Consider the following 56,222-nt stretch of genomic DNA (forward strand, 5'->3'; position numbering starts at 1 on the left):
TCGAGTCCCAAGGTGCCGGTGTGACGCCTTTTTAGACTTCGTCGTCCCCATGGGCTGTCGCGAAGCTTCGCGAGGAAACACCTCGCGCTCGCTTGACAAAACGGGCCATATTAGCCCGTTGGGTGTCTACAGGCCCTTCTCCACCATGTCCAGCAACCGCTGCCCCAGTGCATCGGTCTGCTCACGCGGCATGCCGCGCAAGGGTCCGTCGATGATGAGCAGGGCCAGTCCATGCACGGCCGACCAGGCGAGGAACTCCGCGCCGGGGCGGCGTTCGGGCGGCATCACGCCGGCATCGACCAGTCGGTCCAGCGCCGCGCCCAGCAGCTCGAAAGGGTTCAGGCCGCTCTGGCCGCTCTTGGTCTCGGCGGGTGCGTCCCCCACATCCACCACTGTTGCGAAGGCCGTGCGGAACAGGCCCGTCTCGGCCTGGGCAAAACGCAGGTAGCCGGTGCCGACGGCGCGCACGCTCGCGCGCGCAAAGTCCGCCGGCTTGCGCGTGGAGCGCAAGGCGGACAACTCGGCTTCCATGGCAAAGGCCACCGCGGACAGGGCCGCCGCACGCACCGCCTGCAGCAGCGCCTGCCGGCTCGCGAAGTGCCGGTAAGCCGCATTGGGAACCACGCCCGCACGACGCGTCGCCTCGCGCAGCACGACTGCATCCGGCCCGCCGGCGCGCGCGAGCTCGACACCCGCCTCCAGCAATGCGCGCCGCAAGTCGCCATGGCGGTAGGTGCTGCGTGGAAGAGGGCTGGGCGCGATCGGGGTGGGCATCGAGTCTTTCATGTGGACGGCGTCCATTATCTTTGCTATTGTCTTGTGGACGTTGTACACAACGTGACGCATTTCCCCCATCGGGCATGCCGCCGCAAAGCTGATCCACTCACATTCCCTCTCACCACCTGCAAGGAGAACATCATGGAAGTCCAGTCTTATCTCTTTTTCGACGGCCGCTGCGAGGAGGCGCTCGAGTTCTATCGCAAGGCCGTGGGCGCCGAGGTCACGATGCTGATGCGCTTCAAGGAGAACCCCGAGCCCGCGGCCGGCGAGGGATGCGCCTCCGATGGCACGCCGATCCCCGGTGACAAGGTGATGCACGCGAGCTTCACCGTGGGCGGCACGACGCTGATGGCCTCCGATGGTCGCAACTCCGGCAAGCCCGTGTTCCAGGGCTTCTCCCTCTCGTTGCTGGCGGAAGACGAAGCCGAGGCCCAGCGCCTGTTCGCCGCGCTGGGCGAGGGCGGGCAGGTGCAGATGCCGATGAGCAAGACCTTTTTCTCGCCGGCCTTCGGCATGGTGGCAGACCGCTTCGGCGTGTCGTGGATGGTCCTGGTCAAGAGCTGAGCGGCTTCGCGCCCTCATGTTCTCAGGATCTGCTCGGCCAGCCCGTCGAGCCGCTCCTTCACCGCGCGCCAGCCCGGCATCTCGACTTCGAGCAGGCGATGGAAACGCGGCCCGTGGTTGTGCTCCTTCAGGTGGCACAGCTCGTGGACGATCACGTAGTCGATGCAATCGCGTGGTGCCTTCACGAGATGCGGGTTCAGCGTCAGGAGGCCGGTGGGTGAGCAACTTCCCCACTGTCGCTTCATCGGCTGAAGCCGGAGCGGCGGTGGCGTGCGCACCCATTTCAGCGACGCAGCCACGGACGCCATGCGCGCAGCCAGCACCTCGCGCGCGCGCGTGGCGTACCACGCGTCCAGCGCCGAGCGAATCAGCGCCGGTTCACCCTGCGCCGTCCTGACCGCGATATAGCCGCCACGCATTCGCGCAGTCACGGGGCCTTCTGCATCGATGACCACCTTGAGCTGGATCCCTGTTCGCGAACCCTTTGCTGGCGCCAGCATCGGGCCTTTCACCGTGTTGTCGCCGCAGCGGGACTGGTATCTGGATACCCTGCTTCCCGCCTTCGGCCAGCCGGCCATCGCGCCGCGCCGGCGCCTTTCCGCGTTTCTCGCCTCGTCACGCCACTGGGTCCATCGCTGGACGGGCGCGCGCCTGCGGGTTGGCGCAGCCACCACCGCCGAGAACGAATCGAGCGTGGTGCTGCACGCCGACTTCGACGGCCGCGGCGTGGTGCTGACGGGGCGCGCAGGTGTCGGGGCCCTCGACGCCGCGGCCACCTACGCGGAGCAGCTGGGCATCGATCTTCCGGCAAGCCTGCGTCTCATCCAGGCGCCCAACGGGGGCAGTGCGGACCATTTGTCGGCGAGGGTTCTGGATCGCATCGTCGGCCACTGCAAACCTCGGACGGCCCGCACCTACACGAAGTCGGCGTTCATCTCGGTCAGCCTCGACGCCGGGCAACAGCCCAGTGCTGTCGTGACCGAGGCGCTGAAACGCCGCGGCGCCCTCAGTTTCGTGACGCTGGGCACGAGCCTTCACCACCTGCATGAGATGCCTGACCGCGGGTGGTATCGGGCGCGGCCCACCCACATGAAGACCTGATGTCACCAGACGGCCTCCGACGCGACAGGCAATGGCACGCGGTTCCCCTTAGATTCGATGGTCCAACACACAGGAGCATCCGCACATGATTCACGTCGTCGCCGTCATCACCGCCAAGCCAGGCCAACGCGACCTGATCCTCGAGGCCTACCGCGCCAACCGGCCGGCCGTGCTCGCCGAGGAAGGCTGCATCGAATACACCGCGACCATCGACGCTGCCGGCATGCCCGCCTCGCGAGGCAGTTTCGGCCCGGACACCTTCGTGGTGGTCGAGAAGTGGGAAACGCTGGCCGCGCTGCAGGCGCACTCGGCCGCGCCGCACATGGCGGCTTATGGGGCGAAGGTGAAGGATTGGACTGAGAGCCGGCTGATCCACGTCCTGGAGCCGGTGTGAAAAAACGCGCCCTCGGGCGCGTTTTCTATCGGAGCGATTCGCTTACTTCGCAATCACGCGAACCATCTCAAGGCACTTGTTCGAGTAGCCCCACTCGTTGTCGTACCAGCTCACGAGCTTGACGAAGGTGCCGTCCAGCGCGATACCGGCTTCGGCGTCGAAGATCGAGGTGCGCGGGTCGCCGCGGAAATCGGTGGCGACGACCTTGTCTTCGGTGTAGCCCAGCACGCCCTTCAGCGCGCCTTCGCTCTGCGCCTTCATTTCGGCACAGATCTCGGCGTAGGTGGCTTCCTTGACCAGTTCAACCGTGAGGTCGACGACCGACACGTCGGAGGTCGGCACGCGGAAGCTCATGCCCGTGAGCTTCTTGTTGAGCTCGGGGATGACCACGCCCACGGCCTTGGCAGCACCGGTGCTCGACGGAATGATGTTTTCCAGGATGCCGCGGCCGCCGCGCCAGTCCTTGTTGCTCGGCCCGTCGACGGTCTTCTGCGTCGCGGTGGTGGCGTGCACGGTGGTCATCAGGCCACGCTTGATGCCCCATTTGTCGTTCAGCACCTTGGCCAGCGGCGCCAGGCAGTTGGTCGTGCAGCTGGCGTTGCTGATGATGGCTTCGCCGGCGTACTTCTTGTCGTTCACGCCGTAGACGAACATGGGGGTGTCGTCCTTGCTCGGCGCGGAGAGGATGACCTTCTTCGCGCCGGCGTCGATGTGCTTCTGCGCCGTTTCCTTGGTCAGGAACAGGCCGGTGGATTCGAGCACGATGTCGGCGCCGACGTCGCTCCACTTCAGTTGCGCGGGGTCGCGCTCCTGCGTGAGGCGGATCTTTTTGCCGTTGACGATGAGGGTGTTGCCTTCGACGTTGACTTCGCCCTGGAAGCGGCCATGCACCGAGTCGTACTGCAGCATGTAGGCGAGGTATTCGGGCTCGAGCAGGTCGTTGATGGCAACGATCTCGATGTCGTTCTTGAAGTTCTGCACCGCCGCGCGAAGCACGTTGCGACCGATGCGACCGAAGCCGTTGATGCCGAGTTTGATAGCCATGTCTTTTGCTCCTGGATGGTTGAAAACTGGGTGTGATCGACTTCAGCGCTTGAGCGCCGCTTCGACCGTGGCAGCGACGTTCTCTGCCGTGAATCCGAAATGCTTGAACAGCACGCCCGCCGGCGCCGATTCGCCATAGGTGTCGATGCCGACGACGGCCGCCACGCCGTACTTCCACCAGCCGTCGGTGGCGCCCATTTCGACCGCGATGCGCGGCGTTCCCTTGGGCAGCACGCTCTTCTTGTAGGCCACATCTTGGCGGTCGAAGGTGGTGGTGGAAGGCATGGAGACGACGCGCACAGCGATCTTCTTCGCGGCGAGCAACTCCTGCGCCTTGAGCGCGAGCTGCACTTCGGAACCGGTCGCGATGATGACGGCCTTGAGGTTCTTGTTCTTCAGGCCCACCGCTTCGGGCTCGGAGAGCACGTAGGCGCCCTTGCTGATGTCGCTCAGGTCCTTCTTGGGCGAGTAGGGCAGGTTCTGGCGCGACAGCAGCAGCGCGGTCGGGCGGTTGGCATTCTGCAGCGCGACGGCCCAGGCGACGGCGGTCTCTGCCGTGTCACCGGGACGCCAGACATCGAGGTTCGGGATCAGGCGCAGCGACGCGGCATGCTCGATCGACTGGTGCGTCGGGCCGTCTTCGCCGAGGCCGATGGAGTCGTGCGTGAAGACGTGGATCACGCGCTTCTTCATCAACGCGGCCATGCGGATGGCGTTGCGGCTGTAGTCGCTGAAGGTCAGGAAGGTGCCGCCGTAGGGGATGTAGCCGCCATGCAGCGCCACGCCGTTCATGATGGCCGCCATGCCGAACTCGCGCACGCCGTAGTTGATGTGCCGCCCTGGCAGGCCGTCCGGGAACTGCTCGTTGCCTTCGCTGCGGACCACGGCGCCGTGGCTGTCGAAGCGCAGGCTCGGCGTGCTCTTGGTGTTGGTGAGGTTCGAGCCGGTCAGGTCGGCGCTGCCGCCGAGCAGCTCGGGCAGCGCGGCCGTGAAGGATTCGAGCGCCAGCTGCGAGGCCTTGCGCGAAGCCACGGTCTCGCCCTTGGTGTGGGCGGCGACCACCGTGTCGAACGCGGTCTGGTGGAAGTTCTTCGGCAGCTCGCCCTTCATGCGGCGCGTGAACTCCGCAGCCAGGTCCGGAAAGGCTTGCGTGTAAGCAGCGAACTTGTCGTTCCAGGCGGCTTCGGCCTTGGCCCCGGCAGCCTTGGCGTCCCATTCCTCGTACACCGCCGGCGGCAGCTCGAAGGGCGGATGGGTCCACTGCAGCGCGCTGCGGGTGAGTCCGATCTCGTCGGCGCCCAGCGGCTCGCCGTGGGCCTTGGCGGTGTTGGCGCGGTTCGGGCTGCCCTTGCCGATCTGCGTCTTGCAGATGATGAGCGTGGGCTTGTCGCCGTGGTTCTTCGCCTTTTCGATGGCCTTGGACACGTCCTTGGTGTCGTGGCCGTCGATCGGGCCGATCACGTGCCAGCCATAGGCCTTGAAGCGTTCTTCGGTGTTGTCGATGAACCAGGGCTTGACCGGGCCGTCGATGGAGATGCCGTTGTCGTCGTACAGGGCGATCAGCTTGCCGAGCTTCCAGGCGCCAGCCAGAGCGGCGGCTTCGTGGCTGATGCCTTCCATCAGGCAGCCGTCGCCGAGGAAGGCATAGGTGTGATGGTCGACGATGTCGTGGCCCTTGCGGTTGAACTCTGAGGCCAGCAGCTTTTCTGCGAGGGCGAAGCCGACCGCATTGGTGATGCCCTGGCCGAGCGGACCGGTGGTGGTTTCCACGCCGGGCGTGATCCCGGTTTCAGGGTGGCCCGCCGTCTTGCTGTGCAGCTGGCGGAAGTGCTTGAGTTCTTCGATGGGCAGCGCGTAGCCCGTGAGATGCAGCACCGAGTAGATGAGCATCGAGGCGTGACCGTTCGACAGCACGAAGCGGTCGCGATCGAACCATTGCGGATTGGCGGGGTTGTGCTTGAGATGCTCGCCCCACAGCGCGACAGCCATGTCGGCCATGCCCATCGGTGCGCCAGGATGCCCCGAGTTGGCGAGTTGAACGGCATCCATTGCCAACGCACGAATCGCGTTGGCCATCAAGGCTTGGTTGGCCATCTGTGGCTTCCTGGGAGCAAGTTAGGGGGAACCCGGCATTTTAGCGGGCGTGGTGGACGGTTCCCGAAATGGGCGTGGAGGGGCTGCTAGAGTGCCGCCCATGCATGGCCTTCACCTCACCGCCGACCTTCACGATTGCCGCTGCGCGACGCAATGGCTGGTGGACGCGCAAGCCCTCGGCGCCGCGTGCGCGAGAGTCGCGGAAACGGTGGGTCTGCAGGTGGTCGGCAAGCTCGCGCATGCCTTCCCCGCGACCTCGACGGGCCCGGGCGGCGTGACGGCCACGGTGCTGCTGGCCGAGTCGCATCTGTGCGTCCACACCTGGCCCGAGCAGGGCGGCGTGACGCTCGATGTCTACGTCTGCAACTTCGGCGGCGACCATTCCGCCAAGGCCAGGGCGGTGATGGACGCGCTGGAGGCGCTCTTCATGCCCCGACACGTGGAACGGCATACGCTGCAGCGCGGCGCGATCAGGGCCCCGGCAGCATGAGCATCAAGGCGATGATCCTGGCCGCGGGGCGCGGCGAACGCATGCGGCCTTTGACGGACGCGACACCCAAGCCCCTGCTCGAAGTGCAAGGCAAGGCGCTGATTCAATGGCCGATGCAGGCGCTGGCGTCGGGCGGCTTCACCGAACTGGTGGTCAACACGGCGTGGCTGGGCGAGCAGATTCCGGAGCGCTTTGGTGCGCGGTACCAGGACTCGAGCCTCTCCTATTCGCATGAGGGCCGCGACTTCGGCGGCGCGCTCGAGACGGCAGGCGGCATCGTTCGCGCGCTGCCCCTGCTGGGCGAGATGTTCTGGGTTGTGGCAGGCGACGTATTCGCTCCGGACTTCCTGTTCACGCAACAGGCGGTCGATCGCTTCGCGGCGAGCGGTCGGCTCGCGCATCTGTGGCTGGTCCCGAATCCGGCGCACAACCTGAAAGGCGACTTCGGGATCGGGTCGGTCGGCGCTGCGCTGAACGATGCGGCGCAGAAGTACACCTTCTCGACCATCGCTCTCTATCGCACCGAGTTGTTCGCACCGCCGTATTGCGCCATTGCGCCCGGCAACGCCCAGGGGGTGAAAGCCGCACTGGCGCCGCTGCTGCGCGCCGCCGTGGACGCGGGCTGTGTCAGCGCGGAGATGTACATGGGGCAGTGGGCCGATGTCGGGACGCCGGATCGCCTGCGGGAACTGAACGAAAAAAAACGGCCCGCGTGAGGCGGGCGGTTTCGATGGGCACTATGCGGTGCTCGGATCAGGGCACATTGGTCGTCGTCATCTGGAACGGTGCGCCAGGCACATCCAGCGCGCCGCCGTACTCGATGTTGTACGTGACACCGCCGGCGCTGGTCGGCGTGACAACGCAGCCGCCGGTGGACCTCGGGCATGCGCCGCCGTCGGAGAAGATCACCGGCCCGTAGCGGTAGTTGCGCACCGCCTTGCCGGCGTAGTCGGTCACGCTGGTCAGGTAGCCGGGGTTGGCGAAGTTGTCCGCATCCTCCACGGCGATCGGATCGACCAGGCGCGTGTCCTGCAGGGTCCGCACGATCGTGCCGCTGTTGCCGTTGCTCGCGAAGCGCACCCACGAGACCTTGCGGTCACCGCGCGAGGCCACCAGGATCTGCCGGTTCAGCGGCTCGATGCTGCCGTCGGTCGGCTCACCCTTGGAGGTCCCCAGCGAGGTCGGATTGCGGCCGATGCCCGTCACGGTGCCCACCTCGGCAATGGCGCTCGCCGATGGCGAAGCCGCCGTGCCGCCCGGCGCGTAGCCGTCGATGCTGTAGATGTGCAGCGTGCCGTCCTGCGTGGCGATCCAGGCGCGTTGCGGGCTGCCGAATACGGTGGTCTTCACCGCCGTGGGCTTGGCCGACAGCGACACCGTCTTGACCACCGTCGGCGTTTGCGACGGCGTGTTCGCGAAGGTGTACGGCCATTGGCTGTCACCCTGTCCCAGGTTGCTCGTCTGCGTCACGTTGGCGCTGAAGTAGACGCCGTTGACGTAGCTGAAGAGCGGCTTGAGGTCGATGAACGCGGCCTTCTGCTCCGACTTGGAGATCACCACCGCCATGCCGCCCTTGGCGTAGCGGCTGGCGTTCGCGCCCGAGCCGGTGAAGCTCTGCCAGTTGCTCGACAGCGGCGTGTTGTCGTAGCCGACGAAGTCGGCGCCATTGAAGGTCTGGAATTGGTCGAGGCCCGTGGTGGCCGCGATCTCCGTCGGCGCAGTCATGCCCGGAAGATCGACGTAGCCGAGGATCTTCATGAACGCGATGTTGCCCATGTTTGGCAGGCCGGGGTAGGTCGCCATCCACTCGTTCCACCACTTGTAATAGGCGCGCTGGCCATTGGTGCCGTTGTTGTAGGGATCGCAGCCGTCGCACAGGCCGGCCAGCGCGATCACTGCCACCTGGCCCTTCATGGCCGTCGTGTCCCAGACCGTGACCAGCGCGAATTCGCTCTGGGTCGTCATCGCGATCGCGGTCGGCACCTTGTTGGCCGGCAGTTTCACCGAGGCCTGGTTGGCGGAGGTGTTGCTGCCCGCGGTGGCGATCACGCCGTTCTGGTAGGCCACCAGGCTCTCGTTGCAGAAGCCGGAGCGGCCCGTGCAGCGTCCCACGGCGATCGGGTCGCTGCTCGCCACGCCCGAGGCCTTGAAGGCCATCGCGTTGATGCCGTCGATGCCGCCACCGGAGACCGCCGCGCGCGTCCAGCCCAGCTGAGGCAGTTGCGCGAAGGTGTTGTACATGTAGCCCGACACCTGGAAGTCGGCCACCCCGATGCGTTGCGCGGGGTTGTCGGCCACGAAGACCATGTTGGCCTGGTTGGTCGAGTAGGCGCCCGCGCTCGCGGACGGCGGACCGCCAACCTGCCAGTAGAAGGGATGGCTCGGCGCCGGCGAACCGAGTTGCGCGCGGGCATCCCGCGCATACAGCGTCGGCATGCCGCCGTTCCCGACGCCGTAGGCGGCGGCACTGGGGCCGTAGCGGTAGTCGATACCCGTCGGCTTGCTCAGCTGCGCGGCCATGGCGCGGTAGGCGTCGGTTGCGACGGTCTGGTTGCCGTCGACGATGTCTGGGCTCGCCGGGGTCGTGGTCGGGCTGTTCGAGCCTGGGCCGGTCACGCTGGGACTGCTGCCGCCGCCCGCTGCCGGGTCGCCCGCTGCTGCGCCGCCCGCCGCTGCGGCGGCCAATGCTGCAGCCACGGCTGGATCTGCCGCGGCCGCTGCACCCAGTGAACCGCCGCCTCCGCTACCCCCACCGCCACACGCCGAGAGCACACTAGCGCCAACTGCAAGCAAAATCGCGCTCTTATGTAGAACTTTCAACAAAAAACACCTCCAAAATAACAAAGTTGTGGGTTTTTACGTGGGAAAGGTCCTACAGCGCAAACCTTCTTGCAAATCTTTTCCTTGTGTTTTTGTTATTCCTAGGAATCAATTACAACGGTAGCGAATAGTGACGTTATGACCGCAAATCATCAAGCCCCCCGTCGATTACATCTTTCTACTTATTTAGGCGCGGACGGCATCGCCATCGTTCCGACCGCTCCGGAGCGCCAGCGCAACCGGGACAGCGACTTTCTGTACCGGCACGACAGCTACTTCTATTACCTGACCGGCTTCGCCGAGCCGAACGCCTGGCTGGTGCTGTCGGGAGACGGCCGCTCCACCCTGTTCTGCGCGCCCAAGGATCTGGAGCGCGAGATCTGGGACGGCTACCGGCTTGGCCCCGAGGCCGCGCCGGCGGCGTTGGGGGTCGACGAGGCCTACTCGGTCGACGAGCTCGACACCCGCCTTCCGCGCCTGCTCGAGAACAAGTCCGTCGTCTGGTATCCCTTCGCGACGCACAAGGGGCTGGAGACGCGGGTGGACGGCTGGCTCTCGGCCGTGCGCGCGCGGGTGCGCTTCGGCGCGCTGTGCCCCGAGGAACAGCGCGACCTCTGCGGCCCGCTCGACGAGATGCGGCTGGTGAAAGACGCCCACGAACAGGACGTGATGCGACGCGCCGCGCAGATCAGCGCCCGGGCTCACATCCGTGCGATGCAGTTGTCGGCGCGCATGCTGCGCGAGGGCAAGGACGTTCGCGAGTTCCATCTCGACGCCGAGCTGCTGCACGAATTTCGCCTGGGCGGTTCGCAGTACCCGGCCTACGGTTCGATCGTCGCTGCGGGCGCCAATGCGTGCGTGCTGCACTACCGGGCCGACACCGCACCGGTGCGGGACGGCGAGCTGGTGCTGATCGACGCCGGCTGCGAACTCGACGGCTATGCCAGCGACATCACGCGGACCTTCCCCGCCAACGGCAAGTTCACCGGGCCCCAGCGTGCGCTCTATGACCTGGTGCTGGCGAGCCAGGAGGCAGCAGTCGCGGCCACCCGGGCGGGAAATCGCTTCAACGATCCGCACGAAGCGACGGTCAAAGTGTTGTCGCAAGGCATGCTGGACCTGGGCCTGCTCGATGCCGACAAGGTGGGCAGCGTCGAGGACGTGATCGAGAAGCGCGCCTACTTTCCGTTCTATATGCACCGCACCGGTCACTGGCTCGGCATGGACGTGCACGACTGCGGCAGCTACGTCGAGCCGACGCAGGTGGGCGAGGTGAGCGAGCGCAGGGATCCGCTCTCCAACGAGTTGATCAAGAACCGGCCGAGCCGCATCCTGCATCCGGGAATGGTGCTGACCATCGAGCCGGGCATCTATGTGCGCCCTGGCGAAGGCGTGCCCGAGCAGTTTCACAACATCGGGATCCGCATCGAGGACGACGCCATCGTCACCGAAGGCGGCTGCGAACTGATTTCGCGCGGCGTGCCGGTCGACGGCGATGAAATTGAAGCATTGATGAAGGGCTGAGCAGCCCCGGCTAGCGCGCGACGCCGGCGAGATGGCCACGGGTGAAGGCTTCCTCGAAGATGGAATAGCCGGACCAGTCGCTGTGCGCAAAGCTCAGGCGTTCGGTGCCGATCAGCCCCGGTCCGCGCGTTGACAGCGATCCGAGCCGGCGCAGGAGGCCGGGCTCGGGGATCGCCATGGCGTGGCCGTAGCGAGTGATGTCGATGCGCGTCGCGAGGTCCCGAAGGTCGGGATGCGGCACCGAGAGTTCCGCCAGCAGGTCATCGCGCCAGGCCGTCCATGGCCGGTCGAGCAACTCGCGGCGACCGTCCGCTCCATCGAAGGCGCTCGGGCCGAGCGGCCGGTACCAGCTCAAGACCGTAGCGCGGGGTGTCGGGTCGAGCGTCTGGTGGCGGGCGTCGACATAGCCGAGTCCGCGCGCGCCGTAGACCACGTTGTCCCAGCTCGGCGCAGCGCCGGACCGATCGGCAAGCGGCGAGCGCACATGCACGTTGGCGACGAGCCAGGGCGAATAGCGCAGGTGCGTTGCGGCATGGCGCAGCACCTCGGGCGGGTTCTCGACGACACGCGCGGCAACGAACACCGGCATCGCGACGATGCAGCGGTCGGCCTGCCAGCGCACGCGCGACCGGGAGGCGACGTCGAAGACATCGACTTCGACGCCGGCGCGCGTTTCGGCGATGCGCGTGACGACATGGCCCGAATTCAATCGCTCGCCCAGCGGACTGGCCAACCGCCGCGTCAGCCAGCCGTTGCCTTCGGGCCAGGTCAGCACGGCGTCCCGCTCGGCGTTGTTGTCGCCCGGCGCGTGAAAGCCGTGGCGGCTGGCGAAGTAGTGGATGCCGGCCCAGGCTGACACGTGGGACGAACCCGCCCCATAGTCGTCGCGGCAGCAGTAGTCGAGGTACCAGCGCAGGTGCGGATCAGTGAAGGCTTCACGCTCGAGCCATGTCTGGAAAGTCAATGCGTCCAGCGCCACGAGGAGCGGCGCCGGTTCAGCCCTCAGCGTCGGGATCGTGAAGCGCGCTTCGCGACGCAACGCTTCCACGCGCAGCGAAAACCGGCGGTACTGCGCAAGAGTCGCTTCCTCCACGCCTTGTACGGGCAGCAGGCCTTCCTGCCATGCGCCGCCAAAGAAGAGGCGCTCCTGCGGGCTGTGGCACAGGTGGCGTTCGTCGTATTCCCAACGGCCCGATACGCGCCGCCTCAGGCCGAGTTCTTCGAGCAGGTCCTGCACTTCGTGCGCATCGTCGCCCGGCACTGGCAGGTAGTGCGCGCCGAGCGGGCAGGCGATGCCCTCGACCATGCCGCCACGGCTGTTGCCACCGGGTGCGTCTTCGAGTTCGAGCAGCACGAAGTCGTCGACGCCGGCAAGTCGCAGTGCACGCGCCGCCGCGAGCCCTGCGACGCCGCCGCCCGCGATCACGACCCGCGTGCGCCGCGTGCTGCCAGGCGCCGCGCCGGCAACCCATGTGCCGTCACGCAACGCATGGCCGCGCCCCAGGTCGATGCCGGTAAAGCCGCCCGCGATGTCATGCCGGGCATCGCAGCCGGCCAGGGCGGCTGTGCTCGCGATCGCGGCACCCAGGAACTCGCGGCGCTTCATTCCTAGTGTCCGGAGACCTTGCCCCATTCCTGCTCGTAGGTGATGACGAGTGTCTGGTTCGATAGCCGGTTCACTTCAGCCGGGACCCGCGCCATGTCCCGCGGAAAGTCGAACAGCAAGGGCACGCTCTGAGCCGACAGGAAGCGCAAGCCTTCGGGCAACGCATCGGGTTGCCGGTACGGCCGCCGGCTCGCGATGATGTAGCCCCACTCGCCGAAGCTTGGAACGTGCGCGTGGTACGGCGTTGGCCGCAGGCCGACGGATTCGACGGTCGCAGCCACGGTCCAGAAACTCTTTCGCGCGACCAGCGGCGAGGTGGTCTGTATCACCGCGTAGCCGCTTGCCGCCAGTCGCTTGTCGAGCAGCGCATAGAAGGAGTTGGTGTAGAGCTTGCCGATCGCGAAGTTGGTCGGGTCGGGGAAGTCGACCACGATGACGTCGAACATGTCGCCCGGCTGCTGGAGCCAGTGGAAGGCGTCGGTGTTGACGATCCGCACCTTCGGCGATTTCAGCGACCCGCCGTTGAGCGCCGCCAGCGTTTCATGTTCGGTGAAGAGCCGGGTCATGTTCGGATCGAGCTCGACCAGGGTGATGTTCTCGACCGACGGGTACTTGAGGATCTCGCGCACGGCCATGCCGTCGCCGCCGCCGAGCACGGCCACCTTCTTCGGTGCGCCGTGCGCGGCCATCACCGGGTGCACCAGGGCCTCGTGATAGCGGTATTCGTCGCGCTCGGCAAACTGCAAGTTGCCGTTGAGAAAGAGCCGGTGCCCTGCGCTGCCGCGCGTGACCACGATGCGCTGGTAAGGCGAGGTCTCGCTGAAGACGATGCGGTCCTGGTAGAACTTGTCTTCCGCCAGCGTCGTGATGTGCTCCGCGAACACGAAGGCGCCAAGCAGCGCGAACAGTGCCAACCCGCACGCGAGCGCGTGCGCTCCGACTCTTCGCAGTTCGTGGCGAAAGAGCCAGAGCGCCCACACCGCGACGGCCGCATTCATGAGCCCGAACAGCAGGCCGGTGCGGATCATGCCGAGCTGCGGCACGAGCAGCAGCGGGAATGCGATCGAGACCGCGAGCGCGCCAAGATAGTCGAAGGTCAGGACCTGCGAGACCAAGTCCTTCAGCACGATGTTGCGCCGGAGGATGCGCATGACGAGCGGGATCTCGAGCCCCACCAGTGCGCCCACCACCAGCACCAGCCCGTACAACAGCAGCCGGAATGCGCCGGGAACATAGGCATTGGCGATGAAGAGCACGGCGGGCAACAAGCCGCCGATCAAGGCCACCATCAGTTCGATGCGCAGGAAGTGCGCGGGGAGTTGCCGCTCGAAGTAGCGCGAGAGCCAGGAGCCCACGCCCATCGCGAACAGGTAAGTGCCGATGATGGTGCTGAACTGCAGCACCGAATCGCCGAGCAGGTACGAGCTGAGCGCGGCCGCGCTCAGCTCGTAGACCAGCCCACAGGCCGCGACCACGAACACACTGGCAAGGAGCGCGATCTCGACAGGCTGCGGGCCGCTGCGTGCGGCCGTAGTCGCGGACAAGGCCGCCTCGCTCAATGGATCGCGGCCGCGACGATGATGCAGATGCCCAGGCTCATCGCCGCAACGACCAGGCCCAGCGCCACGTTCTGCTTCTCGACGATCTCTTGCCACAGGTCATAGGGCGTGAGCTTGTCGATGATCAGGAAGCACAGCCAGAAGACCACCACCCCGATCAGCGCGTAGAGGAGCGACCCGAGAATGACCGCCGGCTTCAACCATTCAATGCCCATGATGAGGACCTCCGGAAAAAAAACATTACTTGTGGCCGCCGCCACTGGAATAGCCACCATACGAGCCGCCCGAACTGCGCGAGCCCGAACCGCTGCTGCAGGTGCTCAGGATGATCAGCAGGATGATGATGATCACGACGATCAGGATGATGGTCCCGCAGCCCAGGCTCGACGCCGCGCTCACGGGGAGCGCGTCGTTGCGCTTGAACATGTCTTTCTTGCCGCCGAGCCTGAAGGCCGCCGCCACCGCCGCGCTGTCGATCTTGCTGCCGGACGACCAGGTCAGCTCGTTGGCCGAGCGCTCCATCGACAGCAACGCGGCACCGTTGGCGAAGTCGCGGTTGAAGGTCTTCTGCCCGCGCTGGACCTGCCAGTAGAACTCGCCCGCGACGTAGGTCGTCTCCGCGTTGTAGGCGTACTGCTGCTGGTAGACCTTGCCGAGATAGGTCGCCCGGGCGCCGCTCTCGGCCATGGTCGGCGCACCGGTCGTGGGCTTCACCATGCTCCAGCCGTCTTCCGCGTCGACCAGGAAGCTGAAGCCGCGCTTCTTGTTGTAGAGCAGGTATTCGCTCCACCCGAAGTGCTCGTCGTCGCCGGGCGCCGCGCCCATGCGGTGCTGGAAGCCGACCACCTGCCAGTCCACGCCTTGCAGCAGGCCAACGGAGCCGATGGAAATCAGCGGCTGGACCGGCTCGTCCTGTATCGCATGCCGCAACTCGCCACCGATGCCTTGCGACAGATCGATGATGCTGTTGCAAGCCGGGCAGGTGACGCTCTTGCTGTCGACGAGGTTGACGGTGACCGGCGAGCCGCAGTTCGGGCAGTTGAAGCTGCGGCCTCTCTCCTCCTTGGCCGACTCCTCGCGCAAGCCGGTGAGCTGCAGGTCCTCGAGCCGCACTGCGCGGCCCAGGTAGACACCAGGGGGATTCGTGTCGTAGTCGAGACTGAGCACCTGCCCTTTGTCGCTGCGCAATTCGACCACCGGAAAGCGGCGGCCCAACTCGGGCAAGCGCGGCAGTTCGCCCTGCGCCGAGAGCAGCGCGACCTGCTCGTTCGATGAGACCGTGTAGTTCTGGCCGTTGAAGGCGGTGGTCGCCCCGACGCGCAGATCCGCTGCCGGCGGCGCGACGCGCTGCAGTTCGAAAGGCAGGGCAAAGACGAAGGCGCCGTTGTCTTCGCTCAGGATCCCCGTGCGCTCCCCGTCGAGCGCGGCGATCCATTCGGTCCAGCGCCCGCCGTCGTGGCTGTACTGCAGTCGGCCGACCAGCGTGAAGGGCTTGTCATCGATGCGGCCGGCAGTGAACAGTTGCAGCGGGCTGAAGTCGTCGAACAGCTCCGCCATCTTGCCGGTGCGCGCGAGCGTCTCGCCCTGCCGCACCACCGTGCTGTGGCAATAGGGGCAGACGGCATGCGTCGATTGGGCCGAACGAAATTCGACCGGCGCGCCGCAGCCGGGGCAGGGCGCTCGGTAGTAACGCTGCTGGGGAGAGTCGGAAGCCAACGGGGCGGATCAGACGAGCTTTTTCAGCAGCTCCGCCTTTTTGGCGTCGAATTCTTCCTGTGTGAGGATGCCTTTGGCCTTCAGTTCGCCGAGCTTTTCGAGCGTGGTCATCACATCGGCCGGATTGACGACCGCGACTACCGGCTGCTGAGCCGGAGCTGCGGCCGGGTTGTTCTGGCTGAGCCCTTGCGACAGGTTCTGTGCCAGCACCTGGCCCAGCGCGACGCCCGCGCCCAACCCCATCGCATCGCCGGCGATGCCGCCACCGCTGCCCGCACCTTCGGCAAATTTCGGGATCGCCTGCGCCGTCTGGTACTGCATGAACTTGCCCATGTCGTTGCCGACCATGCCCATGCCAATCTTCTGGTCGAGAACTTTCTGGAGTTCTTCCGGCAAAGAGACGTTCTGGACGGTGATGTTCTCCAGCTTGATGCCGATCTTCGCGAACGCAGGGACGAGCTGCGTCGCGAGCGCTTCCGCGAACTGGATCTGATTGGCAGCGAGATCGAGGAATGGCACGCCGCTCGAAGCGATCGCGTTGCTGATGTTCTGCAGCACGAGGCCGCGCAACTGGCCGTCGAGATCCACCAGCGAATAGACGTCGCGCGTGCCCGATATCTCGGTATGGAACAGCTTGGCATCGCCGATGCGGAAGCTGTAGTTGCCGAAGGCGCGCAGGCGCACCGCGCCGAAATCCTTGTCGCGAATGGTGATCGGCTGGGGCGTGCCCCATTTCTGATCCACCTGCTGGCGGGTACTGAAGAAATACACGTCGCTCTTGAAAGGCGACTCGAAGAGCTTGTCCCAGTTCTTGAGATAGGTGAGGACGGGCAGCGTCTGTGTCGTGAGCTTGTACATGCCCGGTCCGAACACGTCGGCCACCTGGCCCTCGTTGACGAACACGGCGACTTGCGACTCGCGCACGGTGAGCGAGGCGCCATTCTGGATCTCCATCTCCGCCATCGGGAAGCGCCACGCCAGTGTTCCGTCGCCGGTTTCGGTCCACTGAATGATGTCGATGAACTGCTTCTTGATGAAATCCATCAGCGCCATGGTCGCTCCTCGTGCAGGGGTTTTCTGTGGCGGGCATATTGCCACATCGCTCAAAGGACAACTCTGGGGATAGTTCCGGCACAACGCAACACTTGTCCACAGGCGCGACGCGATGTTCGAAGTTGTTCGCTTTGGCGCGACAGCACCGAAGCGGTGCTGCGCACAGCACTCCGGCTACGGCAAGTCCCTGTCGCGAAACAGGAAAATGACCCTGTCCACAGCCAAGCGCGGCCCTTACTACTACTACTAATCTAAATAGGAAGAATAAGTAGGAGAGATAGTAAGAGCCGTGTTTTGCGAAGCTTCCCTCGTTGGCGCCGGAGGCCGACACCCTCCGGAATCGAGGTCTACAATCGGCGCCCTTTACAAGAAGCGTCCTAGGAGGCACGGCCCAATGTCCGATTCGACTTCTCAGATATCCACGCCGGAAGACAAGCGTGCCGAGTTGCGCCGCGCGGCGCTCGAGTACCACGAGCTTCCAGTGCCGGGCAAGATCTCGATCGCCGCGACCAAGCAGATGGTCAACCAGCGTGATCTGGCGCTGGCCTATTCCCCGGGCGTCGCGGCGCCGTGCGAGGAGATCGTCAAGGACCCGGTGAACGCCTTCAAGTACACGGCCCGCGGCAATCTCGTGGCGGTCATCACCAACGGCACGGCGGTGCTCGGCCTGGGCGACATCGGCCCGCTGGCTTCGAAGCCGGTGATGGAAGGCAAGGGCGTCCTGTTCAAGAAGTTCGCCGGCGTCGATGTGTTCGACATCGAGATCGACGAAAAGGACCCGGCCAGGCTGGTCGAGGTGATCGCCGCGCTGGAGCCGACTTTCGGCGCCATCAACCTCGAGGACATCAAGGCTCCGGATTGCTTCTATGTCGAGCGCGAACTGCGCAAGCGCATGAAGATCCCGGTCTTCCACGACGACCAGCACGGCACCGCCATCACGGTGGCCGCGGCCATGCTGAACGGCCTGAAGGTGGTGGGCAAGGACATTTCGCAGGTGAAACTCGTCACCTCCGGCGCGGGCGCTGCGGCGCTGGCCTGTCTGAACCTGCTGCTCAAGGTCGGACTCAAGCGCGAGAACGTCTATGTGACCGACCTGGCGGGCGTGGTTTACGAAGGCCGCACCGAACTGATGGACGACGACAAGCGTCAGTACATGCAGAAGACCGAGGCGCGTACGCTGGCCGAGGTGATCGAAGGCGCCGACGTGTTCCTCGGGCTGTCGGCGGGCGGCGTGCTCAAGCCTGCGATGGTCGCGAAGATGGCGGCCAAGCCGGTGATCTTCGCGCTGGCCAACCCCAACCCGGAAATTTCACCGGAAGACGCGCACGCGGTGCGCGATGACGTGGTTATGGCCACGGGTCGCACGGACTATCCGAACCAGGTCAACAACGTCCTCTGCTTCCCGTACATCTTCCGTGGCGCGTTGGATTGCGGTGCGACCACCATCACCGACGAGATGGAAGTCGCGGCGGTGCATGCGATCGCCGAACTGGCGCAGGCCGAGCAGAGCGAGCGCGTGGCGGCGGCCTACGTCGGCGAGAAGCTGACGTTCGGTCCCGAGTACCTGATCCCGAAGCCCTTCGATCCGCGATTGATGATGAAGATCGCGCCGGCGGTCGCCAAGGCCGCGGCCGAGAGCGGGGTGGCGCTGCGCCCGATTGCCGATCTCGACGCCTATCGCGACAAGCTGCAGGCCTTCGTCTACACCTCCGGCACGACGATGAAACCCATCTTCGACGCGGCCAAGCGTGCGTCGAAGAAGAGGGTCGCGTACTGCGAGGGCGAGGAAGAGCGAGTGCTGCGTGCGGCGCAGATCGTGGTTGACGAAGGCATTGCACGGCCCACGCTGATCGGCCGCCCGGCCATCATCGCGCAGCGCATCGAGAAGTTCGGCCTCCGGCTCAAGGAAGATCTTGACTACGACATCGTCAATGTCGAGCAGGACCGCCGCTACCGAGACTTCTGGCAGACCTACCACCGCATGACCGAACGCAAGGGCACGACGGTGCAGACTGCCAAGATCGAGATGCGCCGCCGCCTCACGCTGATCGGCGCGATGCTGCTGCACAAGGGCGACGTGGACGGGATGATCTGCGGCACCTGGGGTACCACGGCCATCCACCTGCACTACATCGACCAGGTGATCGGCAAGCGCCCGGGCGGCTGCGCCAGCACCCCGCAGAACGTGCCGATCTATGCTTGCATGAACGGCCTCTTGCTGCCGAATCGGCAGGTGTTTCTGGTCGACACGCACGTCAACTACGATCCGACGCCCGAGGAACTGGCGGAAATCACGACCATGGCGGCCGAGGAAATGATGCGCTTCGGACTCAAGCCCAAGGCGGCTCTGCTGTCGCACTCCAACTTCGGCAGCAGCAACCTGCCCAGCGCCGTGAAGATGCGCCAGACGTTGGATCTGCTTCGCGTGCAGGCGCCATGGCTCGAAGTCGACGGAGAAATGCACGGAGACGTCGCTTTGGACGGCAAGCAACGCGCCCTCGTCATGCCGCACAGTGCGCTGGCGGGTGACGCGAACCTTCTGGTGTTCCCGAACATCGACTCGGCCAATATTTCCTACAACTTGCTGAAGATGGCAGCGGGCGGAAACATCGCCATCGGCCCGGTCCTGCTGGGCGCGGCCAAACCTGTGCACATCCTGACGGCCAGCGCGACGGTGCGTCGGATCGTGAATATGACAGCGCTCACCGTTGCGGACGCCAACGCCGAACGCTAGGCGAAAAAAGCGAAAGCGGTCGCTAACTTCGATACGGTGCGGATCGTCCTGTGCTTGCTCAAGAATTGGGCAGGCGCTTGCTATTTGCGCGCCTCTGGTGCACACTTGCGGGCTTGAATTTGCGGGTTAACCCCAAGGTTAAACCCCCGATTCGGCCCCCCGCTCTTTTTCCTCTGGTGCCCCATGGCGGCTTACGCCTCGATCACGTCCCCGGTTTCCAAGTTTGCGCTCACTAGCTTGTTGCTGGTCAGCATGGCGACTGGAGTCCAGGCTCGCGAATGGTTCGGCATCCGCGCCGATCAGCCGGCAAAGGAGACGATCGCGTTGGCCGAATTGCCGGTGCAGGGCCAGCGTACTTATGGGGCCATATGGAATGGTGGCCCTTTCCGATACGAAAAAGACGGCGTGGTGTTCGGCAATCGCGAACGCCTGCTGCCGCAGGAACGGCGAGGCCACTACCGAGAGTACACGGTCGAAACGCCCGGCTCGCGTGACCGTGGTGCACGGCGCATCGTCTGCGGAGGCGAGCGCACGGCGCCATCGGACTGCTGGTACACGGCGGATCACTATGCGAGCTTCAGGCGGATCGTGCCATGAGCGATGAATTGAATTGGAGCGGCGCGCCAAAGCGCCCCGAAGTAATGATGACGACAACCATGGAAAGACCAGCGGAGATGACCTTATCCCTTCGTGCCGTGCGACCTAACATCGTGCAGTCGATTCGCGCATTTCGCGTGAGCGACCTGCAGGAAGCGGCGCACGCGGCGGGTCAGCACTTCCTCTATGCCAACCTGGGCAACGCTCAGACCAAGCAGGATGTGCTGGACCTGATCGCCCAGCAATTCACCTTTCCGCAGCACTTCGGCAAGAACTTCGACGCTCTGTACGACTGCATGACGGATCCCTTGCACAAATCGGGCCCGCAACCGGGCTTCGTGATCGTGCTCGAGCAGATCCCGGCCAACGCCAAGTTCGACAAGGAAGCGCGCGAGCAACTGCTCGACATCTTCCGCGACGCCTCGGACTACTGGGGAGACCGGAAGATACCGTTCAGGTGCTTCTATTCTTTTCTGTAGCCCGTTCTGCACACACCAGCCAAGCAGAACGGGCGAACGAGGCTCAGCAAAACGGCGCCGAATCGGCTCCGACCGTCGAAGTCCAGAACACCGACCCGACGGCAGAAAAGATGCCAACCGACAAGTTGGTCGACGTATCCCCGCTGGCGCTGCGCATGAGCAGCCCCTTCAACGCGGGATATTGGCTAGCCGCAGCGTAACTGTTGCTCGCCCCCAGGCTAGGCGCACTTCGTGTCGCTTCGCCTTCCCCCTGCCGGGGGGCAACATCAGCGGTCCGGCCTAGCCGGTTCCGCGGTGTTTCACGAACTAAAGCCCGTCATTGACGGGCTTTTCTTATTGGGAGGCCTGTTGGGCCAGGGTGACGTATTCCTGGACGGGCACTTCTTCTGCGCGGCGTTGGGTGTCGAAGCTGCCGGCGAAACTGTGCTGGTCCAGCCACTTGCCCAAGGTGTGGCGCAGCAGCTTGCGGCGCTGGCTGAAGGCGACCTGGACGATTTCACCGAGCCTTGCGGCATCGACCTTCGGCGGCTCGGCAAAGGGCACCATGCGCACGACGGCGCTGTCGACGCGCGGGGGCGGGTCGAAGCTTTCCGGCGGCACGAAGAGGACGTTGTCCATCGCATAGCGCCATTGCAGCATCACGCTGAGGCGGCTGTAGTCTGACGTTGCAGGTCTGGCGACCATGCGGTCGATGACCTCTTTTTGCAGCATGAAGTGCTGGTCAGTGATCAGGTGCGCGAAGCCGAGAAGATGGAACAGGATCGGCGTGGAGATGTTGTAGGGCAGGTTGCCCACCACGCGCAGGGCTTTTGCGGGCGGCACGACCAGGCTGGCGGCGAGAGTGGCGAAGTCGACCTTCAACACATCGGACTCGATCACGTTGAGTTGGCCGTGGCCGCGAAGGCGCTGGGCCAGATCGCGGTCGAGCTCGATCACCGTCAAGCGGCCCAGCCGTTCTACCAGGGGTTGCGTCAGCGCCGCGAGTCCCGGGCCGATCTCGACCATCGCATCGCTGGGCTGGGGTGCGATCTCGCGCACGATCGCATCGATGATCCCGCCGTCGGACAGGAAATGTTGCCCGAAGCGCTTGCGAGGGATGTGCTGCATCAAGCGCAGGCTCGGCCGGCCATCATGATCACGATTGCGGCGGCTCGCGCATTTCCACGTAGGCCCGTGCGCGCACTTCCTGCGCCCAGGTTTCGGTGGCTTCCGCGATCCGCTTCTGGCGCAGCATTGCGCGCGCGGCTTCGCGCTGTTCGGCTTGGCTCAGCTTGGCGTCGCGACGCCCGACCACCTGGATCAGGTGCACGCCGAAGCGCGAGACTAGCGGGTCGCTGGTCTGGCCCGGGGCCAGCCGGTTCATGGCTTCTTCGAATTCAGGCACGAACTGGCCGGGGCGCGCCCATCCCAGATCGCCGCCGTCCTTGGCGCTGCCATCCTGCGAATTGTCGCGCGCCAGCACCGCGAAATCGGCCGTCCCGTTTTGCACTTGCTGCTTGAACTGGTTCAGCTTCGCGATGGACTCCGCCGTCGTGCGCTTGGCATCGTTGAGCAACAGGATGTGGCGGACCTGCGTCTGGGTCACCACGGCGTCGCCCGAATTGGGCTGTGACTTGGCCAGCAGCTTCAGCACGTGGAAGCCGGCAGCCGAACGGACCGGACCGGCGATGCCATTGACCGGCGTGGATTGCGTCGCCTCGACGAGCAATTGCGGATAGCGTTCCGCGCTGCGCATGCCGATGGCGCCGCCCGAGGCGCGGTCGGGCGAATCGGAGAACTCCTGCACGAGCTTGGTGAAGTCCTCGCCGGCACGCGCCCGCTGGGCCAGGCCCTGCGCGCGCTGCTGCAGCTTCGCCACGTCGGCGTCGCTGGCGGACTCCGGCACGGCGACCAGAAGCTGCGCGATGTTGATGTTGGGGGGAATCGCCGCATTGGTGCCGCTGCGCTGGTCACGAATGAACTGATCGACCTCCACGTCGGTGATCTTGATCTTGTTTTCGATTTCGCGGTCCCGCAGGCGAATCAGCGTGAGCTGCTCCCGCAATTCGCGGCGGAACTGTTCTTGCGACAGGCCTTCTTCGGCGACCCGGCGGCGCAAGTCTGTCACGCTGACCTGGTTGTTCCGTGCCACGGTCTGCTCGGCCTGGTCGATCGCGATGTCGTCGACCCGGATGCCTTGTTCCTTCGCCACCTGCATCTGGGCACGCTCGTTGATGAGGCGTTCGAGCACCAGCCGCATCAGTTCCTGGCGCGAATAGCGCGCTGCTTCCGGGTTGTCCCGAAGGATGCGGACCGCGCGCGCCTGGACCTCGGTGTTGGTGATCGGCTCTGAATTGACCAGTGCGACGATGTACTCGGCCGAGCGCTGCACATTCGGCACGGGCGGGCGCGGCGCCGCGGTCGGAGCGGGCGCGAGACGCGGGCCGGCACGCATGATGTCGGTGATGCCGGTTCCTTGCGCACCGGAGGCCGTCGCCACGGAGGCAAGGCAGGCCAGGGTCAGGATGGAGCGGAGGTGATTCATGGCGGTGCTCGGTCTCAGTCGTAATTGGTGAAGCGGCTCGGCCCTGCGATCGGCTGGCGCAGGGGGGTGTACCGCTGAATGTTTTGCGTCAACGTACGCCTCGGACTCGACCCGACGCTGGCAAAGCCGACAAACTCAAGCTGGAACATGATCCGCGTGTTGGCGGTGACTTGCCCGGTCGTGACACGTTCCAGCACCACGCGCCCGATCCAGCAGCAACCGTCGTATTCGAAGCCCAGGACGCCATCGGTCAGCTTGCTGTCCTGCAAACTGTAATTGAGCCGACCCACTGCGTACCAGCGCCCACCTCCTTGACCGCGGCCGGAACCGAGATCCTTGCCTTTGTCGCCCCAGAGATCGTTCAGCGGCCACTGCCAACTGACATCGATGGATTTGTTGCCATCCTCGGAGGTCGAAGTGCTGTTGGCCTGGTAGCGGTAGGCTGCGCTGATCGAGCGGTAGGGCCCAGGGTTGTAGCGCGCGCTGATTGCCGTGCGCGTCGACGTTTGCTGATCCGGATTGTATTGGACCGTGCCGTCCACGCTCCATTTCGGTGTCCAGTTGATCTGCGCGCCCAGGAGAATGTCGCTCAGCCGGTCCGTCACGGGTGCGCCGCCGGGCAGGGTGACGAGCTGGTCTTCAAAGCGCAGGCGCTGCGCGATGCCGAAGCGGGCCGCTTCGGCGCCGGTGTCGGGATCGATGAGGCGAGTGCTCACGCCCAGGGTGAGCAGGTTGCTGTCGGAGATGCGGTCGTTGCCGGAAAACGCGTTTTCGGTGTAAATCGTCGCGAAGTTGAAGTCGTTGGACGCCGAGTCGTAGTTGGGCAGGTAGTTCTGGTTGCGGAACGGCGTGTACACGTAGTAGGCGCGAGGCTCCAGCGTCTGCTGGAAGGATCGGCCGAAAAAGCTGGTGTCGCGCTCGAAGATCAGACCGCTGTCGAGGCTGAACGTCGGCACGGTACGGGTCGCGTTGGTGACGCCGTTGGTCAGCAAAGGCGCATCGAACTGGTATGCCGTGGCGTTCAGCATCAGTTTCGGGACGACGAAAGTGCCGGGCGTCAGGAAGGGCCGGCTCAAGGTCGCGATGCCGAAAATGCGCTCGCCATTGGGCTGGCACGCCACGGGCGCGTTGGCGGGAAGGGCTCCGATGCATTGCTCGAGCGGCTTCGCCTCGAACCGGCTGTAGTCGGAATTGAACGAAAAATCGAAGCCGTTCCAGTCGTACTTGTTGTAGTTCGCCGTGATCTGCGGCATCCGGTCGTACGGCGGAACGATCGGCGAGGGCGCGTACTGCAGCGTCTGGTAGCTCAGCGCGCGGGCGACCCCGCTCCATTCGCCCTTGGCCCAGCTGAGCGTGCCATCGTTCGCCAGCAGGCGCTGCGTCAGCGAGGGCGTGCGGGTGAAGTCGCGCCAGTAGTCGTTGTCGCTCACGCGGTTGATGTTGAGCGTGCCGACCAGCGAGTCGAGGCCGAAATACTGGGCGTCGAACCGCTGCGTATGGTTGGTCCAGATGCCCCACCGGTCGCGGTCGCGCAGCCGATCGTCGGGCATGTAGTCGGCCCGGATCTCGCCGTTGTAGTTTTGTTCGAGGTAGCGGAACTCGGTGCCCAGGTTGATGCCGCGCTTCGACATCAGCGTGGGGTATAGCGTCGCGTCGCGATTGGGCGCGATGTTCCAGTAGTACGGCGTGGTGATGTCGACGCCATTGACATTGTCGATGCCGATGACCGGCGGCAGAAGCCCGCTCTTGCGATCGTTGCTGAGCGGGAAGCTCAGCGACGGGAACGGCGGCGTGCTGACACCCATGAATGTCAGCCGGGCGTTGGTCGCGACGCCGACGTTTTCCTCGGTGTCGGTCGTGAGGGTCGCGGCGCTCAGCAGCCATGCGGGCATCCAGCCCGGATAGTCCTCGGGCCGGCAGGTGGTGTAGGTCGCCAGCCGGGCCACCGACACATTGCTGTCGACGAAGTCGATGCGTTCCGCCGTGCCGTGGCCGCCGTTGGTCAGGAATCGATAGCGCACGTTGTTGAAGAAGCCCTCGAAAGTCTCGAGCCGAAGTTGCAGTTCGGGGCCTTCGTAGACGTTGCCAGCCTGATTCACATGGACATTGCCGGTCGCCTTGGCGAGGTCTTCGGGCTGGTAATACTCCAGCCGATCGGCACGGATCATGGTGTCGCCGCGGCGCAGCGTTGCGTTGCCTTCGACCACTGTCTCGAGATCCGGGCGGCCGGAGATGCGGTCGCCATACACGAAGCTGGGCAACTGGCCGCGCTGTTCCGGCGTGATGGTTTCGGTGAGTTGCGGCGTGCGCTTGAGCACGAGCGGGGCATCGAGATCCGCATCCTGCGCGCACGCACTGTGCGCATGCAACAGGGCAAGCGACAGCACCGCCAGCGGCAAAGGCGGGCGGGACCGGCGCCAGGCGGCTCGGTTCAAGTCAGGCATCAGGTACGGGACAAATAACGTCTGGAGGGGGAAGACGGCGCCAGGGGCCGGCAGGTTGCGAGGCTCCGCAGCAGGCGGATTTGTAGAATTGATTATCCATGACAGCTTCCCAGCCATCGGCCAGCGGCGCCGCGACACCTTTTCTTCCCCCGGCCTGGAGCGATCCGACCCGCGCCGAGGCGTTCAGCCAGTGGATGGAGCGCATTGCAGCCGCGCACCAACTGCTGCCGCATAGCGTTCGCCTCGCTTCTGCCGACGCGAGCTTCCGGCGCTATTTCCGCGTCGACACCAGCGACGGCGCGCGGACCCGCATCGTGATGGATGCCCCGCCCGCCCAGGAAAACAGCACCCCCTTCGTGCAGGTCGCGAAGCTGATGGCCGACGCCGGCGTGATCGCGCCGCGAGTGCTCGAATGGGACGAGGCCAACGGCTTCCTGCTGCTGGACGATCTGGGCCTGCAGACCATGCTGGACGTGATCGAACCCGCCAACCCCGATGCCGCACGACCGCTCTACGCCCAGGCGATCGATGCGCTGATCCTCTGGCAGAAGTCCTCGCGGCCCGAGGTGCTGCCGCCCTACGACCAGGCGCTGCTGGAGCGTGAACTTGCGTTGTTTCCGCTGTGGTACATCGAGCAGCACCGCGGCTTGCCCGTCGAGGGCAAGCTCAAGGAGCGCCTCGATCGCAGCTTCAGGCTGATCGTCGAGAGCAACCTCGCCGCGCCGCGCGTCTACGTGCACCGCGACTTCATGCCGCGCAACCTGATGGTCACCGGCGGTCCTGCGCTGGGCGTGCTGGACTTTCAGGATGCCGTCCACGGCCCGATCACCTACGACATCGCGAGCCTGATGCGCGACGCCTTCCTGAGCTGGGACGAGGAATTCGTGCTCGACATGACGGTGCGCTACTGGCAACAGGCCCGCAAGGCCGGCCTGCCGGTGGACGAGGACTTCGGCGCTTTCTACCGCGCGGTCGAATGGATGGGCCTGCAACGCCACCTGAAGGTGGCCGGCATCTTCGCGCGACTCACGTTGCGTGACGGCAAACCGAAATACCTCGCCGACACGCCGCGCTTCATCGCCTACATCCGGGCGACGGCCAGCCGCTACACCGAACTCACCCCGCTGCTGCGGGTCATCGACGAGGTCGAAGGCACCCAACCCGTGACCGGGTTCGCCTACGGACGGGTGTGACGGCGCGCTTTCACTGCGCAGTGGCGCTGACCGTGAACAGCGCGTTGACGCTGCCACCCGGCGCTGCGCGCCATGTGCAGGTGCTGCGAATGCAGCCGGGCGATGCGCTGATACTGTTCGACGGCAGCGGCGGCGAGTATGCCGCGACGGTCGAGCGCATGGGACGCAGCGAAGTCGCCGTGCAGGTCGGTGCACACACCGCCATCGAACGTGAAGCGCCACGCGCCGTGCATCTCGCCGTCGGCATGCCTGCCAACGAGCGGATGGACTGGCTGGTCGAAAAGGCGACCGAACTCGGTGTGGCGAGCATCCAGCCACTCATGACCGCGCACGGCGTGTTGCGGCTCGCCGGCGAGCGCGCGGAGAAGAAGCGCGCGCATTGGGAGGCCGTCGCCATTGCGGCCTGCGAACAATGCGGGCGCAATCGCGTGCCGGTGATCCATCCGGTGCAGTCGCTGGCCGGTTGGCTGGCGAAACCCGTCGTCGATGCGGAACGCTTCATCCTGAGCTTGGCCGATGGAACCCGGCCGGTGTCCGACATCGCCGACGGAGCATCGAGCGAGGCGCGCAACGCGTGGGTGCTGAGCGGGCCGGAAGGCGGCCTCAGCGCCGCCGAGGAGCAGGACGCGATCGCGCGCGATTTCGTGCCGCTCACGCTCGGCCCGCGGGTTCTGCGCGCCGAAACCGCGGCGCTGGCGGCGCTGGCGTTGCTCGCCGGCCAGTAAGCGCCGGTTCCTTCTTCCTTTCGCTCCCATCTTCCCCCTCATATTCATCAGTGCGCACCCTCATGCCGTCTCGCTCCATCCCCTCGCGCGTCGCGCCCATCCTGCTCGCTGCGCTGTGTGCTGCGGGTGTCGCTCACGCCCAGGGATCCGCCGTCGCGCCGACCCCCACGCAGGTGAGACCGGCCGTCGATCACGCCTACACGCAACTCCTGGGCGCTCCCGGCATCAAGCAACTGCTCGATGCGGTGCAGGCCGATCACGAGCGCTCGATCGAGGACCTGAAGATGCTCACCGAGATCGAGGCACCGCCGTTCAAGGAGCAGAAGCGCGCCGAGGCCTTCCTCGCGCGCCTGAAGGCGCTGGGATTGACCGATGCCCGGATCGACAGCGAAGGCAATGTGATCGGTCTGCGTAAGGGCACAGGCAACGGTCCGAAGCTGATGATCTCGGCCCACCTGGACACCGTGTTCCCGGCCGGCACCGACGTCAAGGTGAAGGAGCGTGACGGCAAGCTCTACGCGCCGGGAATTTCCGATGACACGCGCGGTCTCGCTGTGCTGTTGTCATGGCTCAAGGTGCTGAACGACAACAAGATCCAGACCGTGGGCGATCTGCTGTTCGTCGGCAATGTCGGCGAGGAAGAGCTGGGCAACCTGCGTGGCATGAAGGCGATCTTCCGCGACCATCTCGACATCGACGGCATGGTGGGCGTCGAACCGGCGGCCGAAGGCAATGTGACGGTGCTCGGCACCGCAAGCCATCGCTACGAGGTGACCTTCAAAGGGCCGGGCGGCCACAGCTACGCGGCCTTCGGCCAGGTGCCCAGCGCCATCCACGGCATGGGCCGCGCGATCGCCAAGATCGCCGACATCAAGACGCCCAGCTTTCCGAAGACCACCTTCACCGTCGGCACGGTGGGCGGCGGCACTTCCGTCAACACCATTGCGCCGGATGCGCGCATGGCGGTCGACATTCGCTCGGACGACATGAACGCGCTGCTCGATACCGAAAAGAAGGTGCTGGCGGCGATCGACGAAGCGGTGGCGGAAGAGAACAAGCGCTGGAACGTCACGACGCTGAGCGTCTCCAACAAGCTGATCGGCGACCGGCCGGGCGGACGCACCGGCTCGGATTCGGTGATCGTCGAGGCCGCCGTTCGATCGAACGCCGCCTTCGGTCACAAGACGCTGCTGTCCGGGGCGAGCACCGATGCGAACGTGCCGATGTCGCTCGGCATCCCCGCCATCATCATCGGTGGCGGCGGCAAGACGGGCGGCTTTCACGCACTCTCGGAATGGATCGACGTGACAGACGGGTGGAAGGGCGCGCAGAATGCCCTCGTGACCGTTCTCGGGCTGGTCGGCGTGCAGGGCGTGAGCGAGCCCTTGCTTGCGAAGCGCCCCCCGCGCCTGAAATAAAGTCGCACCCCAAATTGCACGTTCAGGAGGCCCATCATGGGATTGCTAGATTCAGTTCTCGGACAAGTGCTCGGCGGCACCCAGGCACAACCACAGGCTGGCGACGTCGGAAGCCTCGGCGGTCTTGGCGGCTTGCTTGGCAGCAATGGTGACCTCGGCGGTCTGGCCGGCGCGCTCGGCGGCCTGCTCGCCAACAACGGCGAACTCGGCGGACTAGGGGGCCTGGTCTCCAAGTTCAACCAGGCCGGCATGGGCGACGTCATCGGCTCCTGGGTCGGCACGGGCGAGAACGCTCCCATCTCGGGCGGACAGTTGCAACAGGCGCTCGGCGGTGATGTCATCTCCGGCATTGCACAGAAGCTCGGTATCAACGCCACGACGCTGCTGCCCTTGCTGGCCACCATGCTGCCCACGCTGATTGACCAACTGACGCCGAAGGGTCAGGTGCCGGCGGAGGGGCTGGGCAATCAGGACGATCTGCTCTCATCGCTCAGCGGACTTCTGCAGAAGGGCTGACGCAGCCCGCTCCAGAATCATGGCGCCTCCGGGCGCCATTTTTGTTGGCGGCGGCGCTGGCACCCCCCGTGATAGAACCGGCGTCCACTCCCTGGCCATCACCTCCCGTCCTATGAATCGCAATCTCTGGCTGCTCACGATCTGCCAAGGCCTGTTCCTGACGAACAACGTCGCCTTCATCGCCATCAATGGCCTTGTCGGCCTGGCGCTGGCGCCGCGCGGCTGGATGGCGACCCTGCCCGTGATGGGATACGTGGTGGGCGGTGCGCTGGCCACCGGCCTCGTTGCGCGGACGCAGAAGCGCTTCGGGCGGCGACGCTCGTTTCAGATCGGGATCGCCGTGGCGCTGGGCTCGGCGCTGCTGTGCGCCCAGGCCGCGATCTGGAAGGACTTCTGGCTGCTCTGCTTCGCGACGGTGGTGGCGGGCTACTACAACGCCAACGCCAGCCTCTATCGCTTTGCGGCGGCCGAACTCGCTGCGCCCGACTGGCGCGAGAAGGCGGTGTCGCTGGTGATGGCCGGTGGCCTGATCGGCGCGGTGGCGGGGCCGAATCTCGCCGCCGCCACCCGGACCTGGTTCTCGGTGCCTTTCGCGGGCGCCTATCTCGCGTTGGCCGCGGTCGCACTGCTGGCGATGGTGATGATGCAGTTCATCGATTTTCCCGCGCCGCCGGCCAAGAGCAGTTCGACGGGAGGCCGATCGCTGCGCGAGATCGCGCGCCAGCCGGCGTTCATCGTCGCGGCCGTGTCGGGCGCGCTGGGGTTCGGCGTGATGAACCTGCTGATGGCGGCGACGCCGATTGCCATGCAGGTCTGCAGCCTGCCTTTCGAAGACATCGCGTTCGTTCTCGAATGGCACGTGATCGGCATGTTCGCCCCGGGCTTCTTCACCGGCCACCTGATCCGCCGCGTCGGCGTCCTGCCGGTGATGGGCGCAGGGCTGGCGCTCAATTTCGGCTGCATCGCCGTGGCGCTCTCGGGCGTGGACCTGCATCAGTTTCTGATCGCGCTGTTCATGCTGGGCGTCGGCTGGAACTTCCTGTTCACAGGCAGCACCACGCTCTCGCTCGCGACCTATGCGCCCGAGGAAAGAGATCGGGCCCAGGGCGCGCTCAACTTCTGTGTCTTCGCGACGCTGGCGGTGAGCTCGTTCGCTTCGGGCGTGCTGGTCACCACGCAGGGCTGGCGCCTGCTGAACTTCGGCTCCCTGGTGCCCGTGGTGCTGACGGGCATGGCTCTGCTGTGGCTCGCATACCGTCGGCGCACGGCGCCTGCAGCGGCCTAAGGGGCGGGGAAGCGCTCGGCCAGCCAGCGCTGGAGCGTGTCGAAAACCGGAGCGGCATCGCTCTCGTTGAAGATCTCGTGATAGTGCGCCGGAAAGCAGATGGTGCTGACCACCGATGCCGGCGCGGCGGTCGCGAAGGCGCGGCTTCCGGCAGGACTGACGAGTCGATCGTCGCCGGCATAGATCAACAGCGTTGGCACATGCCACGTGGGTGCCGCGGCCAGCACGACGGCGCCTTCGTCGGCGAGAAAGCGCGCCAGCCGGGCGCCGATGCGGTCGTGGCACAGCGGATCATCGCGATAGACCGGCGCAACGGCGGGGTCGTGCGACAGGTACTTCAAGTCGAGTCCATTGCTCACACGCAGGTCGGGCGCCAGGCGTGACAGCGTCGCGATGAGAAAGCGCTGGAATCCGCTGAGGCCCGCATCCAGCGCAGGCGAAGAAAGCACCAGCGCATCGACCGGGCGCACAGCGCGCGCAACGAAGCTCGCGGCGACCAGTCCGCCGAGACTATGTCCCAGCAACACGAGCGGCAACCCTGGACAGGCCGCTCGCGTGTCATCGACGACGAGGGCGAGGTCATCGAGCAATCGATTCGCTGTAGGCAAGCCTCCGCGTGCACCGCTTGACGCGCCGTGTCCATGGTGATCGACCGCACGCACGGCGAATCCCCACGCATTGAGGTGTCCCGCGACATGCGCATAGCGTCCGGCGTGTTCGCCAAGGCCATGCACCAGCACGACGACCGCCTTGGCGCGGCCGTGTTCGAGCGGCCAGTCGTGCAGCGCCAGCGTTTCACCGCCCGGCGCATGCAAGGTGTGGAGGGGCTTCAAGCCGCGCTGGCGCGTGCGACCGGCAATGCGGCAATCACCTCGGCCACTGCCGCCGTGAGCTTCTTCGCATAGGGCACATGCAGAAATTCATTGGGGCCGTGGGCATTGCTCTTCGGCCCCAGCACGCCGCACACCATCATCTGGGCCTTCGGAAAGCCGACGCTCAGCATGTTCATGAGCGGGATCGTGCCGCCTTGCCCGATGTAGCCGCAGTCCGCGCCGAAGTGCGCGCGCGAGGCGGCATTGAGCGCGCTTTCGAACCACGGCGCCGTGTCGGGTGCGTTCCATCCAGTAGCACCGCCACCGCTTTCGAAAGTGACCTTCGCCTGGTAGGGTGCGTTGTCTTCGAGCAATGTCTTGAGCTGCTGCACCGCCTGGTCGGCCTCGACCAGCGGCGGCAGGCGCAGGGAGAGCTTGAAGGCGGTGTAGGGGCGCAGCACATTGCCTGCGTCTTTCAGTGCGGGGAATCCTTCGGCGCCGGTGACCGAGAGCGTCGGCTTCCAGGTGCGATTGATCAGGGCGTCCACGGGATCGGTGGTGGTCGGCAGCGCGAAGGTCGTCGACCCGCCGCAATCGAAGTGCGCCCACGGGAAGCGCTTGTAGACCTCTTCGCCCAGGATCGCGGCCGTCGCCTTCGCCTGCGCCAGTCGTTCGGCGGGCACGGCGCAGTGGAAGCTCTCGGGCAGCAGGCGGCCGGTCTTGCTGTCTTCGAGGCGGTCGAGCACCTGCCGCATGATGCGGAAGCTCGATGGCACGAGCCCGGACGCGTCGCCCGAGTGCACGCCTTCGGTCAGGACCTCGACCTTGAGCGTGCCGCTGGCCATGCCGCGCAGCGAAGTGGTAAGCCACAGCTGGTCGTAGTTGCCCGCGCCCGAATCCAGGCAGATGACCAGCGACACGTCACCCAGGCGCGGGCGCAGTGCATCCACGTAAGGCAGCAGGTCGTAGGAGCCGGATTCCTCGCAGGTCTCGATCAGGCCCATGATGCGCGGATGCGCCGCACCCTGGGCCTTGAGCGCCTTCAGCGCGGCGACGCTCGCGTACACGGCATAGCCATCGTCGGCACCGCCGCGTCCGTAGAGCAGGCCGTTCTCGTACTTGGGCGTCCATGGGCCCAGATCGTTGCGCCAGCCGGTGAATTCGGGCTGCTTGTCGAGGTGGCCGTACATCAGCACGGTTTCCTTCATGTCGGTGGCGGTGGCCGCGACTTCGAAGAAGAGCACGGGGGTGCGGCCTTCGAGGCGCACGATCTCCAGCTTCAGGCCTTCGACCTTCTGCGCCTCGACCCAGGCCGCGGCATTGCGCAGCACCTTCTCGAGGTAGCCGTTCTGCGCCCAATCCTTGTCGAAGCCCGGCGACTTCGCGGGGATCGCGATGTAGTCGGTGAGTTGCTTGACGATGTCGTTGTCCCACTGGGTCGACACATCGGACAGCGCACGCCCGGCGTCGAGCAGACCGGCAGGCATTTCGCGGTGGAGGGGGGCGTTCATGGAGTTCTCCGCGGGGTTGGGGGAACGATGTTAGTACGTGCCGGCGGATCATGCCCCGAGATGACATGCGGGCGGTGAATGCGATAAAAGGCGTGCTTCGCCAACGCTGCCGAGAGACGCCATGAATGCGCACCACACCGACGTTTCGAGCTTCACCTCGCTCGCGGGGGGAGGCCGGTCATGAGCGGCGCGAGCGAACGCATCCGGGTCGGCGTCGGCGGCTGGACCTACGAACCCTGGCGCAACACCTTCTATCCGGCCGGCTTGCCGCATGCGCAGGAGCTGAACTACGCGAGCCGGCAGCTCACGGCCATCGAAGTCAACGGCACGTACTACAGCACCTTCAAGCCGACGACCTTCCAGAAGTGGCGGGACGAAACGCCCGATGGCTTCATGTTGTCGCTGAAGGCATCACGCTTCGCGACGAACCGAAAGCTGCTTGCCACGGCTGGCGATTCGATCAAGCGTTTCGTCGACAGTGGCATCGGCGAGCTTGGCGAGAAGCTGGGCCCGATCGTGTGGCAGTTCATGCCGACCAAGGCCTTCGATCCGGAGGATCTGGCGGGCTTTCTCGAACTGCTGCCAAGAAAGGAAGGCAGCCGCGAGCTGCGTCACGTGCTGGATGTTCGACACGACAGTTTCCGGACGCCGGAATACCTCGCGCTCGCGCGCAAGCACGCCGTGGCGACGGTCTTCACCGACTCGGAGAAGTTTCCGTCGTTCGCGGATCTGACCGGGGACTTCGTCTATGCACGCCTGATGAACAGCGACGCGAAGTTCGAGAACGGGTATGCGCCCAAGGCGCTGGACGCGTGGGCGGAGGCCGCGAAGACATGGGCGAAGGGCGGCACGCCCGCCGCGCTGCCGCACGTGGAGGACGGCAAGGCGCCTGCATCGCGGGCCCGAGACGTCTTCGTCTACTTCATCAATGGCGCAAAAGAAAAGGCACCGGCGGCTGCCGGTGCCTTGATCAAGCGCCTGGAGTGAGCAGCGTCAGGCAGCTGCTTGCAGGGCCGAGGGCGTGGTCGTAGCTGCAGGCTTGCTGCTGGCAGAGGCGGCGCCGAAGCTGATTTCGCCGGAGAGCTGGCCGCCCTCTTCGACAACGATCTTGCCGTAGCGGATCTTGCCGGTGACCTTGCCGGTGGAATGAATCACGAGCTTTTCGCGAACCGTGAGATTGCCGTCGAACAGACCGCGGATCTCTGCGATGTCGATCTCCGCAGAGCCCTTGAAGGCACCTTGCTCGGCGATCTGCATGACGCGCGAGTCCATCGTCGCTTCCACAAGGCCTTCAACGACGAGTGTGTCGCAATCGGTGATCTCGACGCCCTTCAGCTTGATGTTCGGGCCGACGGTGAGCTTGCTGCCGCCTTCCTTGGCAACGCTGGCGACCGCATTGGCGGCTTGGGTCGTGAGAGTGGAAGGACTGACGGGAGTGCCCGAGAGATTGGTACCGGAACCCATCAATGGCGCGGGACGGGAGGTGAGATTGTCGGCTTCGCGATCACGTTTGCCGAAGAAGGGGGACTGTGTGGCCAATGGGGAACTCCTCAAAACGCGTATCGTAAGAAGGCCCTTACGGCTCGCGGCACTTCATTGCGCAAGAGGCGTAACTGAATAAATCGTGATTGATTGCAAAGTTGAACTTTTGTGCTCCATATTGAAAGTATTCGGTCTCGCGTCGAGAAAAAATGCTGCGGCGGCGCATCAAAGCCAGGCGACGCGCCCTTGCGCAGCATCGTCGAGACGTGCAATGAATGCAGCGGCCGACGGTTCAGGCAGCGTGAAGGAGAAATGCACCATGCTGTCGTGCCGCACTTCGCTGATCGTGGCACCGACGGCGGCGATCTCGCGGCGAAGAAGGCCTTCGAACGCATAGGGCACCGCGCAATGCAGGCCGCGTTGTCGCACCAGGGGGAGAAGCGACGCGCCCGCAAGCGCCTGCGCAACGCTGTCGGTGTAGGCGCGCAAGAGGCCGCCCGCGCCGAGCTTGATGCCGCCGAAGTAGCGCACGACGGTGGCCAGCACGCTTTCGAGGTCGTGATGGCGAAGCACCTCCAGCATCGGGCGCCCCGCCGTGCCGCCGGGTTCGCCATCGTCATTGGCCGCCGACTGTCCGCCCGCCATCAGGGCCCAGCATACGTGTGCCGCACCCGGATGTTCGCTGCGCAACGAGTCGACGATGGCCTGCGCCGCTGCGCGATCCACCACCGGCTGCACGCACCCGATGAACCGGCTCTTCTTGACGATCAGTTCGCTGTGGAGCGGCGTGGCGAGAGTGAACGGCATCACATCAGGGCTCGGCCGCCATCGTTCGCTAGCGCTCGCGTTCGAACTTGAAGACCGCGGTGCCGGCGCGCGCATTCGGCAGCCAGCGGACTTCGCGCCCTTCCTGCAGCCCGAATGCATCGAGCACGCGGAGGCGGTTCTTGCGTGCGAGCACCTCGAAGTCCTTGAAGGTACCGACGCGGATGTTGGGCGTGTCGTACCACTGGTAGGGCAGGCGCCGTGTCACGGGCATGCGGCCGCGCGCAATGCTGATTCGGTTCGGCCAATGCGCGAAGTTGGGAAAAGCCACGATGCCGATGCGGCCCACGCGCGCGGTTTCGCGCAGCATCACTTCGGCGTTGCGCAGGTGCTGCAGCGTGTCGATCTGCAGCACGACGTCGAATGATGCGTCGTCGAACATCGCGAGGCCTTCGTCGAGGTTGAGCTGGATCACGTCGACGCCGCGCCGGACGCAGTTCAGAACGTTGCCGTCGGCGATCTCGATGCCGTAGCCGGTGCAGCCGCGCTCGCGCTGCAGCAGGTCGAGCAGCGCGCCGTCGCCGCAGCCCAGGTCGAGCACTCGTGCGCCTTCAGGCACGAGGCGGGCGATGCGTTGTTGGGTGTCTTGGTCGCTCATGCCGATTCGACTCCTGCGATGCGGTCGAAATAGGAGCGCACCACGCTCATGTAGCGCACATCGTCGAGCAGGAAAGCGTCGTGCCCGTGCGGTGCGTCGATTTCCGCGTAGCTGACGTTGCGGCGGTTGTCGAGCAGGCCCTTGACGATCTCGCGGCTGCGCGCCGGAGAGAAGCGCCAGTCGGTGCTGAAGCTCACGATCAGGAACTTGGCCTTGGCCTTCGCCAGCGCTGCGCGAAGGTCGCCGCCGTGCTCGCGTGCGGGGTCGAAATAGTCGAGTGCGCGCGTGATGAGCAGATAGGTGTTGGCGTCGAAGTACTCGCTGAACTTGTCGCCGTTGTAGCGCAGGTAGCTTTCGATCTGGAACTCGACTTCCTGGGTCGAATAGAGGAAGTCCGTGTGGTCGACGCTGCCCTCGACCGCGCTGCGCAACGCCCGGCCGAACTTCTCGTTCATCACGTCGTCGCTCTGGTAGGTGATGTGGCCGATCATCCGGGCGATGCGCAGCCCGCGCTTGGGGATCACGCCGTGCTCATAGAAATGGCCGCCGTTGAAATCGGGGTCGGTCACGATCGCGCGGCGTGCCACCTCATTGAATGCGATGTTCTGGGCCGTGAGGCTGGGTGCGCTGGCAACGACCACGGCGTGTTGCACGCGCTCGGGGTATTGCATCGTCCACGACAGCGCCTGCATGCCGCCGAGGCTGCCGCCCATCACGGCCGCGAGTGTGCGAATGCCGAGAGCATCGAGCAGAGCGGCTTGCGCGTTGACCCAATCCTCGACCGTGACCACGGGGAAGTCGGCGCCGTAGGCATGGCCCGTGGCGGGGTTGATGTGCATCGGGCCGGTCGACCCGAAGCAGGAGCCCAGGTTGTTGATGCCGATGACGAAGAACCGATCGGTGTCCACGGGTTTGCCGGGGCCGATCATGTTGTCCCACCAGCCCTCGGACTTGTCCTGGCCTGCATACGCGCCGGCGACATGGTGCGATGCATTCAGCGCATGGCAGACCAGCACGGCATTGCTGCGCTCGGCATTGAGTTCGCCGTAGGTCTCGAAGGCAAGCGTGTAGTCGCTGATCGACGCGCCACTGGTGAGAGCCAGCGGCCCGGCGAAATGCATCGATTGCGGAGTGACGACGAACGACATGAATGAAAAAACCCGGCCTCGCCAAAAACGAGCCGGGTCGGGCGTCCGTCTTTAGCTGCATTTGTTAAGCGCCCGCAAGCTGGAGCAAATCGGCGCGTCTTGGAAGTATATGCCGGTCAACCCCAGCCGATCAACGCGGCGACGCCGAGCACCAGGAAGATCACGGCGGAGATGCTATGAACGAGTTTGATCGGCACGCGCTTGACGATGCGCTCGCCCAGCCACACCACCGGTGCATTGGCCAGCATCATGCCGAGCGTGGTGCCGAGCACGACCCACACGTAGGCATCGACATAGCGGGCGGCGAGCATCACGGTCGCGATCTGCGTCTTGTCGCCCATCTCCGCGAGGAAGAAGGCGAAGAGCGTGGTGCCGAACACGCCGAAATGCGAGGCCTTGGGCACGTCGTCGTCATCGAGCTTGTCGGGGATCAGCATCCAGAGCGCCATGGCGATGAACGACGCGCCGAGGATCCATCGCAACACGTCTGGCCCGAGGAAATGTGTGACCCAGTTGCCGACGGCGCCCGCGAGCGCGTGGTTCAGGGCCGTGGCCGCGAAGATGCCCAGGACGATCGGCCAGGGCTTGCGGAACCGTGCGGCGAGCACGAGGGAGAGCAACTGGGTCTTGTCGCCCATTTCGGCGAGCGCGACCACGCCGGTTGCAATGAAGAAAGCTTCCATGAAAAAGGGATTCCAACGGCCGAAGGACGCAATTGACCGCACGACACCTCGGCCGAATCCCGAAGTCGCGCGGTCAAAGGTCTCGCCAGGCTGGACACTGTCTGCGCCATGTCTTGCACGAAGGCAGGACAAGTCTGTTGACGCAAACCCTTCTCGCGATGGAAGGCGGCTACTCCCCAATGACTCGCGGATTATAGTCGGCCGGCGAGCGAATTAGTAAGTGTGCGCTAACGTCAACAAAAATTTTGAGGGGGGCGGGGGTGGGGGCAAATTCCTACTTGTGCGTGGCGTATTTCACCCATAATGCGCGAGCCTCCCCTCAAATTCTGGTGGGGGTGATTGGGTGATCGGTCAGTTTCGCGCAGCTCGGCGGATTCTTCCGTTGAACGGTGCTCTCGGGACTCCATCGCTTTTCTTGATGTGTTTATAGGAGTCCCTTGATGGGCAACAAACTGTACGTCGGTAACCTGCCTTACTCGGTACGTGACGGTGATCTCGAGCAAGCCTTCGGGCAATTCGGTGCCGTGACGAGCGCCAAGGTCATGATGGAGCGCGACACGGGCCGCTCCAAGGGCTTTGGCTTCGTCGAAATGGGCAGCGACGCGGAAGCACAAGCAGCCATCAATGGCATGAACGGCCAGCCCCTGGGCGGTCGTAGCGTAGTCGTGAACGAAGCACGTCCGATGGAAGCACGTCCCCCGCGCAGCGGTGGCGGCGGCTATGGCGGCGGCGGTGGCGGCTACGGTGGTGGTGGTGGCGGCGGCTACGGCGGCGGCGGCGGTGGTCGCAGCGGCGGCGGTGGCGGCTATGGCGGCGGCGGCGGTGGCTACGGTGGTGGTGGTGGTGGTGGTGGCCGCAGCGGTGGCGGTGGTGGCGACGGCGGTTTCCGCAGTCCTTACGGCGCTGGCCCGCGTGGCGGCGGCGGTGGTCGCGGTGGCTACGGCGGCAATGGCGGCAACAGCGGCTATTGAACCGAACTTCGAACCGAACGCACGACAAAAAGGCTCCCCAGGGAGCCTTTTTTCATGGGCGATCGCCGCTGATCGTCCCTCGTCATTCTCCGGATCGCCGCTTTCGACCCCGGCCCTTGACGGCTCGATCGAATACGGCGTTCGGAAGCAGGCGCATGATCTTCGCGACCACGCCCATCTGCCAGGGAATCACGCGGTAGCTTGTTCCGGCGTCGATCGCACGGAATGCCCGGTCGGCGAAATCCGCGGGCTGCATCAGAAAGGGCATGCCATAGCGATTGCCCTGTGTCAGGGGCGTATCGACATAGCCCGGGGAGATCGTCACGACCTTCACGCCGCTCGAGCGCAGCTCGCCCCGGAGGCTTTCGCAGTACGCGACAACGCCCGCCTTGCTCGCACAGTACGCACCGTGGCCCGGGAGGCCGCGTATCGCTGCAACGCTTCCGATGCCGACCAGCCGGCCACTCCCCCGGGCCTTCATGCCACCGATGAACGGGTGGAAGGTCGCCGCCAGTCCGATGTTGTTGATTGCCAATGTCCGCGCGAGCACATCGAGATCCTCGCGTTCGGCGGTGTCCATTCCGACGCTGATGCCGGCGTTGGCGATCACCACATCGGGCACACCCTGTTGCTGCACGCAGGCAGTGCCGGCTGCCACGATGCTGTCGATCACCGCCACATCGGCGCTGTAGATCCGGCATCGGCCGGCATCGATCCGCTGGGACGCTGCCCAGGCCTCGATCTCCGCCGTACGCCGGGCAACCAGGGCCAGATCGTAGCCCGCGTCGTGAAAGCGCGCCGCCAACGCCTGGCCAATGCCGCTCGATGCGCCCGTGATGAAAGCAACGGGCCTTGCGCGCGGCTTTACCGGAAGGGTGTGGTCTGTCAGCGCTTCTCTCCCGGTGGCGGCGCCGCACGCGGCATCAGCACGCCGTGCACGCGTCCCTGCAAATTGGCGACCCCCGTGCCGCTGTCGTAGTCCAACGAATCCGCCGTGAACTTGTCTGTACCGCGTATCAGCGTGACCGGCTTGTGCGACTTCACGCGCTCAGTGTCCAGGAAGGCATGCAGGAACTCGCCGCGAAACTCCAGTCGCGGCACCAACTTGCCATCGACGGTCTTGGCCGCGTCGCGAACGATGACGGCGTCGCCGAAGAGCTGTATTTCGCTTCCGTCGCCGTTGGACAGGCCGCGCTTCGCGGAACCGTGCGTGACCAGCCCTTCTTCGGAAATGGCGCGCCACCGCACGTCGTCGACTTCGAGCGTGTCGGTGTCCGGATAGTGACGGCCTTCCTTGCCGAACAGTTCGCTGCTCAACTCGCCGTTCGGCAGGAAATTCTTGACCACGAAGCTCCGCATGAAGAAGTCGGGTTCGTGCGTCGGCGCTTCCTTGGCCGCTGGCTCCAGCAGTTTGGGGGCGCTGCGCACCAGCCAGTAGGTGCCCAGAGCCAGGGCCGCCATCAGGATGAGCGGCAGGTACATCGTCGCGCGATCGAATCCGATGCGCACCAGGCTCCAGGCCGACTTCATGCGTGAAGGCCCCGCGCACCGTCCAGCAAGCGCCGGTAATGGCCGCCGGCGGTCAGCAACAGGTCGCAGAACTCGCGTGCGGCACCTTCGCCGCCGCGTGCGGCCGTCACATAGTGTGCGATGGCGCGCACTTCGGCATGCGCGTTGGCGGGTGCGGCGGCAAAGCCTGCGCGCGACAGCACGGGCAGGTCGGGCCAGTCGTCGCCGATGGCAGCGGCCTGCGGCCAGTTCAGGCCCAGGTGCGCGAGCATGGCTTCGGCAGCCGGCAGCTTGTCCTCCGTGCCGTAGCGCACATGCTCGATGCCCAACGCCTGGAGGCGTACGCGCAGCGGTTTGGAATCGCGACCGGTGATGACGGCCGGTGTGATGCCCGCGCTGCGCAGCAGCTTGAGGCCGTAACCGTCCAGGATGCTGAAGCGCTTGAGCGTTTCGCCGTGCTCGCTGAAATAGACGCCGCCATCGGTCAGCACGCCGTCGACGTCGAAGAAGGCAACGCGCACGTCCTGGGCGGCGAGCAAGGTCTCCGCCTTGAATTCGATCGGCATCAGATGACCTTCGCGCGCATCAGGTCGTTGATGGTGAGCGCGCCGATCAGGAGGCCGGTCGCGTCGACCACGAGCACGCTGGTGATGCGGTGCTTTTCCATCAGCTCGGCCGCTTCGACCGCGAGCGCTTCGGCGCGAAGCGTGCGCGGGCCGGGATGCATCACGTCGCCCGCGGTCAGGGCACGCAGGTCGGCGCCGGTCTCGATCTGCCGGCGCAAGTCGCCATCGGTGAAGATGCCGATGGCCCGGCCATCGGGGTCGATCACCGCGGTCGCGCCCAGTCCCTTGGCACTCATCTCGCGCATCAGTTCGCTGAGGCTGGCGCCGGGACTGACGCGGGGCACGGCGTCGCCGGAGCGCATGACGTCGCTCACGTGCGTGAGGAGCTTGCGGCCCAGCGCGCCGCCGGGGTGCGAACGGGCGAAGTCCTCGGTGCCGAAGCCGCGCGCATCGAGCAATGCAACGGCGAGCGCGTCTCCGAGGGCCATCTGCGCCGTCGTGCTGGCGGTCGGCGCGAGGTTGAGAGGGCAAGCCTCCTTCTCGACACCGCTGTCCAGCACGATGTCCGCATGGCGTGCGAGCGTGGAGTCGGCGCCGCCGGTCATGGCGATCAGGGGCACGCCCTGTCGCTTGACGACGGGAAGGATGACGGTGAGTTCCTCGACCTCGCCGCTGTTGGAGATCGCGAGCACGAGGTCGACCGCCTTGATCATGCCAAGGTCGCCGTGGCTTGCTTCGGCTGGGTGCACGAACATGGCCGGCGTGCCGGTCGATGCGAGCGTGGCGGCGATCTTGCGGCCCACATGCCCGCTCTTGCCCATGCCCATGACGACCACGCGCCCGCGCACATCGAGGATCTTGCGGACGGCCTCGACGAAGCTAGGCCCGACACGCTGCTTGAGGCCGAGCACGGCCGCAGCCTCGATATCGAAGGTGATACGCGCCCGCGCGAGCATCGCGTCGGGTTCGGCCGTCGAGGCCAGGTCAGGGCGGGAGCTCATCGACGGATTTTATCGGCCAGGGCTGGCGAGCACACTTTGGACGCAAACCCACGGGAACATTCAGTAGCATCGCGCATGTCCTCACTCGATCTCACGCTGATGTACCTGCTGGCCGCGGTGATCGGCGTGGTCGTCTGCCGCTACTTCAAGCTGCCGCCGATGCTGGGCTATCTGTCGGCCGGCGTGCTGATCGGACCGCATGCGTTCGCTCTTGCCCAGAACTCCGAAGGCATCCAGCACCTGGGCGAGTTCGGCGTCGTTTTCCTGATGTTCGTGATCGGTCTGGAATTCAGCCTGCCCAAGCTGCGCACCATGCGCAAGCACGTCTTCGGCCTGGGCCTGCTGCAGGTGATGCTGACCATCTCGATCGCGACGGCCGGCGCATTGCTGATCGCCCACTGGCTGCCGCCGAACTGGCGCCTGGGATGGAAGACCGCTTTCGTGCTGTCCGGCGCGCTCACGATGAGCAGCACCGCGATCGTCGTGAAGCTGATGGCGGAGCGCCTCGAACTCGACAGCGAGCACGGCAAGCGCGTGATGGGCGTGCTGCTGTTCCAGGATCTTGCCGTGGTGCCGTTGCTGGTGCTGATTCCCGCACTCGGCGCGCCGCCGGAAACCCTGCTGAAGGCGCTGGGTTTCGCTCTGCTGAAGGCCACGTTCCTGATTGCGGTCCTGCTCTACGGCGGGCCGCGCGTGATGCGCTGGTGGCTCACGCTGGTCGCGCGCCGCCGCAGCGAGGAGTTGTTCATGCTCAACCTGCTGCTGGTCACGCTGGGGTTGGCGTGGCTCACCGAACTGGCGGGCTTGAGCCTGGCGCTGGGCGCCTTCGTGGCCGGCATGTTGGTGTCGGAGACCGAGTTCAAGCACCAGGTGGAGACGGACATCCGGCCCTTTCACGACGTGCTGCTGGGGCTTTTCTTCATCACGATCGGGATGTCGCTCGACTGGCACATCGTCGTCGACCGCTGGCTGCTGGTCGCCGTGCTGCTGTTGCTGCCGCTGACCTTCAAGTTGGTGCTGGTGACGGTGCTGGCCCGCTGGCTTGGCGCGACCACCGGCGTCTCGCTGCGCACCGGCCTCTACCTCGCGCAGGCGGGGGAGTTCGGCTTTGTGCTGCTGGCCCTGGCTCAGGGGAAGGATCTGCTCCCGGCGTGGCTGGTGAATCCGGTCCTGGCTTCGATGGTGCTATCGATGCTGTCGACGCCTTTCATCATCATGTACAGCAACCGCATCGTTCGGAAGCTGGTGGCGAGCGACTGGCTGCAGCAGTCGCTCCAGATGACGACGATCGCGCGCAAGACGATCAATACCGCCCAGCACGTGATCATCTGCGGCTACGGGCGCTGCGGGCAGAACCTCGCCCGCGTGCTGGAGCGCGAAGGCATCCCTTACCTGGCGCTGGACCTGGACCCGGATCGAGTCCGGCAGGCCACCGCGGCAGGCGACTCGGTCGTGTTCGGCGACGCCGCGCGCCTGCAGGCGCTGATGGCGGCCGGCCTCGCGCGCGCCAGCGCGGTGGTCGTCACTTACCAGGACGTGCCGGGCGCCCTCAAGGTGCTGGCCAACACGCGGGCGCACGCGCCGCAGGTGCCGGTGATTGTGCGCACCCAGGACGATCGTGACCTCGAGAAACTGCAGGCGGCCGGCGCGACCGAGGTCGTGCCCGAGGCGATCGAGGGTTCGCTGATGCTCGCAAGCCATGCCCTCGCGCTGGTCGGCGTGCCGATGCGGCGCGTGATCCGCGTGGTGCAGGACCAGCGGGACGCCCGCTACAACCTGCTGCGCGGCTATTTTCACGGCGCCGATGACGACAACGCCGACGAACTCGACCACGAGCGGCTCAACACCTTTACGCTTTCGGACGGTGCCCGGGCCATCGGCCAGCCGCTGGCGCGGCTTGCGCTTCAAGCCCTGGGGGTGCGGGTCGCGAGCCTGCGCCGCCGCGATGGCAAGGCGGCCGATGCGACCGACGACACGGTGCTGGCGGACGGCGATACGCTGGTGCTGTCAGGCAAGCCCGGCGCGCTGGCCATGGCGATCGAGAAGCTGCAGAAGGGCTGATCCGCGGACAGGCGGATCAATTGAGCAGCGTCGGGTTGCGCCTCTCTTCGTCGATCTGCTGCTGACGGCGGACGGCTTCGCATTGCGCATGCACCCTGTAGTCCGCCTTGGCGCACTGCGCCGCCATGCATTGGGCGCGCGCGAAGAAGTTCAAGCCTGCGCAGTGCGATTGCGGCGTCGCGAGCGCCACTGGCTGCGGCGCAGGTGGAGGTGCAGGTTCCGGCGCGGGTGCCTCGGGGGGTGGCGCTGCGACGGCCACTCCAGGCGTTCGTTTGCGAGCCTTCGGCGCCGCCGCGACGACGGGCTTCACCGTCTCGGCAGGCGGTGTCTCGGCCACCGGAGGAAGCGTCGGCGCGAGCTGAACCGGCTCGGCCACTTGCACGACGGGCGGTGACGCCGCCGTTTCAACGGGGGCCGGCACCACCGGTTCGATGGGAACTGGGGTCGCGAACTCCTTCGCCACTGCCGGCACAGCCGAGTTGCGGGAGTTGTAGACGTATCCCCAACCGACCGCGACGAGAAGCACGACGGCAATCAGCACGCTCCACGCGCCGAGCCGACGCGCGACCGACGCCCGCTTGTCGGCAGGTCTCGGCGAACGGGAGGAGCGCGATGCGGAGCGGCGAATGGTTCGGGAGGGGATCGCGGAAGACGACGGGCCCATGACCGGATGCGCCGACCCGTTCCGGGAGCGGCGCATCGCGATGCCTTCGCCCGCCGCCAGCGGCGGAACGAGAGGGTTGAAGCGCTCCGCGGCGGCATCGGCCTGATACGCCATGCGCTGCGTCGCGGGCCATTCGTCATCGACGTTTGGCAGTCTCGCGACGGGTGCCGCGGCGGACATGGGGATCGGCAGGGGAACAGGGAGAGTCAAGCTCAACCGCCGCCCGCAGCCCTTGCAGAACTTGCTGTCACCCCGGTTGGCGGTTCTGCACTCGGCGCACACCACGGCCATCTTGAGCCCTTCGAACGATCTGAAACCTGCCTCGGCGATACAGGCCGGGCGTCAGGTTACCGCGACCCGCTTGGGTTTGTTCACCATGCGTCTGGCGATGACGGCGCCCAGACCCATGGTGAGTTCAAGGGCGAGATTCGGCTGGCGGTTCGACATTTCGGCAAATCGGATGGCGGTAAGCCGCCAGACGCGGGCCGAGCCGGTCGCCACCACGTTGGCGGAACGCGGCAGACGGGAGAAGAACGCACCTTCGCCGACCACCGATCCGGGGTTGAGGATCGCCAATTGCATCTGGCCCCTGTCACCGATCAGATGGACGCTGAGCGCACCGCTTTCGATGAAGAACAAGGTGCGGTCGTTGGCACCCTGGTCGATCAGCACTTGGCCCGCCGACAGGTCGAAGGGCTGCAGGTAGCTGGCCAGCGTTTCCCACTGCTGCGCATTGAACGCCGGCGCAAAGGCGTCATAGCTGGTGTTTTGCGCGATGGCGCGGCAAAGATCCTGAATGCTGGATGACATCAATGTAAGCCCTGCTGTGGTGCGAGTATCTGCGAAACCGCAAATGAGCGGTGACACATATCACACAAATTCACATTCTCAACTATTTGCCAATACAGAAGCGGGAAAAGATCACGCCCAGCAGATCGTCGGCGCCGAATTCGCCGGTGATTTCATTGAGCGCGTTCTGCGCAAGCCGCAACTCTTCGGCCAGCAGGTCCAGGGATTGGGCGCGCGCAGCCAGATGCTCCGCGGCCGCGGCAACGTGGTGATCGACGCGCGTCAGCGCCTGCACATGGCGCGCCCTGGCGAGGTAGACGCCTTCGGGGACCGATTGCCATCCCGCTACTTCCAGCAGCCGGCACCGTAGCGCCTCGATGCCGAAACCGGTCTTGGCGGACAGGCTGATTCCGGCGCCCGGATTCGCGCCGGGGGCCGCGTCGAACTTGCTCCAGATGTCGATCACGGGGACGCTGGCCGGCAACTTGGTCGCCAGCAGGCGCGCGATCTCCTCGTCGGCTTGCGCGTAGTCGACCAGTGCCGCGCGCGTCAGGTCGTGGAGAAACAGCACCGCGTCCGCACCTTCGATCTGCCCCCAGGCGCGAGCAATGCCGATCTGCTCGACCTCGTCGACGCTGTCGCGCAGGCCCGCCGTGTCGACTACGTGGAGGGGCACGCCATGGATCTGGATGGTCTGTGACACCACGTCCCGTGTGGTGCCTGCGATGGAACTCACGATCGCCAGCTCGGCGCCGGCCAGCGCGTTGAGCAGGGAGCTCTTGCCCGCGTTGGGTTGCCCCGCGATCACGACCTTGATGCCTTCCCGCAACAGCGCACCCTGGCGCGCGCGCTGCTGCACCGCGTCCAGCTGAACCTTCAGCGCCGCCAGCTGGCCGATCGCATCGGCTTCCTGGAGAAAGTCGATTTCCTCGTCGGGGAAGTCGAGGGTGGCTTCGACCAGCATCCGCAGGCGCACGAGCGCGTCGAGCAGGGTGTGGATTTCCTGCGAGAACGCGCCTGACAGCGATCGGCCGGCGCTTCGGGCCGCGGCCTCGGTGCTGGCGTCGATCAGGTCGGCAATCGCCTCGGCCTGGGCCAGGTCGATCTTCCCGTTGAGGAAGGCGCGTTGGCTGAACTCTCCTGGCTCAGCCACGCGCAGTCCGGCGAGGCGGGGCTGGCCGGTGGCGAGGTCGACTTCCTCGGCCGCCTCCAGGCAGCGCGCGAGCAGCAGTTGCAGCACCACCGTGCCGCCGTGCGCCTGTAGCTCGAACACGTCTTCCCCGGTGAAGGAGTGGGGTGCCGGAAAGTGGATAGCCAGCCCGTGGTCGATGGGCGCGCCCAGCGCATCACGAAAGGGCAGGTAGGAGGCCTCGCGCGGTTTCAGCGCGCGCCCGCAGATCGCGGCGATGAGAGGCGCCATCCGCACGCCGGACACTCGCACGATCCCGACGGCGCCGCGGCCGGAAGCCGTGGCGATGGCAACGATCGGATCGGTGGTGCGCGCGAGCATGAAGGGGATTCTTTCAGCAAAAAGGGCCGCTTTCGCGGCCCTTCGTCAAGACGTGAGGGAAGACGTCTACTACTTGCCAAGCACGCCGAGGCGCTTGTTGATGAACCACTGCTGCGCGATCGACAGCACGTTGTTGGTGATCCAGTACAGCACCAGGCCCGCCGGGAAGAAGATGAACATCACGCTGAAGGCCAGCGGCATGATCCACATCAGCTTGGCCTGCATCGGGTCCGGCGGCGTGGGGTTGAGCCAGGTCTGGAACAGTGAGGTCGCGGTCATCACGACCGGCAGGATGAACCAGGGGTCCGGTGCCGAGAGATCCTGGATCCAGAGAATCCATGGTGCGTGGCGCATTTCGACGGACGACAGAAGCACCCAGTACAGCGCGATGAACACGGGGATCTGGATCACGATGGGGAAGCAGCCGCCCATCGGATTGACCTTTTCCTCGCGATAGATGCGCATCATCTCCTGCTGCATCTCCTGCGGCTTGTCCTTGAGCCGCTCGCGCATTTCCATGATCTTCGGATTGATGGCCTTCATCTTGGCCATGCTGGCGTAGGCCTTGGCATTGAGCCAGTAGAAGGCGGCCTTCAGCAGGACCACCAGGGCCACGATCGACCAGCCCCAGTTGCCGAGGATGCCGTGCAGTTGGTTCAGCAGCCAGTACAGCGGCTTGGAGATGATCGCGAAGATGCCGTAGTCCTTGACGAGGTCGAGGCCGGGTGCGATGGCTTCCAGCTTCTTTTCTTCCTCGGGACCGGCAAACAGGTTGCTCTCGATGGTGTGCGCCGCGCCGGGGGCCAGCTTCGGCACCTGGAGCACCATCGCGACCGAGAACAGGTTGTTGCCGAGATCGGCCACGCGGAACTCGCGCTTGATGGCGTCGCTCCCCGGCACATTGAGCAGCCATGCCGACACGAAGTAGTGCTGGACCATCGCCACCCAGCCGTCGTTGGCGGGCGCCGGCAACTCGACCTTGCCCTTGGCGATGGCCGAGAACTCGATCTTCTGGAACTTCTTCTGTTCCGTGTAGATGGCCGGACCGGTGAAGGTGTTGGTGCCGAACATGGTGCCCGCCGCGACCGTGCCGTGGCGAACGAACTGCAGGTAGAGCTGCGCGTCGCGCGGCTGGTCGCTGACGTTGACGATCTGGTGCTTGACGTGGATCGAGTAGTCGCCGCGCTGGAACACGTAGGTCTTGACGTATTTCAGGCCGCCCACGGGCTGCGACTCGAAGGCCACTTCCAGCGTATTCTGGCCATCGGCCAGCTGGCGCGGCCCGGGACGCGCGGTCATCAAGGTCAGGTGATTGGGGAAACGATCGCCGGTGTCGATGGTATTCAGCAGGCCGGTCTGGGCGACGTAGCGGGTTGCGGGCGAGCCGTTTTCCATCAGGGTGACGGGGCGGACTTCGTTTTCCGCGACGGGGAGGCCGACCAGGCGCCGCGCCCATTCGACCAGCCCGTGGTTGTTGGTCTGGTCAAGGAACTTCAGCAACTGCAATTCCGACAGCGTCCCGCCCTCGCCGTCGATCACCGCCTTGAAGACGTCAGTGGAAACGGTCACCTTTTCGCCGATGGCCGGGGCCGCACCTTGCGCGGGCACGGAGCCGCTGGCAGGAGCGGCAGCGGCAGGGACGCCGCTGGCGGACGTCGCAGCCGGCGCGACCGGCTGGTTGGCGGGCGCGGCCGTCTGGGTCGAAGGCAGGAAAGTCGGCTTGTGGCCGTTGTAGACCTGCCATTGGTCCCACAGCAGCACCAGCGAGAAACCAAAAATCACCCACAGGATGGTGCGGCGGATATCGTTCATGAAGAAGACTTCTTGTCGTCGGAAGAGAGAAAGGCAAAGAGCGAACCCGCTCGCGGGGTCGAGCGCTGTGCCTTCGGGGGGACCGGATCATGGCCGCCTTCGCACCAGGGCTGGCATCGGGCGATCCGGCGCAGCGTGAGATAGCTGCCGGTTGCCGCGCCGTGCTGTTCGAGCGCGGCGATGGCATAGACGGAACAGGTGGGCTCGAAACGGCACGCTTGGCCGAGCCAGGGACTCAGCAGCAGTCGGTATGCCTTCACGAGGCCGATCAGCAGGCGCTGCATCATGCGCGCGCCGTGGCGGCCCGCTGCAGCAATTGCAGCAGTTCGGCCCTGACGGCGGCCTTGAGTTTGTCGGACGTTGCGCTCACGAATTCCTTGCGATCGAAACCCGCGCGCAGGCGCACGACGTGCGCGGCCTGCGGCAACGAAGCTTCGGACGCGGCTGCGCTCACGGTATAGATCTGGCGTTTGATCGCGTTGCGGGTGACCGCGCGGCGGGCCCAGCGTTTGGGAACCATGGCTCCGAGCCACACGTCCTGCTTCTCGAACAGGGGTGCGGCGCCGGACGGAGCGTCCAGCGCGCAACGGTGCAGTGCAAAGTGGGCTGTGCGCGCCACGGTGGCACCTGCGAGTACGGCCTGGAATTGCGCGCGGGTCTTGAGCCGCTGCATGGAAGCCAACCGCAAGGCGCCGTCAGGGTGTGATGGCGCTTGCGACAGGACTGGCAACGGCGCCGGCGTGCCGTTAGACGGCGAGGCGCTTGCGGCCCTTGGCGCGGCGTGCGTTGATGACGGCACGGCCGCCGCGGGTCTTCATGCGGACCAGAAAGCCGTGGGTACGGGCGCGGCGGACTTTGGATGCTTGGTAAGTGCGTTTCATGATGGTTTTCCTGATTCACCGGCTGGCCGGCAGTTTTCCCCGGCGAGATCCGAGATACCCCGAAACACACAAAGAGGCTTTCAGGGAAACCCGCGATTATCGCAAATATTCGGGCAGTCGACAATCCCGGACATCTTCCGCACCCTTTCTGCATCCGTTGAAATGGTGTGGATAAGTTTTTGACAAGTTAGAATCCAGGGCGCATCGCGGGTGCGACTATCCACAACACGAACACGACAAATGGCCGAGGGACAAACCACTTTTCAGAGCACCCATGCCGGGTGACGGCGTCGGTGACAGCCTTTGGCAGGCCTGCGTCGAGCAACTCGCGCAGGAGTTGTCCGAACAGCAGTTCAACACATGGATCAAGCCGCTGACTGCCAAGGTCGCGGACGATCTTTCGCGGGTCACGGTCTTCGTGGCCAACCGTTTCAAGCTCGACTGGATCCGGGCCCAGTACGCCGGCAAGATTGCCGCCATGGCGGAGAAGCTCTATGGCCAGCCGGTCCTCATTGAGTTAGCGCTCGCTCCTCGGGAAATCGTTAACAGGCCTGTATCGATGGCCGTTGTTTCCGAGTCCGACGTGCCGCGCGAAATGGTCAGTCAAGGCGAGGACGTGGCCGCTGCGGCGTTCAAGAATCGCCTGAACTCGGGGCTCACTTTCGACACGCTCGTGGAGGGCACCGCCAACCGCATGGCACGCGCGGCGGCCATGCACGTGGCGGGCATGCCGGGGCATCTTTACAACCCCTTGTTCATCTACGGCGGCGTCGGTCTGGGCAAGACCCACCTGATGCACGCGGTGGGCAATCGGCTGCTGGCAGATCGGCCCGATTCGAAAGTTCTCTACATCCACGCGGAGCAATTTGTATCCGATGTGGTCAAAGCCTATCAGCGCAAGACTTTCGACGAGTTCAAGGAGCGCTACCACTCGCTCGATCTGCTGCTGATCGACGACGTCCAGTTCTTCGCGAACAAGGATCGGACGCAGGAAGAGTTCTTCAACGCCTTCGAGGCCCTGCTCGCGAAGAAGTCGCACATCGTCATGACGAGCGACACCTATCCGAAGGGGCTGGCCGACATCCACGAGCGCCTGGTGTCGCGCTTCGACTCGGGCCTGACGGTCGCGATCGAACCGCCCGAGCTCGAGATGCGCGTCGCCATCCTTATCAACAAGGCGCGCGCGGAGAGCGCCGAGATGCCCGAGGAAGTCGCCTTCTTCGTCGCGAAGAACGTGCGTTCCAACGTGCGCGAACTCGAAGGCGCGCTGCGCAAGATCCTCGCGTACTCGCGCTTCAACCAGAAGGAGATCTCGATCGCCCTGGCGCGCGAGGCGCTGCGCGACCTGCTGTCGATCCAGAACCGGCAGATCTCGGTCGAGAACATTCAGAAGACCGTCGCCGACTATTACAAGATCAAGGTCGCCGACATGTACTCGAAGAAGCGCCCGGCCTCGATCGCCCGGCCGCGCCAGATCGCGATGTACCTGGCCAAGGAGCTGACCCAGAAGAGCCTGCCGGAAATCGGTGAACTCTTCGGCGGTCGCGACCACACCACGGTCTTGCATGCGGTCCGGAAGATCTCGGGTGAGCGCCAGCAACTCACCGAACTCAACCAGCAACTGCACGTGCTGGAGCAGACGCTCAAGGGCTGATGGATGAAGGCGCTACGCAGATTCGCCAATCGCTGTCAAAGGACAACTCTGTGAGCAGTTCTGGCACAAGGCAGGGCTTGTCCACAGGCCCGGCGCGCGATCCGAAGTTGTTCGCGCCGCCGCGACAGCACGAAAGCGCGGCTGCGCACAGCCTGCCGGACCCCGCAAGTGCCTGTCACGAAAGCGGAAAATCACCCTGTCCACAGGGCAGCGCGTCCCTTATCTACTACTACTAATTTGAATTAAAGAAATAAAGGAAGAGGTAAGACATGATCGTTTTGAAGGCAACACAAGACAAAATCCTCGGCGCGCTGCAGTCGGTGGCAGGTATCGTGGAGCGGCGCCACACGCTGCCCATCCTGGCCAACGTGCTCATCCGCAAGACCGGCGGGCAGCTTCAGCTCACCACCAGCGACCTCGAGATCCAGATTCGTACGCACGCCGAACTGGGCGGCGATGAAGGCAATTTCACGACGACCATCGGCGCGCGTAAGCTGATCGACATCCTGCGCACCATGCCCTCCGACCAGACGGTCAGCCTCGAATCGAGCGCGAGCAAGCTGGTGCTCAAGGGCGGCAAGAGCCGGTTCACGCTGCAGTCGCTACCGGCCGAGGACTTTCCCCTGGTGCAGGAGTCGGCCAACTTCGGCCCCGTGTTCAGCGTGCCGCAGAAGACGCTCAAGGACCTGCTGGGCCAGGTGTCCTTCGCGATGGCGGTGCACGACATCCGCTACTACCTCAACGGCATCCTGTTCGTGGCCGAAGGTAAGCAGTTGAGCCTGGTGGCGACCGACGGGCACCGCTTGGCCTTTGCCTCCGCCACGCTCGACGTTGAAGTGCCGCGCCAGGAAGTCATCCTGCCGCGCAAGACGGTGCTCGAAATGCAGCGCCTGCTGTCCGATGCCGAAGGCGCGATCGAGATGCAGTTCGCGAACAACCAGGCCAAGTTCAGCTTCGGCGGCATGGAGTTCGTCACCAAGCTGGTCGAGGGCAAGTTCCCCGACTACAACCGCGTGATCCCCAAGAACCACAAGAACACCGTGACGCTGGGTCGCGCGCCGCTGCTGGCCAGCCTGCAGCGCACAGCGATCCTGACCAGCGAGAAGTTCAAGGGCGTGCGGCTCAACATCGAGCCCGGCACGCTGCGCATCGCGTCGAACAACGCCGAGCAGGAAGAAGCGCAAGATGAGCTCGACATCGACTACGGCGGCGACGCTATCGAGATCGGCTTCAACGTGACCTACCTGATCGACGCGCTCGCCAACATGAGCCAGGACATGGTGAAGATGGACTTCGCCGATTCCAACAGCTCGGTGCTGATGACGATTCCCGAGAACGCATCGTTCAAGTACGTCGTCATGCCCATGAGGATTTAGCACACCCCCAGGCTTGCCCACTTCGTGTGGCCGCCCACCCCCTTGCAGGGGGCAATACCTGCGGACCGGCGGAGCCGGATCCGCGGTATTCCTGAAATTGCGGTAGCTCCTGCTGCCGAGAGAGAAAGATTCTGATGAGCGAAGACAACAAGCCGGACGTGCCACACACCGAGCCGGTCTACACACCCGAAATCGACAGCGCGATTCCGATCGAGGTGACGCCGGCCGATACGTCCTATGGCGAGGGCTCCATCACGATCCTCGAAGGGCTCGAAGCGGTTCGCAAACGGCCGGGCATGTACATCGGCGACACGTCCGACGGCACGGGCCTGCACCACCTGGTGTTCGAGGTGGTCGACAACTCGATCGACGAAGCGCTGGCGGGCTATTGCGACGACATCGTCGTGACGATTCACACCGACAACTCGATCTCCGTCACCGACAACGGCCGCGGCATCCCGACCGGCGTCAAGATGGACGACAAGCACGAGCCGAAGCGCTCGGCGGCGGAAATCGCGCTCACCGAACTGCACGCGGGCGGCAAGTTCAACCAGAACAGCTACAAGGTCTCCGGCGGCCTGCACGGCGTGGGCGTGAGCTGCGTGAACGCGCTCAGCAAGATGCTGCGCCTCACGGTGCGCCGCGAAGGCAAGGTGCACACGCTGGAGTTCAGCAAGGGCTTCGTGCAGAACCGCATCGTCGATGTGGTCAACGGCGTCGAAGTGTCGCCGATGAAGGTGACGGGCGAGACCGAGAAGCGCGGCACTGAAGTGCACTTCCTGCCCGACACGGAAATCTTCAAGGAGAACGCCGATTTCCACTATGAAATCCTGAGCAAGCGCCTGCGCGAGCTGAGCTTCCTGAACAACGGCGTGCGCATCCGGCTGATCGATGAGCGCACGGGCAAGGAAGACGACTTCTCGGGCGCTGGCGGCGTCAAGGGCTTCGTCGAGTTCATCAACAAGGGCAAGACGGTCCTGCACCCGAATGTGTTCTACGCGATGGGAGAGAAGCCGGCCGATACCTACGGCGGCATTCCCGGCACGCACATCGGCGTCGAGGTCGCGATGCAGTGGAACAGCGGCTACAACGAGCAGGTGCTGTGCTTCACCAACAACATCCCGCAGCGCGATGGCGGGACCCACTTGACCGGCCTGCGTGCCGCGATGACCCGGGTCATCAACAAGTACATCGAAGAGAACGAGTTCGCCAAGAAGGCCAAGGTCGAAGTTACCGGCGACGACATGCGCGAAGGCCTGTGCTGCGTGCTGAGCGTGAAGGTGCCCGAGCCCAAGTTCTCCAGCCAGACCAAGGACAAGCTGGTGTCGAGCGAAGTGCGCGCCCCGGTCGAGGACATCGTCGGTCGACTGCTCTCCGACTACCTGCAGGAACGGCCGAACGACGCGAAGATCATCTGCGGCAAGATCGTCGAAGCCGCCCGCGCGCGCGAAGCCGCCCGCAAGGCGCGCGAAATGACGCGCCGCAAGGGCGTCCTCGATGGCATGGGCCTGCCGGGCAAGCTGGCCGACTGCCAGGAAAAGGACCCGGCACTGTGCGAGGTTTACCTGGTGGAGGGTGACTCCGCCGGCGGGTCCGCCAAGCAGGGCCGCGACCGGAAGTTCCAGGCCATCCTGCCGCTGCGCGGCAAGATCCTGAACGTCGAGAAAGCGCGCTACGAAAAGCTGCTGACCAGCAACGAAATCCTGACCATGATCACCGCGCTCGGCACCGGCATCGGCCGCGCGGGCGCGACGACCTCGGGCGGCGGCGCGGACGACTTCAACGTCGCCAAGCTGCGCTACCACCGCATCATCATCATGACCGACGCCGACGTGGACGGCGCGCACATCCGCACGCTGCTGCTGACCTTCTTCTACCGGCAGATGCCGGAACTGGTCGAGCGCGGTCACATCTACATCGCGCAGCCACCGCTCTACAAGGTGAAGGTCGGCAAGGAAGAGCAGTACCTCAAGGACGGCCCGGCGCTCGACGCCTTCCTGCTGAAGGTCGCGCTCAAGGACGCCAGCGTCATGACCGGCGGCGCCAACCCCACCATGCTCAGCGGCGACGCGCTGGCCGAGCTCGCGCGCAAGCACCAGCTGGCCGAGGCCGTCATCGCGCGCCTGGGCGTGTTCCTCGACGCTGCGGCCTTGCGCGCGATCGCCGATGGCGTTTCGCTCGACCTCGACACCACGCCCAGCGCCGAGGCCTCGGCCGTCGCGTTGCAGAACAAGCTGCGCGAGCTGAACACCACCGGCGCACCGGCGGATGTGTCGAGCGAGTTCGACGCGCGCACCGACAAGCCGCTGCTGCGCATCAGCCGCCGACACCACGGCAACATCAAGAGCAGCGTGCTCACGCAGGACTTCGTGCACGGCGCCGACTACGCCGCGCTGGCCGAAGCAGCCAAGACCTTCCGCGACCTGCTCGGCGAGGGTGCCGTCGTCAAGCGTGGCGAAGGCGAGAGGGCCAAGGAAGAAAAGGTCAGCGATTTCCGCGAAGCCATGCGCTGGCTCATCGGCCAAGCCGAGAACGCGACGGCGCGCCAGCGCTACAAGGGGCTGGGCGAGATGAACCCCGAGCAGCTTTGGGAGACGACCATGGACCCCAACGTGCGGCGCCTGCTGCGCGTGCAGATCGACGACGCGATCGAGGCGGACCGCGTGTTCACGATGCTGATGGGCGACGAGGTGGAGCCGCGGCGGGAGTTCATCGAGCAGAACGCGTTGCGGGCGGCGAATATCGACGTGTAGGTTGCGGTCGCCAGCGATGTGGCCGGAACTGCAGGCAATGGGCTTGCGCCTTGCCCGAGCTGTCGCCACGGCTCTACTGTTGTGTCCGGCCGCAGGATTTGCCGCGTCCGAGGCACAAGCGTTGAGCCAGGACTACGGCTGCATCTCCTGCCACGGCCTGGTCCGCAAACAGGTCGGGCCGGGCTTTGCGCAGATTGCGGCGCGTTATCGCAACGACCCGTCCGCGCCCGCCCAACTCGCCACCAGGATCCGCAATGGCAGTGTCGGATCCTGGGGCCGCGTCATCATGCCGCGGCAATTCAAGGTCACCGATTCGGACGCCAAGGCGCTGGCCGAATGGGTTCTCTCGCAGCCCTCACCGCCCTGAAGCAGCCAGCGACACCCCGCCTGGTGCACGACCCAGCGCGGCCACGATCGCCGCAGCCACCAGCACGAGCGCTCCGCTCAGCATCATGGTGTTCGAGATGCCGTAGGCGTCGACGGTGACGCCGCCAAGCAGGGCGCCCGAAGCAATCGCCACCTGGAATCCGCTCACGAGCAGCGCTTGTCCGGCCTCGGGTGCGTCGGGCACGGCCTCCAGCATCCAACCGGTGAGGGCGACCGGGATCAGCCCGAAGGCCACACCCCAGATGGCGACCACGGCGCCGCCTGCCATGAAGCCGGTACCGAGCAAGGTCGACAGCAACAGCGCCACCGCCAACAGCATGGCCGCCAGCAGCGTCGCGGTGCGCACGCTGCGCGCCACGAGGCTTCCGCCGATGAAGGTGCCGACGAAGCCGGCCGCGCCGTAGGTCAGCAGCAACGCCGTCACGGCGCCCGGGCCGAGGCCGAACACTTGCTGCAGCAGCGGCTTGAGGTACGTGTAAGCCCCGAAGTGCCCGGCGATGAGGAAGAGCACGGTCAGCAGCCCGACCTGTGCCATGCGTCGCGTCAGCGGCGTGAGCAGGTCGCGCGGC

At 65.3% G+C, this 56,222-nt stretch carries 53 protein-coding genes and 1 riboswitch (1 of these 54 running past the window's edge); of the genes, 21 read left to right on the forward strand and 32 right to left on the reverse strand.

Annotated elements, in window-relative coordinates; genetic code table 11:
* Positions 1-126: 126 nt before the first annotated feature.
* Complete coding sequence (locus tag QTI04_RS27285) at positions 127-774, reverse strand: TetR/AcrR family transcriptional regulator (RefSeq protein WP_286618304.1); 648 nt, start codon at positions 772-774, stop codon at positions 127-129.
* Between the two features lie 144 nt (positions 775-918).
* Here QTI04_RS27285 and QTI04_RS27290 point away from each other — a divergent pair, with 144 nt between their 5' ends.
* Positions 919-1,344: a VOC family protein gene (locus QTI04_RS27290; RefSeq protein ID WP_286618306.1), complete on the forward strand. Its 426-nt coding sequence runs from the start codon at positions 919-921 to the stop codon at positions 1,342-1,344.
* 14 nt (positions 1,345-1,358) lie between these two features.
* On the opposite strand, the gene QTI04_RS27295 is transcribed toward QTI04_RS27290, so the two are convergent.
* Complete coding sequence (locus QTI04_RS27295) at positions 1,359-1,775, reverse strand: M48 family metallopeptidase (RefSeq protein WP_286618307.1); 417 nt, start codon at positions 1,773-1,775, stop codon at positions 1,359-1,361.
* Between the two features lie 25 nt (positions 1,776-1,800).
* Between QTI04_RS27295 and QTI04_RS27300 the strand changes: the two genes are divergently transcribed.
* Positions 1,801-2,445, forward strand: a complete 645-nt coding sequence (locus QTI04_RS27300) for a hypothetical protein (RefSeq protein WP_286618309.1) — start codon at positions 1,801-1,803, stop codon at positions 2,443-2,445.
* A gap of 85 nt (positions 2,446-2,530) precedes the next feature.
* On the forward strand, positions 2,531-2,839 hold the full coding sequence (locus tag QTI04_RS27305) for a putative quinol monooxygenase (protein ID WP_286618310.1): 309 nt from the start codon (positions 2,531-2,533) through the stop codon (positions 2,837-2,839).
* A 42-nt stretch (positions 2,840-2,881) separates the two neighbouring features.
* Here the strand turns inward: QTI04_RS27305 and gap are convergent, their stop codons facing one another.
* The gene (gene gap / locus QTI04_RS27310) at positions 2,882-3,883 is read right to left on the reverse strand and encodes a type I glyceraldehyde-3-phosphate dehydrogenase (RefSeq protein WP_286600416.1); all 1,002 of its coding nucleotides are present in this window, start codon (positions 3,881-3,883) and stop codon (positions 2,882-2,884) included.
* A gap of 42 nt (positions 3,884-3,925) precedes the next feature.
* Positions 3,926-5,977: a transketolase gene (tkt, locus tag QTI04_RS27315; RefSeq protein ID WP_286618312.1), complete on the reverse strand. Its 2,052-nt coding sequence runs from the start codon at positions 5,975-5,977 to the stop codon at positions 3,926-3,928.
* A gap of 100 nt (positions 5,978-6,077) precedes the next feature.
* Here tkt and QTI04_RS27320 point away from each other — a divergent pair, with 100 nt between their 5' ends.
* A complete protein-coding gene (locus tag QTI04_RS27320; protein ID WP_286618314.1) occupies positions 6,078-6,467 on the forward strand; it encodes an S-adenosylmethionine decarboxylase family protein in 390 nt (129 codons plus the stop codon).
* Positions 6,468-6,478: 11 nt separating this feature from the next.
* Complete coding sequence (locus tag QTI04_RS27325) at positions 6,479-7,183, forward strand: nucleotidyltransferase family protein (RefSeq protein ID WP_286618428.1); 705 nt, start codon at positions 6,479-6,481, stop codon at positions 7,181-7,183.
* A 37-nt stretch (positions 7,184-7,220) separates the two neighbouring features.
* Here QTI04_RS27325 and QTI04_RS27330 read toward each other — a convergent pair whose 3' ends face one another.
* Positions 7,221-9,164 (reverse strand): hypothetical protein, encoded by a 1,944-nt coding sequence (locus QTI04_RS27330; protein ID WP_286618315.1) that lies wholly within the window; start codon positions 9,162-9,164, stop codon positions 7,221-7,223.
* Between the two features lie 261 nt (positions 9,165-9,425).
* Here QTI04_RS27330 and QTI04_RS27335 point away from each other — a divergent pair, with 261 nt between their 5' ends.
* Positions 9,426-10,811 carry an aminopeptidase P N-terminal domain-containing protein gene (locus QTI04_RS27335; RefSeq protein WP_286618317.1) on the forward strand — a complete coding sequence of 462 codons (1,386 nt, stop codon included), beginning with the start codon at positions 9,426-9,428 and terminating at the stop codon, positions 10,809-10,811.
* Between the two features lie 10 nt (positions 10,812-10,821).
* On the opposite strand, the gene QTI04_RS27340 is transcribed toward QTI04_RS27335, so the two are convergent.
* The 5 genes from QTI04_RS27340 to QTI04_RS27360 are packed head-to-tail and all read right to left on the reverse strand — an operon-like array spanning position 10,822 to position 16,745.
* Positions 10,822-12,417: an FAD-dependent oxidoreductase gene (locus QTI04_RS27340; protein ID WP_286618318.1), complete on the reverse strand. Its 1,596-nt coding sequence runs from the start codon at positions 12,415-12,417 to the stop codon at positions 10,822-10,824.
* Positions 12,418-12,419: 2 nt separating this feature from the next.
* Entirely contained in the window at positions 12,420-13,961 is a 1,542-nt protein-coding gene (locus QTI04_RS27345; protein WP_286618319.1) for a polyamine aminopropyltransferase, read from the reverse strand.
* An 11-nt stretch (positions 13,962-13,972) separates the two neighbouring features.
* Complete coding sequence (locus QTI04_RS27350) at positions 13,973-14,191, reverse strand: DUF350 domain-containing protein (RefSeq protein WP_286600424.1); 219 nt, start codon at positions 14,189-14,191, stop codon at positions 13,973-13,975.
* Between the two features lie 25 nt (positions 14,192-14,216).
* Complete coding sequence (locus tag QTI04_RS27355) at positions 14,217-15,692, reverse strand: DUF4178 domain-containing protein (protein WP_286618320.1); 1,476 nt, start codon at positions 15,690-15,692, stop codon at positions 14,217-14,219.
* 9 nt (positions 15,693-15,701) lie between these two features.
* Positions 15,702-16,745 carry an SPFH domain-containing protein gene (locus QTI04_RS27360; protein WP_286618322.1) on the reverse strand — a complete coding sequence of 348 codons (1,044 nt, stop codon included), beginning with the start codon at positions 16,743-16,745 and terminating at the stop codon, positions 15,702-15,704.
* 394 nt (positions 16,746-17,139) lie between these two features.
* On the opposite strand from QTI04_RS27360, the gene QTI04_RS27365 reads away from it, so the two are divergent.
* The 3 genes from QTI04_RS27365 to QTI04_RS27375 all read left to right on the forward strand — a co-directional run bounded on the left by QTI04_RS27365 (position 17,140) and on the right by QTI04_RS27375 (position 20,555).
* On the forward strand, positions 17,140-19,479 hold the full coding sequence (locus tag QTI04_RS27365) for an NADP-dependent malic enzyme (protein WP_286618323.1): 2,340 nt from the start codon (positions 17,140-17,142) through the stop codon (positions 19,477-19,479).
* A 183-nt stretch (positions 19,480-19,662) separates the two neighbouring features.
* A complete protein-coding gene (locus QTI04_RS27370) occupies positions 19,663-20,076 on the forward strand; it encodes a ribonuclease (protein ID WP_286618325.1) in 414 nt (137 codons plus the stop codon).
* A gap of 47 nt (positions 20,077-20,123) precedes the next feature.
* Positions 20,124-20,555 (forward strand): barstar family protein, encoded by a 432-nt coding sequence (locus QTI04_RS27375; protein ID WP_286600797.1) that lies wholly within the window; start codon positions 20,124-20,126, stop codon positions 20,553-20,555.
* A gap of 333 nt (positions 20,556-20,888) precedes the next feature.
* On the opposite strand, the gene rsmA is transcribed toward QTI04_RS27375, so the two are convergent.
* From rsmA to QTI04_RS27390, 3 genes are read right to left on the reverse strand one after another with little or no spacing between them, the layout of a single operon-like run.
* On the reverse strand, positions 20,889-21,662 hold the full coding sequence (gene rsmA, locus QTI04_RS27380) for a 16S rRNA (adenine(1518)-N(6)/adenine(1519)-N(6))-dimethyltransferase RsmA (RefSeq protein ID WP_286618326.1): 774 nt from the start codon (positions 21,660-21,662) through the stop codon (positions 20,889-20,891).
* 28 nt (positions 21,663-21,690) lie between these two features.
* Positions 21,691-23,079: a peptidylprolyl isomerase gene (locus QTI04_RS27385; RefSeq protein ID WP_286618328.1), complete on the reverse strand. Its 1,389-nt coding sequence runs from the start codon at positions 23,077-23,079 to the stop codon at positions 21,691-21,693.
* 14 nt (positions 23,080-23,093) lie between these two features.
* Positions 23,094-25,523: an LPS-assembly protein LptD gene (locus QTI04_RS27390; RefSeq protein WP_286618429.1), complete on the reverse strand. Its 2,430-nt coding sequence runs from the start codon at positions 25,521-25,523 to the stop codon at positions 23,094-23,096.
* Between the two features lie 98 nt (positions 25,524-25,621).
* On the opposite strand from QTI04_RS27390, the gene QTI04_RS27395 reads away from it, so the two are divergent.
* The 5 genes from QTI04_RS27395 to QTI04_RS27415 all read left to right on the forward strand — a co-directional run bounded on the left by QTI04_RS27395 (position 25,622) and on the right by QTI04_RS27415 (position 30,660).
* Entirely contained in the window at positions 25,622-26,716 is a 1,095-nt protein-coding gene (locus QTI04_RS27395; RefSeq protein WP_286618329.1) for an aminoglycoside phosphotransferase family protein, read from the forward strand.
* A complete protein-coding gene (locus tag QTI04_RS27400; protein ID WP_286618331.1) occupies positions 26,713-27,441 on the forward strand; it encodes a 16S rRNA (uracil(1498)-N(3))-methyltransferase in 729 nt (242 codons plus the stop codon). The genes QTI04_RS27395 and QTI04_RS27400 overlap by 4 nt, the downstream gene beginning before the upstream one ends.
* Before the next feature lie 62 nt (positions 27,442-27,503).
* Positions 27,504-28,859: a M20/M25/M40 family metallo-hydrolase gene (locus QTI04_RS27405; RefSeq protein ID WP_286618334.1), complete on the forward strand. Its 1,356-nt coding sequence runs from the start codon at positions 27,504-27,506 to the stop codon at positions 28,857-28,859.
* A gap of 36 nt (positions 28,860-28,895) precedes the next feature.
* Positions 28,896-29,375 (forward strand): YidB family protein, encoded by a 480-nt coding sequence (locus QTI04_RS27410; RefSeq protein WP_286600437.1) that lies wholly within the window; start codon positions 28,896-28,898, stop codon positions 29,373-29,375.
* Between the two features lie 112 nt (positions 29,376-29,487).
* On the forward strand, positions 29,488-30,660 hold the full coding sequence (locus tag QTI04_RS27415) for an MFS transporter (protein ID WP_286600438.1): 1,173 nt from the start codon (positions 29,488-29,490) through the stop codon (positions 30,658-30,660).
* On the opposite strand, the gene QTI04_RS27420 is transcribed toward QTI04_RS27415, so the two are convergent.
* The gene (locus QTI04_RS27420; RefSeq protein ID WP_286618335.1) at positions 30,657-31,493 is read right to left on the reverse strand and encodes an alpha/beta hydrolase; all 837 of its coding nucleotides are present in this window, start codon (positions 31,491-31,493) and stop codon (positions 30,657-30,659) included. The two genes, QTI04_RS27415 and QTI04_RS27420, sit on opposite strands and share 4 nt — an antisense overlap.
* Positions 31,490-32,983, reverse strand: coding sequence for a M20 family metallopeptidase (locus tag QTI04_RS27425; protein WP_286618336.1), 1,494 nt, complete (start codon positions 32,981-32,983; stop codon positions 31,490-31,492). The genes QTI04_RS27420 and QTI04_RS27425 overlap by 4 nt, the downstream gene beginning before the upstream one ends.
* 180 nt (positions 32,984-33,163) lie before the next feature.
* Here QTI04_RS27425 and QTI04_RS27430 point away from each other — a divergent pair, with 180 nt between their 5' ends.
* Positions 33,164-33,970: a DUF72 domain-containing protein gene (locus QTI04_RS27430; protein ID WP_286618338.1), complete on the forward strand. Its 807-nt coding sequence runs from the start codon at positions 33,164-33,166 to the stop codon at positions 33,968-33,970.
* A gap of 6 nt (positions 33,971-33,976) precedes the next feature.
* On the opposite strand, the gene QTI04_RS27435 is transcribed toward QTI04_RS27430, so the two are convergent.
* From QTI04_RS27435 to QTI04_RS27455, 5 genes are all read right to left on the reverse strand, one after another.
* On the reverse strand, positions 33,977-34,522 hold the full coding sequence (locus QTI04_RS27435) for a polymer-forming cytoskeletal protein (RefSeq protein ID WP_286600442.1): 546 nt from the start codon (positions 34,520-34,522) through the stop codon (positions 33,977-33,979).
* A gap of 168 nt (positions 34,523-34,690) precedes the next feature.
* The gene (locus QTI04_RS27440; RefSeq protein WP_286618339.1) at positions 34,691-35,272 is read right to left on the reverse strand and encodes a YigZ family protein; all 582 of its coding nucleotides are present in this window, start codon (positions 35,270-35,272) and stop codon (positions 34,691-34,693) included.
* A gap of 28 nt (positions 35,273-35,300) precedes the next feature.
* Positions 35,301-35,888: a methionine biosynthesis protein MetW gene (gene metW, locus QTI04_RS27445; RefSeq protein WP_286600445.1), complete on the reverse strand. Its 588-nt coding sequence runs from the start codon at positions 35,886-35,888 to the stop codon at positions 35,301-35,303.
* On the reverse strand, positions 35,885-37,036 hold the full coding sequence (locus QTI04_RS27450; protein WP_286618340.1) for a homoserine O-acetyltransferase: 1,152 nt from the start codon (positions 37,034-37,036) through the stop codon (positions 35,885-35,887). The genes metW and QTI04_RS27450 overlap by 4 nt, the downstream gene beginning before the upstream one ends.
* 116 nt (positions 37,037-37,152) lie before the next feature.
* Positions 37,153-37,719, reverse strand: a complete 567-nt coding sequence (locus QTI04_RS27455; RefSeq protein ID WP_286618341.1) for a TMEM165/GDT1 family protein — start codon at positions 37,717-37,719, stop codon at positions 37,153-37,155.
* Between the two features lie 8 nt (positions 37,720-37,727).
* A riboswitch (yybP-ykoY riboswitch) is annotated at positions 37,728-37,909 on the reverse strand.
* 250 nt (positions 37,910-38,159) lie between these two features.
* Between QTI04_RS27455 and QTI04_RS27460 the strand changes: the two genes are divergently transcribed.
* Positions 38,160-38,690 (forward strand): RNA-binding protein, encoded by a 531-nt coding sequence (locus QTI04_RS27460; RefSeq protein WP_286618342.1) that lies wholly within the window; start codon positions 38,160-38,162, stop codon positions 38,688-38,690.
* 82 nt (positions 38,691-38,772) lie between these two features.
* Here the strand turns inward: QTI04_RS27460 and QTI04_RS27465 are convergent, their stop codons facing one another.
* From QTI04_RS27465 to QTI04_RS27480, 4 genes are read right to left on the reverse strand one after another with little or no spacing between them, the layout of a single operon-like run.
* Positions 38,773-39,579 carry an SDR family oxidoreductase gene (locus tag QTI04_RS27465; RefSeq protein ID WP_286618430.1) on the reverse strand — a complete coding sequence of 269 codons (807 nt, stop codon included), beginning with the start codon at positions 39,577-39,579 and terminating at the stop codon, positions 38,773-38,775.
* On the reverse strand, positions 39,576-40,220 hold the full coding sequence (gene lptC / locus QTI04_RS27470; protein ID WP_286600450.1) for an LPS export ABC transporter periplasmic protein LptC: 645 nt from the start codon (positions 40,218-40,220) through the stop codon (positions 39,576-39,578). Before lptC ends, QTI04_RS27465 begins: the two co-directional genes overlap by 4 nt.
* On the reverse strand, positions 40,217-40,765 hold the full coding sequence (locus tag QTI04_RS27475; protein ID WP_286618344.1) for an HAD family hydrolase: 549 nt from the start codon (positions 40,763-40,765) through the stop codon (positions 40,217-40,219). Before QTI04_RS27475 ends, lptC begins: the two co-directional genes overlap by 4 nt.
* On the reverse strand, positions 40,765-41,766 hold the full coding sequence (locus QTI04_RS27480) for an SIS domain-containing protein (protein ID WP_286600453.1): 1,002 nt from the start codon (positions 41,764-41,766) through the stop codon (positions 40,765-40,767). The genes QTI04_RS27475 and QTI04_RS27480 overlap by 1 nt, the downstream gene beginning before the upstream one ends.
* A 75-nt stretch (positions 41,767-41,841) precedes the next feature.
* Here QTI04_RS27480 and QTI04_RS27485 point away from each other — a divergent pair, with 75 nt between their 5' ends.
* The gene (locus QTI04_RS27485) at positions 41,842-43,827 is read left to right on the forward strand and encodes a monovalent cation:proton antiporter family protein (RefSeq protein WP_286600454.1); all 1,986 of its coding nucleotides are present in this window, start codon (positions 41,842-41,844) and stop codon (positions 43,825-43,827) included.
* Between the two features lie 16 nt (positions 43,828-43,843).
* On the opposite strand, the gene QTI04_RS27490 is transcribed toward QTI04_RS27485, so the two are convergent.
* The 7 genes from QTI04_RS27490 to rpmH all read right to left on the reverse strand — a co-directional run bounded on the left by QTI04_RS27490 (position 43,844) and on the right by rpmH (position 49,483).
* Entirely contained in the window at positions 43,844-44,701 is an 858-nt protein-coding gene (locus tag QTI04_RS27490; protein WP_286618345.1) for a hypothetical protein, read from the reverse strand.
* 132 nt (positions 44,702-44,833) lie between these two features.
* On the reverse strand, positions 44,834-45,301 hold the full coding sequence (locus QTI04_RS27495) for a cyclic nucleotide-binding domain-containing protein (protein WP_286600799.1): 468 nt from the start codon (positions 45,299-45,301) through the stop codon (positions 44,834-44,836).
* A gap of 82 nt (positions 45,302-45,383) precedes the next feature.
* A complete protein-coding gene (gene mnmE / locus QTI04_RS27500; RefSeq protein WP_286600459.1) occupies positions 45,384-46,790 on the reverse strand; it encodes a tRNA uridine-5-carboxymethylaminomethyl(34) synthesis GTPase MnmE in 1,407 nt (468 codons plus the stop codon).
* Positions 46,791-46,859: 69 nt separating this feature from the next.
* A complete protein-coding gene (gene yidC / locus QTI04_RS27505; RefSeq protein WP_286600460.1) occupies positions 46,860-48,602 on the reverse strand; it encodes a membrane protein insertase YidC in 1,743 nt (580 codons plus the stop codon).
* Complete coding sequence (yidD, locus tag QTI04_RS27510; RefSeq protein ID WP_286600461.1) at positions 48,599-48,889, reverse strand: membrane protein insertion efficiency factor YidD; 291 nt, start codon at positions 48,887-48,889, stop codon at positions 48,599-48,601. Before yidD ends, yidC begins: the two co-directional genes overlap by 4 nt.
* Positions 48,886-49,275, reverse strand: a complete 390-nt coding sequence (locus QTI04_RS27515) for a ribonuclease P protein component (protein WP_286600462.1) — start codon at positions 49,273-49,275, stop codon at positions 48,886-48,888. Before QTI04_RS27515 ends, yidD begins: the two co-directional genes overlap by 4 nt.
* 73 nt (positions 49,276-49,348) lie before the next feature.
* Positions 49,349-49,483: a 50S ribosomal protein L34 gene (gene rpmH, locus QTI04_RS27520; protein WP_007834827.1), complete on the reverse strand. Its 135-nt coding sequence runs from the start codon at positions 49,481-49,483 to the stop codon at positions 49,349-49,351.
* 274 nt (positions 49,484-49,757) lie between these two features.
* Here rpmH and dnaA point away from each other — a divergent pair, with 274 nt between their 5' ends.
* The 4 genes from dnaA (at position 49,758) to QTI04_RS27540 (ending at position 55,633) form a co-directional block, all read left to right on the forward strand.
* Positions 49,758-51,137 carry a chromosomal replication initiator protein DnaA gene (gene dnaA / locus QTI04_RS27525; protein ID WP_286600463.1) on the forward strand — a complete coding sequence of 460 codons (1,380 nt, stop codon included), beginning with the start codon at positions 49,758-49,760 and terminating at the stop codon, positions 51,135-51,137.
* 269 nt (positions 51,138-51,406) lie between these two features.
* Positions 51,407-52,513 (forward strand): DNA polymerase III subunit beta, encoded by a 1,107-nt coding sequence (gene dnaN / locus QTI04_RS27530; protein WP_286600464.1) that lies wholly within the window; start codon positions 51,407-51,409, stop codon positions 52,511-52,513.
* Between the two features lie 134 nt (positions 52,514-52,647).
* A complete protein-coding gene (gyrB, locus tag QTI04_RS27535) occupies positions 52,648-55,266 on the forward strand; it encodes a DNA topoisomerase (ATP-hydrolyzing) subunit B (protein ID WP_286618347.1) in 2,619 nt (872 codons plus the stop codon).
* 121 nt (positions 55,267-55,387) lie between these two features.
* Positions 55,388-55,633, forward strand: a complete 246-nt coding sequence (locus tag QTI04_RS27540) for a c-type cytochrome (RefSeq protein WP_336621909.1) — start codon at positions 55,388-55,390, stop codon at positions 55,631-55,633.
* Here the strand turns inward: QTI04_RS27540 and QTI04_RS27545 are convergent.
* Positions 55,622-56,222, reverse strand: the 3' portion of a protein-coding gene (locus QTI04_RS27545) for an MFS transporter (protein WP_286618350.1). Its footprint extends 635 nt past the window's final position; the window shows 601 of its 1,236 coding nt (coding positions 636-1,236); its start codon lies off the right edge, out of view; the stop codon is at positions 55,622-55,624. The genes QTI04_RS27540 and QTI04_RS27545 overlap by 12 nt on opposite strands.

Source organism: Variovorax sp. J22R115, from assembly GCF_030317005.1.
Taxonomy (GTDB): Bacteria; Pseudomonadota; Gammaproteobacteria; order Burkholderiales; family Burkholderiaceae_C; genus Variovorax.

Bases quoted from the DNA above. Each gene is read 5' to 3' on its own strand.
- rpmH (WP_007834827.1), bottom strand. From the start codon at position 49,483: ATGAAACGCACTTACCAAGCATCCAAAGTCCGCCGCGCCCGTACCCAC.
- dnaN (WP_286600464.1), top strand. From the start codon at position 51,407: ATGATCGTTTTGAAGGCAACACAAGACAAAATCCTCGGCGCGCTGCAG.
- QTI04_RS27375 (WP_286600797.1), top strand. From the start codon at position 20,124: ATGACGACAACCATGGAAAGACCAGCGGAGATGACCTTATCCCTTCGT.
- gyrB (WP_286618347.1), top strand. From the start codon at position 52,648: ATGAGCGAAGACAACAAGCCGGACGTGCCACACACCGAGCCGGTCTAC.
- QTI04_RS27340 (WP_286618318.1), bottom strand. From the start codon at position 12,417: ATGAAGCGCCGCGAGTTCCTGGGTGCCGCGATCGCGAGCACAGCCGCC.
- QTI04_RS27485 (WP_286600454.1), top strand. From the start codon at position 41,842: ATGTCCTCACTCGATCTCACGCTGATGTACCTGCTGGCCGCGGTGATC.
- QTI04_RS27320 (WP_286618314.1), top strand. From the start codon at position 6,078: ATGCATGGCCTTCACCTCACCGCCGACCTTCACGATTGCCGCTGCGCG.
- mnmE (WP_286600459.1), bottom strand. From the start codon at position 46,790: ATGCTCGCGCGCACCACCGATCCGATCGTTGCCATCGCCACGGCTTCC.
- yidC (WP_286600460.1), bottom strand. From the start codon at position 48,602: ATGAACGATATCCGCCGCACCATCCTGTGGGTGATTTTTGGTTTCTCG.
- QTI04_RS27425 (WP_286618336.1), bottom strand. From the start codon at position 32,983: ATGAACGCCCCCCTCCACCGCGAAATGCCTGCCGGTCTGCTCGACGCC.
- QTI04_RS27430 (WP_286618338.1), top strand. From the start codon at position 33,164: ATGAGCGGCGCGAGCGAACGCATCCGGGTCGGCGTCGGCGGCTGGACC.
- QTI04_RS27360 (WP_286618322.1), bottom strand. From the start codon at position 16,745: ATGGCGCTGATGGATTTCATCAAGAAGCAGTTCATCGACATCATTCAG.
- QTI04_RS27475 (WP_286618344.1), bottom strand. From the start codon at position 40,765: ATGCCGATCGAATTCAAGGCGGAGACCTTGCTCGCCGCCCAGGACGTG.
- QTI04_RS27495 (WP_286600799.1), bottom strand. From the start codon at position 45,301: ATGTCATCCAGCATTCAGGATCTTTGCCGCGCCATCGCGCAAAACACC.
- QTI04_RS27450 (WP_286618340.1), bottom strand. From the start codon at position 37,036: ATGTCGTTCGTCGTCACTCCGCAATCGATGCATTTCGCCGGGCCGCTG.
- QTI04_RS27515 (WP_286600462.1), bottom strand. From the start codon at position 49,275: ATGCAGCGGCTCAAGACCCGCGCGCAATTCCAGGCCGTACTCGCAGGT.
- QTI04_RS27395 (WP_286618329.1), top strand. From the start codon at position 25,622: ATGACAGCTTCCCAGCCATCGGCCAGCGGCGCCGCGACACCTTTTCTT.
- QTI04_RS27385 (WP_286618328.1), bottom strand. From the start codon at position 23,079: ATGAATCACCTCCGCTCCATCCTGACCCTGGCCTGCCTTGCCTCCGTG.
- QTI04_RS27350 (WP_286600424.1), bottom strand. From the start codon at position 14,191: ATGGGCATTGAATGGTTGAAGCCGGCGGTCATTCTCGGGTCGCTCCTC.
- QTI04_RS27405 (WP_286618334.1), top strand. From the start codon at position 27,504: ATGCCGTCTCGCTCCATCCCCTCGCGCGTCGCGCCCATCCTGCTCGCT.
- QTI04_RS27365 (WP_286618323.1), top strand. From the start codon at position 17,140: ATGTCCGATTCGACTTCTCAGATATCCACGCCGGAAGACAAGCGTGCC.
- QTI04_RS27370 (WP_286618325.1), top strand. From the start codon at position 19,663: ATGGCGGCTTACGCCTCGATCACGTCCCCGGTTTCCAAGTTTGCGCTC.
- QTI04_RS27335 (WP_286618317.1), top strand. From the start codon at position 9,426: ATGACCGCAAATCATCAAGCCCCCCGTCGATTACATCTTTCTACTTAT.
- QTI04_RS27415 (WP_286600438.1), top strand. From the start codon at position 29,488: ATGAATCGCAATCTCTGGCTGCTCACGATCTGCCAAGGCCTGTTCCTG.
- tkt (WP_286618312.1), bottom strand. From the start codon at position 5,977: ATGGCCAACCAAGCCTTGATGGCCAACGCGATTCGTGCGTTGGCAATG.
- QTI04_RS27390 (WP_286618429.1), bottom strand. From the start codon at position 25,523: ATGCCTGACTTGAACCGAGCCGCCTGGCGCCGGTCCCGCCCGCCTTTG.
- yidD (WP_286600461.1), bottom strand. From the start codon at position 48,889: ATGATGCAGCGCCTGCTGATCGGCCTCGTGAAGGCATACCGACTGCTG.
- QTI04_RS27325 (WP_286618428.1), top strand. From the start codon at position 6,479: ATGATCCTGGCCGCGGGGCGCGGCGAACGCATGCGGCCTTTGACGGAC.
- QTI04_RS27410 (WP_286600437.1), top strand. From the start codon at position 28,896: ATGGGATTGCTAGATTCAGTTCTCGGACAAGTGCTCGGCGGCACCCAG.
- dnaA (WP_286600463.1), top strand. From the start codon at position 49,758: ATGCCGGGTGACGGCGTCGGTGACAGCCTTTGGCAGGCCTGCGTCGAG.
- QTI04_RS27460 (WP_286618342.1), top strand. From the start codon at position 38,160: ATGGGCAACAAACTGTACGTCGGTAACCTGCCTTACTCGGTACGTGAC.
- lptC (WP_286600450.1), bottom strand. From the start codon at position 40,220: ATGAAGTCGGCCTGGAGCCTGGTGCGCATCGGATTCGATCGCGCGACG.
- metW (WP_286600445.1), bottom strand. From the start codon at position 35,888: ATGAGCGACCAAGACACCCAACAACGCATCGCCCGCCTCGTGCCTGAA.
- QTI04_RS27440 (WP_286618339.1), bottom strand. From the start codon at position 35,272: ATGCCGTTCACTCTCGCCACGCCGCTCCACAGCGAACTGATCGTCAAG.
- QTI04_RS27285 (WP_286618304.1), bottom strand. From the start codon at position 774: ATGCCCACCCCGATCGCGCCCAGCCCTCTTCCACGCAGCACCTACCGC.
- QTI04_RS27480 (WP_286600453.1), bottom strand. From the start codon at position 41,766: ATGAGCTCCCGCCCTGACCTGGCCTCGACGGCCGAACCCGACGCGATG.
- QTI04_RS27455 (WP_286618341.1), bottom strand. From the start codon at position 37,719: ATGGAAGCTTTCTTCATTGCAACCGGCGTGGTCGCGCTCGCCGAAATG.
- gap (WP_286600416.1), bottom strand. From the start codon at position 3,883: ATGGCTATCAAACTCGGCATCAACGGCTTCGGTCGCATCGGTCGCAAC.
- QTI04_RS27305 (WP_286618310.1), top strand. From the start codon at position 2,531: ATGATTCACGTCGTCGCCGTCATCACCGCCAAGCCAGGCCAACGCGAC.
- rsmA (WP_286618326.1), bottom strand. From the start codon at position 21,662: ATGCAGCACATCCCTCGCAAGCGCTTCGGGCAACATTTCCTGTCCGAC.
- QTI04_RS27290 (WP_286618306.1), top strand. From the start codon at position 919: ATGGAAGTCCAGTCTTATCTCTTTTTCGACGGCCGCTGCGAGGAGGCG.